This is a genomic window from Rhabdothermincola sediminis, assembly GCF_014805525.1.
GTDB classification, from domain to species: Bacteria; Actinomycetota; Acidimicrobiia; order Acidimicrobiales; family Acidimicrobilacustridaceae; genus Rhabdothermincola; species Rhabdothermincola sediminis.
Genome location: NZ_JACFSZ010000008.1, coordinates 111,820 through 155,423, shown reverse-complemented (window position 1 = coordinate 155,423; position 43,604 = coordinate 111,820). Strand labels below are relative to the sequence as shown.

The 43,604-nt window shown below is 70.9% G+C and carries 44 protein-coding genes (1 of these 44 running past the window's edge); 11 read left to right on the top strand and 33 right to left on the bottom strand.

From position 1 onward, the window contains the following. The 3 genes from HZF19_RS08635 to HZF19_RS08625 all read right to left on the bottom strand — a co-directional run. A partial coding sequence (locus tag HZF19_RS08635; RefSeq protein ID WP_208028358.1) for a hypothetical protein occupies positions 1-363 on the bottom strand: 363 nt, incomplete at its 3' end. 69 nt (positions 364-432) lie between these two features. Then, positions 433-1,596 (bottom strand): hypothetical protein, encoded by a 1,164-nt coding sequence (locus HZF19_RS08630; protein WP_208028357.1) that lies wholly within the window; start codon positions 1,594-1,596, stop codon positions 433-435. After that, the gene (locus HZF19_RS08625; RefSeq protein ID WP_208028356.1) at positions 1,589-1,933 is read right to left on the bottom strand and encodes a PEP-utilizing enzyme; all 345 of its coding nucleotides are present in this window, start codon (positions 1,931-1,933) and stop codon (positions 1,589-1,591) included. The genes HZF19_RS08630 and HZF19_RS08625 overlap by 8 nt, the downstream gene beginning before the upstream one ends. Positions 1,934-2,017: 84 nt before the next feature. Here HZF19_RS08625 and HZF19_RS08620 point away from each other — a divergent pair, with 84 nt between their 5' ends. Continuing rightward, positions 2,018-2,401 carry an SCP2 sterol-binding domain-containing protein gene (locus HZF19_RS08620; RefSeq protein ID WP_208028355.1) on the top strand — a complete coding sequence of 128 codons (384 nt, stop codon included), beginning with the start codon at positions 2,018-2,020 and terminating at the stop codon, positions 2,399-2,401. Between the two features lie 13 nt (positions 2,402-2,414). Next, positions 2,415-3,251 carry a DNA-formamidopyrimidine glycosylase family protein gene (locus HZF19_RS08615; protein WP_208028354.1) on the top strand — a complete coding sequence of 279 codons (837 nt, stop codon included), beginning with the start codon at positions 2,415-2,417 and terminating at the stop codon, positions 3,249-3,251. A gap of 6 nt (positions 3,252-3,257) precedes the next feature. On the opposite strand, the gene HZF19_RS08610 is transcribed toward HZF19_RS08615, so the two are convergent. The 13 genes from HZF19_RS08610 to HZF19_RS08550 form a co-directional block, all read right to left on the bottom strand. Further along, positions 3,258-4,244, bottom strand: coding sequence for a malate dehydrogenase (locus HZF19_RS08610; RefSeq protein ID WP_208028367.1), 987 nt, complete (start codon positions 4,242-4,244; stop codon positions 3,258-3,260). Positions 4,245-4,344: 100 nt separating this feature from the next. Next, positions 4,345-6,093: an ABC transporter ATP-binding protein gene (locus HZF19_RS08605; RefSeq protein WP_372443448.1), complete on the bottom strand. Its 1,749-nt coding sequence runs from the start codon at positions 6,091-6,093 to the stop codon at positions 4,345-4,347. 104 nt (positions 6,094-6,197) lie between these two features. Next, the gene (locus HZF19_RS08600) at positions 6,198-7,979 is read right to left on the bottom strand and encodes an ABC transporter ATP-binding protein (protein WP_208028352.1); all 1,782 of its coding nucleotides are present in this window, start codon (positions 7,977-7,979) and stop codon (positions 6,198-6,200) included. Positions 7,980-7,986: 7 nt separating this feature from the next. After that, positions 7,987-9,411, bottom strand: coding sequence for an aldehyde dehydrogenase family protein (locus HZF19_RS08595; RefSeq protein WP_208028351.1), 1,425 nt, complete (start codon positions 9,409-9,411; stop codon positions 7,987-7,989). Positions 9,412-9,498: 87 nt separating this feature from the next. Then, on the bottom strand, positions 9,499-10,407 hold the full coding sequence (locus tag HZF19_RS08590) for a 50S ribosomal protein L11 methyltransferase (RefSeq protein WP_208028350.1): 909 nt from the start codon (positions 10,405-10,407) through the stop codon (positions 9,499-9,501). 521 nt (positions 10,408-10,928) lie between these two features. Beyond that, on the bottom strand, positions 10,929-11,420 hold the full coding sequence (locus HZF19_RS08585; protein WP_208028349.1) for a hypothetical protein: 492 nt from the start codon (positions 11,418-11,420) through the stop codon (positions 10,929-10,931). An 88-nt stretch (positions 11,421-11,508) separates the two neighbouring features. Beyond that, complete coding sequence (locus HZF19_RS08580) at positions 11,509-13,857, bottom strand: DUF4012 domain-containing protein (protein WP_208028348.1); 2,349 nt, start codon at positions 13,855-13,857, stop codon at positions 11,509-11,511. Positions 13,858-13,905: 48 nt separating this feature from the next. Further along, the gene (locus HZF19_RS08575; RefSeq protein ID WP_208028347.1) at positions 13,906-14,403 is read right to left on the bottom strand and encodes a nuclear transport factor 2 family protein; all 498 of its coding nucleotides are present in this window, start codon (positions 14,401-14,403) and stop codon (positions 13,906-13,908) included. A 46-nt stretch (positions 14,404-14,449) separates the two neighbouring features. Then, the gene (locus HZF19_RS08570) at positions 14,450-15,397 is read right to left on the bottom strand and encodes an alpha/beta fold hydrolase (protein WP_208028346.1); all 948 of its coding nucleotides are present in this window, start codon (positions 15,395-15,397) and stop codon (positions 14,450-14,452) included. Between the two features lie 86 nt (positions 15,398-15,483). Next, positions 15,484-16,182: an AIM24 family protein gene (locus tag HZF19_RS08565; protein ID WP_307781174.1), complete on the bottom strand. Its 699-nt coding sequence runs from the start codon at positions 16,180-16,182 to the stop codon at positions 15,484-15,486. A gap of 73 nt (positions 16,183-16,255) precedes the next feature. Further along, positions 16,256-17,560, bottom strand: a complete 1,305-nt coding sequence (locus tag HZF19_RS08560; protein ID WP_208028345.1) for an aldehyde dehydrogenase family protein — start codon at positions 17,558-17,560, stop codon at positions 16,256-16,258. Beyond that, positions 17,557-18,339, bottom strand: a complete 783-nt coding sequence (locus HZF19_RS08555) for a gamma-glutamyl-gamma-aminobutyrate hydrolase family protein (RefSeq protein ID WP_208028344.1) — start codon at positions 18,337-18,339, stop codon at positions 17,557-17,559. The genes HZF19_RS08560 and HZF19_RS08555 overlap by 4 nt, the downstream gene beginning before the upstream one ends. Positions 18,340-18,349: 10 nt before the next feature. Then, on the bottom strand, positions 18,350-19,495 hold the full coding sequence (locus tag HZF19_RS08550) for an iron-containing alcohol dehydrogenase (protein ID WP_208028343.1): 1,146 nt from the start codon (positions 19,493-19,495) through the stop codon (positions 18,350-18,352). Between the two features lie 151 nt (positions 19,496-19,646). Between HZF19_RS08550 and HZF19_RS08545 the strand changes: the two genes are divergently transcribed. Beyond that, on the top strand, positions 19,647-19,886 hold the full coding sequence (locus HZF19_RS08545; RefSeq protein WP_208028342.1) for a hypothetical protein: 240 nt from the start codon (positions 19,647-19,649) through the stop codon (positions 19,884-19,886). 62 nt (positions 19,887-19,948) lie between these two features. Here HZF19_RS08545 and HZF19_RS08540 read toward each other — a convergent pair whose 3' ends face one another. Then, the gene (locus HZF19_RS08540; RefSeq protein ID WP_208028341.1) at positions 19,949-21,337 is read right to left on the bottom strand and encodes a glutamine synthetase family protein; all 1,389 of its coding nucleotides are present in this window, start codon (positions 21,335-21,337) and stop codon (positions 19,949-19,951) included. A gap of 11 nt (positions 21,338-21,348) precedes the next feature. Then, positions 21,349-21,957, bottom strand: coding sequence for a hypothetical protein (locus tag HZF19_RS08535; protein ID WP_208028340.1), 609 nt, complete (start codon positions 21,955-21,957; stop codon positions 21,349-21,351). A gap of 56 nt (positions 21,958-22,013) precedes the next feature. On the opposite strand from HZF19_RS08535, the gene HZF19_RS08530 reads away from it, so the two are divergent. After that, positions 22,014-23,621: a xylulokinase gene (locus HZF19_RS08530; protein WP_208028339.1), complete on the top strand. Its 1,608-nt coding sequence runs from the start codon at positions 22,014-22,016 to the stop codon at positions 23,619-23,621. Next, on the top strand, positions 23,618-25,036 hold the full coding sequence (locus tag HZF19_RS08525) for a pyridoxal phosphate-dependent decarboxylase family protein (RefSeq protein WP_208028338.1): 1,419 nt from the start codon (positions 23,618-23,620) through the stop codon (positions 25,034-25,036). Before HZF19_RS08530 ends, HZF19_RS08525 begins: the two co-directional genes overlap by 4 nt. A gap of 122 nt (positions 25,037-25,158) precedes the next feature. Here the strand turns inward: HZF19_RS08525 and HZF19_RS08520 are convergent, their stop codons facing one another. The 4 genes from HZF19_RS08520 to HZF19_RS08505 form a co-directional block, all read right to left on the bottom strand. After that, positions 25,159-25,929 (bottom strand): hypothetical protein, encoded by a 771-nt coding sequence (locus HZF19_RS08520; protein ID WP_208028337.1) that lies wholly within the window; start codon positions 25,927-25,929, stop codon positions 25,159-25,161. Positions 25,930-26,059: 130 nt separating this feature from the next. Beyond that, positions 26,060-26,641 carry an HdeD family acid-resistance protein gene (locus HZF19_RS08515; protein ID WP_208028336.1) on the bottom strand — a complete coding sequence of 194 codons (582 nt, stop codon included), beginning with the start codon at positions 26,639-26,641 and terminating at the stop codon, positions 26,060-26,062. Between the two features lie 75 nt (positions 26,642-26,716). Beyond that, complete coding sequence (locus HZF19_RS08510; protein ID WP_208028335.1) at positions 26,717-28,162, bottom strand: ABC1 kinase family protein; 1,446 nt, start codon at positions 28,160-28,162, stop codon at positions 26,717-26,719. Between the two features lie 81 nt (positions 28,163-28,243). Continuing rightward, the gene (locus HZF19_RS08505; protein WP_208028334.1) at positions 28,244-29,152 is read right to left on the bottom strand and encodes a haloalkane dehalogenase; all 909 of its coding nucleotides are present in this window, start codon (positions 29,150-29,152) and stop codon (positions 28,244-28,246) included. Between the two features lie 74 nt (positions 29,153-29,226). On the opposite strand from HZF19_RS08505, the gene HZF19_RS08500 reads away from it, so the two are divergent. After that, a complete protein-coding gene (locus tag HZF19_RS08500; protein ID WP_208028333.1) occupies positions 29,227-29,856 on the top strand; it encodes a TetR/AcrR family transcriptional regulator in 630 nt (209 codons plus the stop codon). Between the two features lie 27 nt (positions 29,857-29,883). Here the strand turns inward: HZF19_RS08500 and HZF19_RS08495 are convergent, their stop codons facing one another. Then, positions 29,884-30,540 carry a TrmH family RNA methyltransferase gene (locus HZF19_RS08495; protein ID WP_208028332.1) on the bottom strand — a complete coding sequence of 219 codons (657 nt, stop codon included), beginning with the start codon at positions 30,538-30,540 and terminating at the stop codon, positions 29,884-29,886. 70 nt (positions 30,541-30,610) lie between these two features. Between HZF19_RS08495 and HZF19_RS08490 the strand changes: the two genes are divergently transcribed. Then, positions 30,611-31,435: an MBL fold metallo-hydrolase gene (locus HZF19_RS08490; RefSeq protein WP_208028331.1), complete on the top strand. Its 825-nt coding sequence runs from the start codon at positions 30,611-30,613 to the stop codon at positions 31,433-31,435. A gap of 5 nt (positions 31,436-31,440) precedes the next feature. Here the strand turns inward: HZF19_RS08490 and hemC are convergent, their stop codons facing one another. From hemC to HZF19_RS08470, 4 genes are read right to left on the bottom strand one after another with little or no spacing between them, the layout of a single operon-like run. Next, a complete protein-coding gene (gene hemC, locus HZF19_RS08485) occupies positions 31,441-32,364 on the bottom strand; it encodes a hydroxymethylbilane synthase (RefSeq protein WP_208028330.1) in 924 nt (307 codons plus the stop codon). Between the two features lie 24 nt (positions 32,365-32,388). Further along, positions 32,389-33,648 (bottom strand): glutamyl-tRNA reductase, encoded by a 1,260-nt coding sequence (locus HZF19_RS08480; protein ID WP_208028329.1) that lies wholly within the window; start codon positions 33,646-33,648, stop codon positions 32,389-32,391. Further along, positions 33,624-34,253 carry a precorrin-2 dehydrogenase/sirohydrochlorin ferrochelatase family protein gene (locus HZF19_RS08475; RefSeq protein WP_208028328.1) on the bottom strand — a complete coding sequence of 210 codons (630 nt, stop codon included), beginning with the start codon at positions 34,251-34,253 and terminating at the stop codon, positions 33,624-33,626. The genes HZF19_RS08480 and HZF19_RS08475 overlap by 25 nt, the downstream gene beginning before the upstream one ends. 5 nt (positions 34,254-34,258) lie before the next feature. Further along, the gene (locus HZF19_RS08470; protein ID WP_208028327.1) at positions 34,259-35,110 is read right to left on the bottom strand and encodes a redox-sensing transcriptional repressor Rex; all 852 of its coding nucleotides are present in this window, start codon (positions 35,108-35,110) and stop codon (positions 34,259-34,261) included. Between the two features lie 103 nt (positions 35,111-35,213). Between HZF19_RS08470 and HZF19_RS08465 the strand changes: the two genes are divergently transcribed. Next, positions 35,214-36,008, top strand: coding sequence for a hypothetical protein (locus HZF19_RS08465; protein WP_208028326.1), 795 nt, complete (start codon positions 35,214-35,216; stop codon positions 36,006-36,008). Between the two features lie 38 nt (positions 36,009-36,046). Here HZF19_RS08465 and HZF19_RS08460 read toward each other — a convergent pair whose 3' ends face one another. Further along, the gene (locus HZF19_RS08460; RefSeq protein WP_208028325.1) at positions 36,047-37,540 is read right to left on the bottom strand and encodes a long-chain-fatty-acid--CoA ligase; all 1,494 of its coding nucleotides are present in this window, start codon (positions 37,538-37,540) and stop codon (positions 36,047-36,049) included. Between the two features lie 167 nt (positions 37,541-37,707). Here HZF19_RS08460 and HZF19_RS08455 point away from each other — a divergent pair, with 167 nt between their 5' ends. The 3 genes from HZF19_RS08455 to HZF19_RS08445 are packed head-to-tail and all read left to right on the top strand — an operon-like array spanning position 37,708 to position 40,293. Next, entirely contained in the window at positions 37,708-38,409 is a 702-nt protein-coding gene (locus tag HZF19_RS08455) for a CAP domain-containing protein (RefSeq protein ID WP_208028324.1), read from the top strand. A gap of 43 nt (positions 38,410-38,452) precedes the next feature. After that, positions 38,453-39,457 carry an ABC transporter ATP-binding protein gene (locus tag HZF19_RS08450; protein ID WP_208028323.1) on the top strand — a complete coding sequence of 335 codons (1,005 nt, stop codon included), beginning with the start codon at positions 38,453-38,455 and terminating at the stop codon, positions 39,455-39,457. Then, positions 39,454-40,293: an ABC transporter permease subunit gene (locus tag HZF19_RS08445; RefSeq protein WP_208028322.1), complete on the top strand. Its 840-nt coding sequence runs from the start codon at positions 39,454-39,456 to the stop codon at positions 40,291-40,293. Before HZF19_RS08450 ends, HZF19_RS08445 begins: the two co-directional genes overlap by 4 nt. 21 nt (positions 40,294-40,314) lie before the next feature. Here HZF19_RS08445 and HZF19_RS08440 read toward each other — a convergent pair whose 3' ends face one another. From HZF19_RS08440 to HZF19_RS08420, 5 genes are all read right to left on the bottom strand, one after another. After that, a complete protein-coding gene (locus tag HZF19_RS08440) occupies positions 40,315-41,148 on the bottom strand; it encodes a hypothetical protein (protein ID WP_208028321.1) in 834 nt (277 codons plus the stop codon). Between the two features lie 242 nt (positions 41,149-41,390). Further along, positions 41,391-42,269 (bottom strand): SAM hydrolase/SAM-dependent halogenase family protein, encoded by an 879-nt coding sequence (locus HZF19_RS08435; protein WP_208028320.1) that lies wholly within the window; start codon positions 42,267-42,269, stop codon positions 41,391-41,393. Between the two features lie 61 nt (positions 42,270-42,330). Beyond that, on the bottom strand, positions 42,331-42,525 hold the full coding sequence (locus HZF19_RS08430; RefSeq protein ID WP_307781172.1) for a helix-turn-helix domain-containing protein: 195 nt from the start codon (positions 42,523-42,525) through the stop codon (positions 42,331-42,333). Between the two features lie 117 nt (positions 42,526-42,642). Beyond that, the gene (gene proC, locus HZF19_RS08425) at positions 42,643-43,434 is read right to left on the bottom strand and encodes a pyrroline-5-carboxylate reductase (RefSeq protein ID WP_208028319.1); all 792 of its coding nucleotides are present in this window, start codon (positions 43,432-43,434) and stop codon (positions 42,643-42,645) included. After that, positions 43,431-43,604 carry the 3' end of an MFS transporter gene (locus tag HZF19_RS08420; protein WP_208028318.1) on the bottom strand. The gene runs 1,053 nt beyond the window's last position, so 174 of the gene's 1,227 nt are visible here — the last part of the coding sequence; the start codon falls outside the window, past its right edge; it ends in the stop codon at positions 43,431-43,433. The genes proC and HZF19_RS08420 overlap by 4 nt, the downstream gene beginning before the upstream one ends.

The following is a 43,604-nucleotide window of genomic DNA, read 5'->3' as shown; positions in this document are numbered from 1 at the left end:
GGGCACGGCGGCGGGGGGCGGCGGCGGGGCCACGCCGCTCGGTGGGGGCGGGGGTGCAGCCGCTCCAGGAGGCGGCGGGGCAGCAGCACCGGGAGGGGGCGGCGGCGCGCTGCGCAGCGCCAGGTCGAGGCGAACCCCCTGCGCCTCGAGGGACTGCAGGTCCGCCAGCACCCGCTGGACGTCGGCCTGCTGCGCCTCGCTCAACCTCCCGGTCTGATCCAGGAAGGTGAGCACACCGAGATCTCGCAGCAGTGGCTCGGCGCGAGCGGCGCTGGGCGCACCGCTGCCGCTGCCGGAGAGGCCCTGGTTGATCTTGCTGCTGAGGCTGTCAGCGCCCCGCTTGAGGTCGTCCATGAAGCCCACAGGTGCTCCCTTCCTCGACGCTTCCACGAACCGGACGACCGGACACTAGCGGTGCGCCCGGCCCAGGGGTCACGACGGGCGGATGAGCGAGTAGTAGTCACCGTCGACGCCGAGCTCCACCTCCTCACCCGTGAGAGCGGAGAACAGTTCGTACAGCGGCTCGGGAAGCGCTTTCGGAACGGACCAGTCAAGTCGATCCGCCACCCCGGCCGCCTCGGCGAAGGGTCGCAGGAACGTGAAATAGACGTAGGCGCCGGCGCGGATCATGTCATCACGGCTCATGGCCACGATGTTGCGGTAGTGGCGCGCCTGCACGGTGCGGACGGTCGACACCAGGGCGTCCATCTCGTCGAGAGGAACCCGGGCCAGGGACCCGTCCGGGGTGTCGGTGGTGAACAGCCCGAACCCGCAGAGATGGCCCAGGTAGTCCTCCGGGACGGTGACACAGGTACCGAAGTCGGAGATCCGTACGTCGACCCCGTCGAGCACCAGACCGGCCGTGAGGTTCTGGTAGGGCATGCCGGCCGCCACATCGGACCACCAGAAGTCGCTCTGGCCCAGGCGGTAGAAGTCGCGCACCAGCAGGACCCGCCCGTCGGGCAGCACGTACGGACCGGTGTCGCCCGTGCCCACTCGGGTATCGAAGTAGAGGAGGAACAGGTAGTTCACCAGCGTGGCGTTGAACCGCCTGACCCGGAGCTGCTGCTCCTCGTCGACGATCGGCTGGGCACCCTCCACGAGGGTCTGCACGATGTCGTCGCCGTAGGGCCTCACGACACCCCGGGCATCCCACGCCTGGCGGGTGCCGTCACCCCCGCGGAACGCCATCGCGGCCCGCTCCCAGAACTCGAGGACGGTGCGCGCCGCGTGGGGGTCGTCGAGGCCAGGATCGATCGCGGTGAGTGCCTTGCGTCCCGTCAGGTAGAAGTTGGCGATCGACCACAGGTGGACGGTGTTGATGGTGCTCCCAGGCCGCCGGCCGGCTCGCCCGATCTCCTCTGCGGGCATGGCCGCGTCGATCGCCTCGATCATCGCCGGGTACCGGTAGAACGTCTCGGCACAAGCCACGACGATGTACGCGGTGACGGGGATGAGCTGTGAGCGGTACGACGTGCGCTCCGCCGTCAGGGCCTGGGCGATCGGGCTGTGGTAGGCGATCAGCCGGTTCGCCTCCTCCAGGTCGTGCTCGCAGTCGCGGTGCCCCGGTGGCCTCGGCCGTGCCGGATCAGCCACGGAGGACGCCTTCGGTGCCACTGCAGTCGAGCTCCACCATGCTGCCCGGTTCGGGTTCCCGACCCACGAAGGTGGCGCCCATGATGCACGGTACGTGGAACTCCCGGCTCACGATCCCGATGTGGCTGCGCGGGGTGCCTCCGGTGCAGACCACGCCGGCGAGCTCGTGGAAGATCGGTGACAGGAAGGTGGCGCCCGCGTCGCGCACCAGCGCGATCACGTCCTCGGCGCCGGAGTCCATCAGATCGAGCACGTCGTCCGGGCCAGTCATCGGCTGCCAGCGTCCCGAGACCGCCGGGGCGTCGAAGACCTTCACGCCCCGGGCGACCTCCTGCATGGCGAGTGATCGTACTGCCGTTGCGCAGCCCGCCGTGGCCGGCGACCGGTCGTGAGGCGAGGAGCCCGTGTCTAGCCTGGCCAGGTGCTGCGCTTCCTGTCCGACGAGTGGCTCGCCGCGCTCGAGCGCGCCGCGGAGGCGGCCACCGACGCGGTCGATCCGGACCTCGACATGGTCATCCAGCAGGTGGTGACCGACGACGAAGGGACGGAGGTCGCTTACCACCTCGTCCTGCGTGGCGGGCGGGTTCGGGCGCACCGCGGGCGTGCCAGCGCACCGACGGTGACGTTCATCACCGATCGCGACACTGCTGCCCGGATCAGCCAGGGGATCCAGAGCGCGCAGGCCGCATTCATGACCGGGGGCTTGCGCATCGGTGGCGACATCCGAGCGCTCGCGTCGCAGCAGGCTGCCGTCGCCGGCGTCCAAGACCTCTTCGGGGCGCTCCGAGCCGAGACGAGCTACTGAGGGGACGAGTGCCTTGCCCGAGCTACCAGAGCTGCAAGCGCATGCCGAACGCCTGACGGCCGCCGTCGGCGGTCGGGTCCTCGAGCGGTTCCAGGCCATGTCGTTCACCGCGCTCAAGACCGTCACCCCGCCGCCAGAGGTGGCCCTCGGTCACCTGCTCGTCGCGGTCAGGCGGCGTGGCAAGTACCTGCTGCTCGACGTGCAGGCTGCGACGTTCGTCGTACACCTCATGCAGGGCGGGCGCCTTCGTCCCGACGAGAAGCTCGCCGCGAGGCCGCGAGGCGCGCTGGCCCGCTGGCTGTTCGCTGACGGCAGCGGGCTGCTGCTCACCGAGGCGGGAAGGGAGAGACGAGCAGGCATCTGGGTGATCGAGGGCGACCCGCTCGTTGACGAGCCCCTCGCCGACCTGGGACCCGAGGCGGACGCCGTACCGCGCGACGAGCTCGAACGCCGGCTGCGCGGTGTCTCCATGCGCGTCCACGGCTTCCTGCGCGACCAGCGGTGCATCGCCGGGATCGGCCGCCGGCTGGCCAACGAGATCTGCCACCGGGCAGGCCTGTCGCCGTTCGCCAACACCGCGAACCTCGACTCGGACGAGATCGATCGGCTCCACGTGGCGATCCGCCGGTGCATCGGGGAGTCGCTGGCCTACGAACGTGATCGTGACGACATGAGCCACTCGAAGGAGCGGCTGGGCGCGGTCCACCATCGTGAGGGCCAGCCGTGCCCGGTGTGCAGCGACACCATCCGCTCGGTGTCCTACTCGACCTACACGGTCAACTACTGCCCCGCCTGCCAGACCGCGGGCAAGGTCCTGGCCGACAACACCACCAGCAAGTTCCTCAAGTAGCCACGATCAGATGAGACCGAGCTCGACCACCGTGTCGCGCTCCTCGATCAGCTCGGCGACACTGGCGTCGAACCGCTGGCGGGCGAAGTCGTCGAACTCGAGACCCTGCACGATCTCCCACTCGCCGGCGGAGGTGGTGACCGGGAACGAGCAGATCAGCCCCTCGGGCACCCCGTAGCTGCCGTCGGAGGCCACGGCCATGCTGACCCAATCACCGTTCGGGGTGCCCAGCACCCAGTCGCGCATGTGATCGAGAGCGGCGTTCGCGGCCGAGGCGGCGCTCGACAACCCCCGGGCCTCGATGATCGCTGCGCCCCGCTGCTGCACCGTGGGGATGAAGTCGTCCTGCACCCACGCCAGGTCATCGATGACCTGGTGTGCGTTCACACCGTCGATCTCCGCAGCGAACAGGTGCGGGTACTGGGTGGCGGAGTGGTTCCCCCAGATCGACACCTTCTTCACCGACCGGACCGAGCGGCCCGCCCGCTTGGCGATCTGCGCCACCGCCCGGTTGTGGTCGAGGCGGGTCATGGCGGTGAAGTGGCGCCGCGGCAGGTCGGGTGCGTTGTTCATGGCGATCAGGCAGTTCGTGTTCGCCGGGTTCCCCACCACCAGGACCCGCACGTCCTTGGAGGCATGGTCGTTGAGGGCCTTGCCCTGGACGGTGAAGATCGCCCCGTTGGCCTCGAGGAGGTCTTTGCGCTCCATGCCCTTCGAACGCGGTCGGGCACCGACCAGCAGCGCATAGTCGGCACCGCTGAACGCCTCTGCCGGCTCGTCGGTCTGGTTGATCGACTCGAGGAGGGGGAAGGCGCAGTCCTCCAGCTCCATCACCACGCCCCGCAAGGCGTCCATGGCTGGCGTGATGTCGAGGAGCTGGAGGATCACCGGCTGATCCGGGCCGAGCATCTGGCCGCTCGCGATGCGGAACAGGAGGCTGTAGCCGATCTGGCCAGCAGCTCCGGTGACGGCAACGCGCACGGGGTCGTTCACGGGATTCCTCCAAGTCAGGGCATCGCGACCGGTCGGGGCGGAGCCGAATCTAGCCACCGGCCCCACGGGGCGAAAAAGCCGCCCTGCTGGCCGCCAGTGGTCAGGAACCGTCGCGCCGGGTGTTGCCGAGCCAGCTCTGGTACAGCTCGGCGTACCGCCCGCCCGAGGCCACCAGCTCGGCGTGCGAGCCCTGCTCCACGATGCGTCCCGCGTCGAACACCAGCACCACATCGGCCGCCTCGGCGGTCGACAACCGGTGGGCGACGCTGACGGTCGTCCGCCCCTCGGCCAGCCGGGCGAGCGCGGTGGTGATGGCTCGTTCCGTCTCGGGGTCGACGGCGGAGGTGGCCTCGTCGAGGATGAGCAGGCCCGGATTGGCCACCGCGGCGCGGGCGAGGGCGACGAGCTGGCGCTCGCCCACCGAGAGGTTCTCACCGCGCTCGCCCACCATGGTGTCGAGCCCGGCCGGGAGCCGTGCGAGCCACTCCTCGAGACCCAGCCGGCGGAAGACCTCCTCCACCTCGCCGTCGCCCGCGCCTGTCCGACCCATCCGCACGTTCTCACGGATCGAGGTGTCGAAGAGGAACCCGTCCTGGGGGACCAGCCGGATCGCGTCGTGGCGCGACCCGGGCGCGACCTGGCGCAGATCCACGCCGCCGATGAGGATCCGCCCGTCCGTGGGATCTGCCAGCCGGCAGAGGAGCTTGGCGAAGGTGGTCTTGCCCGATCCGGTCTCGCCCACCACGGCGACATCCGCGCTGGCGGGGATCTCGACCGACACCCCGTGCAGCACCCGGCCGCCCTCCCGGTAGGCGAACGACAGGTCCTCGACCCGCACGTCGAGGGGTCCCCCGGGGAGCGCCACCCCGGGGTCGGGCTCGGGGACGTCGATCGGCAGATCGAGCACGTCGAGCACCTTGCGCCAGCCCGAGAGCGCGGTCTGCGTCTGGTCCAGGATCTCCCCCAGCTCGGCGATGGGACCGAGGATGAGGTTGACCAGGAACAAGCAGGCCACGAGGCTCCCGACGTCGAGCCCCCAGCTCGGTCCGAACCACGCCCCGGCGGCGAGCACGACCGCGAGCGCCGTGCCGCCGAAGATGTCCCCGAGCGGGAACAGCAGGGCGAAGTAGCGGGCTGCTCGCACCTCGCTGCGGTACTGACGGTCGATGGCGCCGTGGACCCGCTCGCGGACGCGCCCACCGATGCCGTAGGCGCGCACGACGCCGGCTCCCATGATGCTCTCCGAGATGGCGGACATGGTCTCGCCGACACGGGTGCGCACCTGGTCGTAGGCGCGCAGCTGCCTGCGCTGCAGAGCCCGCATGACCGGCAACATCGGCGCGAACACCACGACCACCAGCAGGGCGACCTGCCACGAGTACACCGCCATCACGGCGAGTACGCCGAGGATCACGATCGTGTTCACGATCCAGGCGATGCCGCCCCACTGCGCGAACCGGGCGATGGTCTCGATGTCGCTGGTGATCCGCGCCGTGAGCACCCCCCGCTTGGCCTCGTCGTGGTCTGCGACGGAGAGCCGGTGGATGTGGGCGAAGGCGCGCACCCGCAGGCTGCGCAGCATGGCTTCCGCGGACTGGACCAGCCTGATGTAGGTGATGCGGGAGACCGCCATCACCGCCACCACCACCAGGAGGGTGACCCCGCACGCCGACAGCACGAAGCCGGCTCGCAGACCGCCCGACCCGGTGACCCCTTCGTCGAGGATCTGCTGGATGAGCACCGGTACCGCGATGCGACCCACCGCGCCCGCGAGGGCCATGAGCACCGTGAAGCGCAGGCCTCGACCAAGCTCGGGGGAGATGGCCAGCCCGCGACGGAGGACCTGCATGGCTCCGCCGGTGGCCCCCACCGCCTCCCCGCCGCGGAGGTGGGCTTCGATGTCGTCGAAGAGCCCCGATTCGGGATCGAGCTCCTGCTCATCGGTGATGGTGGTCATGGTTCGCCACCCGCCTCGTACGCCCGCACGATCGCTTCGTACGCAGGCACCGACAGCAGCTCGTCGTGCGTCCCGGAGGCGGTCACCCGACCTTCCTCGAGCAGCACCACCCGATCCGCGAGCCCGATGGTGGAGACCCGGTGGGCGACGATGAGGGTGGTCATGTCGAGCGCGCTGCGGAGACCCTCGAGGATCTCCGCTTCCACCACAGGATCGACCGCGGAGGTGGCGTCGTCGAGGACAAGGACCCGAGGTCGGCGGAGCAACGCTCGGGCCAACGCGACCCGCTGGCGCTGACCGCCCGAGAGGGTGACACCCCGCTCCCCGACAACGGTCTCGTAGCCGTCGGGGAGGCGGGAGATGAACTCGTGCGCCTGCGCCACCCGGGCAGCCTCGATGAGCTGCCCCTCGCTGACCTCGGCGCCGAGGGTGATGTTGTGGGCCACGGTGTCGGCGAACAGGAAGGTCTCCTGGAACACCAGGGCCACAGCTCGGCGGAGCTCGGCGGGCTCGACCCACCGCAGGTCCACGCCACCGACGGACACCGCCCCGGAGAGCGGGTCCGCCATCCGCACCAGCAGCTCGCACAGGGTCGTCTTCCCCGCACCGGTGGCACCGACCAGGGCCACGATCTCGCCCGGGTCGACCCGGAGCGACACCCCCTCGAGGACCCGGTGCCCACCGTAGGCGAAGCTGACGTCGTCGTAACGCACCCCGAGGGGGCCCGTCGGCAAGGAGCGGGAGGCGGAGCGCTCGGCCTGCGGCGCGCCGGGCTCGGCGAGCACCCGGTCGAGGCGCGCGGTGGCCACGACGCATCGCGGCAGCTCCTGGAGGAAGAAGCCCACCACCCGCATCGGGAACGCGAGCAACCCGAACAACGCCATGGCCTGCACGAGCTCGCCCTCGTTCAGCATGCCCTGGCTGAGCTCCCAGCTCCCGATGAGCAGGAGCAGGATGATGCCGATGTTCGGGATGGCGTCGATCGCCGGTTCGAACAGGGCACGGATGCGACCAACGCGCACTCGGGCATCGCGGAGACGGTCCGCGGCCTCGTCGAGTCGCGCCACCTCATCCTCGGAGCGCCCGAGGGTCTTCACGACCAGCGCGCCGTCGAAGCTCTCGTGAGCGATGCGCGAGACCTCAGCCACCCGCTGCTGCACCACGGCCACCGGCCGTTCCACCGCCGTGGTGTACACCTGGTTGAGCAACGCCAAGAGGGGGAAGAGCAGGATGGCCACGAGGGTGATCAGCGGATCCACGAGCAGCAGGCTGATCAGCGCGAACACGATCAGCACCACCACGCCGAGGCTGAAGGGCAGCGCATTGAGCACCTCGGTGGCCGCCAGCACGTCGCTGTCGGCGTGGGCCAGGAGCTGCCCCGTGGGCGTCGCCCGGTGGTATGCGAGCGGCACCTGTAGGTAGCGGTCGGTCACCTCGCGCCGCAGGTGGGCCTGGGTGCGGAAGGTCGTGAGTGCCGCGAAGTACCGCCGCAACACGATCGAACCGGCACGCAGAAAGGCGATCAGCAGCAGCACCACGGCGGCACCGATGACCGCAGAGCGACTGACCCCCTCACCGAAGGCCGGGACGATCACCTGGTTGGTGACCCGCCCGAGCACCACGGTCGTGCCCACGGCCGCCATCGCGTACACCGTGGCGCCAATCAGGCTGATGGCGAACGTCCGGCGCTGGCGGCGCGCATGGCGGAGCACGACGCCCATCCCGCGGCGGAACACCCGCCCACCCGCCTCGGCGGGCACCTCCGTCGTGCTGGTCACGTGCCGATCAAGCCGGGAGTTGCAGGGACTTGTACTCGAGGAACTCCTCGAGGCCGAACCGCCCCAGCTCCCGCCCGTTGCCCGACTGCTTGTAACCGCCGAACGGCGCGAGCAGGTTGAACCCACCTTCGTTGACGTTCACCTGACCGGTTCGCATCCGCCGGGCGAACGCCTTCGCACGCTCGACGTCGGCCGACTGCACCGCCCCAGCCAATCCGTAGATGGTGGCGTTCGCGATCTCGACCGCCTGCTCCTCGTCGTCGTAGGGCATGATCGCCAGCACAGGGCCGAAGATCTCCTCCCGCGCGATCGTCATGTCCGGGGTGACGTCGGCGAAGACCGTGGGCTGCACGAAGTACCCGGTGTCGAGGCCCTGAGGCGGATCGACACCGCCGGTCACGAGCGTGGCCCCCTCGTCGATGCCGGTCTGGATGTAGGCCCGCACCCGATCGCGCTGGGTGGCCGAGACGAGCGGGCCGAGCCTGGCGTCGGAGTCCGCCGGGCCGACGGTGACGCTCTCGGCCGCGGCTTTGGCGAGGGCCACCACCTGAGCCTGCTTGCCGCGGGGGACCAGCATCCGGGTGAGCGCGCTGCAGGTCTGGCCCGAGTTCAGGAAGCAACCCGAGATCACGCCGGGAGCGACGCAGGCGTCGAGGTCTGCGTCGTCGAGGATCACGTTGGCGGACTTCCCCCCGAGCTCCAGGTGGACCCGCTTGACGGTCTGCGCGCCGAGCTCTCCGACCCGCTTGCCGGCACGGGTCGAGCCCGTGAACGACACCATGTCGACGTCCGGATGGGCGGCGATGGCCTCGCCGACCACCGGGCCGGTCCCGGTGACCAGGTTGAACACCCCTGCGGGCAGGCCCACGGCGTCGATGATCTCGGTGAGGATGAAGGCGTTCAAGGGTGTGACCTCGCTGGGTTTGAGCACCACGGTGCAACCAGCGGCGAGGGCGGGGGCGACCTTGGCCACGATCTGGTGGAGCGGGTAGTTCCACGGAGTGATCGCTCCGACCACCCCCACCGGTTCGCGGATGACCAGGGAGTTGCCGACCTGCTCCTCGAACAGGAAGTCCTCGAGGATCCGGACGTGGTTGGCCATGTTCGCCGCCGGCAACCCTGCCTGGATGGCGGTGGCCAGCCGGATGGGCATGCCGAGCTCTTCGGAGATGCAGGCCGCGATCTCCTCGCTTCGCGACCGCAGACCCTCCGCGATGCCCTCGATGTGCTTGCGGCGCTCCTCGGGGGATGTGGAACCCCAGGTCTCGAAGGCGGCGCGAGCCGCCTCGACGGCGCGAGCGACATCCGCCGGCGTCCCCGCCGGCACGCGCCCGCAGACCTGCTCGGTGGAAGGGTTGACGACCTCGATCGTCTCGCCGCCCTGGGACGCCACCCAGGCACCACCGATGTAGAGCTGATCGAACTCCTTCACGCGAGAACCCCCCGGGATCGCCGGCCGCGGAGGGCGACCGGGTCGGCAACCAACGCTACCGGTGCGGGTCGGGGATCACCGATCCGGCTATCCCCGCTCCCCGACCGGCGATCCCGAGAGGGACGGGGACGGGGCCGGCCGGCACAGGACCATCAACCCCCACCCGTCGCGACCCCGGCGCTCCGCCCCGTCGGGGAACGCATCGGCGTGGGCAGCAGCGACCTGGTCCACCTGCTCGTCGAGCATCCCGCTCAGCACCAGCCGGCCACCCGGTGCGACCCGAGCCGCCAGCGGCCCGGCGAGGTCGACGAGCACCGAGGCCCCGATGTTCGCCAGCACGAGATCGAAGACCCCGCGAACGTGCTCGAGGCTGGCGTCGTCGCAGTCGATCCGCGCCCCGACGCCGTTGCGCCGAGCATTCGCGATGGTCGCCTCCACCGCGTGAGGGTCGAGGTCGACCGCTCGCACCTCCGACGCGCCCGACACGGCCGCCGCCACCGACAACACCCCCGAGCCGCAGCCCACGTCGAGCACCCGGGACCCGGGCCGGGTGAAGCGCCCGACCGCTTCCAGCATCAGCCTGGTCGTCACGTGGCTGCCGCTCCCGAAGCTGCGGCCGGGGTCGATCCGCAAGTGGCGAAGGTCGGTACCGACCCCGCCGCAGGCCCCGACGCCCGGTGCGGCCGAGGTGGCTGCCGGTGCCCACCAAGCCGGCTCCACCACGAACGGGCCGGCCTCGACCGGGTGCGCATGACGCTTCCAGGTGTCCAGCCCGGCCTCGGGATCGAGGTCGGCGGCGACCGGATCGAACTCGGAGACCGCCTCCACGACGGCGTCGAGCCGGTCGGCGGGCACGGCGGCCAGCAGCGCGCAGCGGGCACCGCTTCCCACCGGGCATTCCTCGATACCGGCGACGCCCGCCCCCCACAAAGCGCCCGAGATCGCGTCCACCGCGGTGGCATCCACCTCGACACGGACCTGTCTCCAACCCTGCACAGCGATCGAGCCTACGAGGACGAGGAGGTGCTGGATGGATGGGGGGGATCACCGGTAGCGATGGGCGCCCCTGGCTGGTGACGGCCCGTGCCCCCGAGGAAAGGCGTGCCCCGTGACGGATCAACGCTTCCGGGTCGACGCTCCCTCGGTCATCCACGAGACGCTCGGCGACGACGTGGTGATCATCAACCTCGCTGCGGGCACCTGCTACATGCTGGCCGGCCTCAGCGTGCAGATCTCGCAGGCGCTCGCGAGCGGTGCATCCACGGACGAGGTCGTGGCCCAGGTGGAGGCGGGCCTGCTCATCCCAGACGACGTCATCCCGGTTGAGCCCCCACGCCGGATCTCTGCCGTCGCCCCGGGGGCACGGTTCGAGATCCCGATCCTCGATCGGTCCACGGGTGTGCTGAAGCTCGGCAACCTGCTCAGATCCCGCCGCCGGGTCGAGCCCGCTCGCGGGTGGTGCCGGCCGGGGCCAGAGCAGCGATCGGGAGCGTTCCGACCGGCCGGCGCGCGAGCGATCAGCGGGTGGGAGCCGCTCCGCGGCGGCGAGCGGCGAAGGCCAGCAGCCCGCCGGCGGCGACCAGCACGATGCCCGCCCGCAGCAGCGTCTCGGTCGTGCCGGAACCGGTGCGAGGCAGCACGCTCGGTGCGGTCGTCGGGGTGGCGGTCGCGCCGACGGTGATCGAGGTGCTGAGCACCTGACTCGCGCACCCGGTGGCGCTGACCTGGTAGGTCCCGGTAGGTGTCCCGGCGGGGACGGTGAACGAGCCGGAGAAGCTGCCGTCCGACCCGGAGGTCACCGTGACCACCGTCTGGCCATTGAACTGGATGGTGACCGAGGCACCGGCCTCGCAACCACGACCGGTGACTCGGACGGTGTCGCCGGGATCGACGTTGGGCTTGTCGACCGTGATGCCCGGCTGGGGCGGGTAGTCCTGGGCGTGGGCGGGCGCGGCCAGCCCGACCACGGCGAGCACCAGCGCGACCAGCACGAGTGAACGACGGATCATCAGACGAGCCTCCTCCCGAGCGACCTCCGCCCCTTCCGAGAGGCTAGCGCACGCCACGTCCCCCGTGGCCAACCACCGCGCTCCCGCATCACTTCCCGGCTCCCCCCGGCGGGGACGCCACCCGCACCACGGCGGCTCCTCGCAGGTCGAATCGGGCCGACCCGGCTCCCGACGAGCCCTCGCCCGACACCCCGGGCCCATCGATCACGAGGGGCTGCCGCTCGCCGTCGCGGCGGTGGACCGTCACCTCGATCCGATCGGGGAACACCAGCGCCGGGGCCCGGACGTCCAACCGGTAGCGATCGGGTTCCATCGAGCCTCTCACCGTGAACGTGACCGCCAGCCGGCCGCGCGGTGGGACGACGACGTGCGCCCCGGCGCGCCGCCAGCCGTACTCCTCGTGCATCTCGACCGGCAGGACCTCCCCCTCGACGGTGGCCGAGGTGACCGGGAACCGGCTGAAGAGCGACAGGTAGGTCCGGTTGGAGCCGTGGGGGAAGCCGTAGTCGTTGCCGGCCGCGTAGTCGGACCCGCCGGCAGGAGCGTCGTTGAAGAGCTCGATCGCCACTCGTCCCTCCATCACCCCGGTGGCGGGATCGAGCTCGACGTCGTATCGGACCGTGCGGTGCAGGTAGGCATCGAGCTTGTTCGGATTGGCGTTGGCCACGGTGACGAGCAGCCCGTCGGAGCCGGGGGCAGGTGGCGCCATCGCTCCATCGAGCCCCAGACGCCGCAGGAGCGCCTGCTCACGGGGGTCGAAGGCCCAGAAGCGCAGCTGCCCCGCCGCCACGGCCGGCCCGAGTGCCTCACCGACGGTGCGGGGCCCGGGCAGGTCGCCGGTGGTGAGCCGCTCGAAGGTCTCTCGTGACACCCGCTCGAGGAAGTCGACCCGCTCGTCGGTGTCGGGGAACTGCGCGTACTGCTGACGCAGCAGGAAGTCGGCCACGTTGTCGGGGGTGAGCGGCTGCTCGTAGCCCGCGACCCTGATCTCGCCGACGAGGCGGAGTAGCGCGGCCAGGCCCTCAGGGTCGACGTAGAGCACACCGTCGATGGCCTCGCCCTCGCGTGCGAGCGGGTAGAGCTCCCGGGCCATCTCCGCCACGGTCGGGAAGTCGGGGGTGCCAGTGATGTTCTGCCAGTGGGTCCACGGCCGGTATTGGAGGTAACGCTCCGGGTAGCGGGCGGGATCCGCCAGCGGGGGGTGCTGTCCCAGTGGGAGCCGGCTGCCCGCGTTGAGGTCGGCTGCCCGGCCGCTGGTCGTGAGCTCGAGGGCGCCCCCGTCGGCCACCAGCTCCCCCCAGTTGCCCATGAACCCCCCGAGCTCCCTGGTCTCGGCCGGGCTGGTGAACAGGATCAGGTACCGGCGGGCACCACTGCGACCGAGCAGGTCGGGTGCCACATCGAGCGCGACCGCCGCCAGGTCCGCGTCGTCGATGGCCTCGATCACCTGCTGCTCGAAGCGGTCGACCCGCGCACGGACGACGGGCAGCAGCCATGTCTCGTCGAGCGCGCCGAGCTCCCCGAGGCTCCCAGCCATCACCTCCGCCGCGTCGTGCATCGGCTGGGCGAGGGCGGCGAGCAGCTCGACGTCGACCCGTCCCCCCTCGACGCGGAGCTGCTCGACGTCGGCGACCTCGGCCGCCCGGGTCGCCGCGTCGACGATCGCGGCCCCGGAACGGGCAACGGTGGTGACCGCGTCGAGCTGGCGCCCCACGATCGGCAGCGCCCGGCCGGGCTGGACGTACCAGGCAGTGGTCGCCGAGGCCGTCGTGTCGAACGCCTCACGAGCCGATCGGAGGTGGGCGAGCACCCCCTGCTGATCACCCGCACGTGCCGCGTCGAGCCACGCCCGGCTCTCCTCCGCCGCGCGGCTGCCGTTGCGCCAGGTGATCGCCCCCGCGACCACCACCGGCACCAGGACCAAGCCGCCCACCATGCCGCCGGCCAGCGCGACCCTCCTGGCCCGTCGCCGCGCCGTGCCACCGGCCCGGCGGTAGGCGGACCCGGCCACGGCAGCGGCCCCGACGAGGCTCGCCAGCGCGGTCAGCCCTGCGGGACCGGTGTCAGGCAGCCGCAGCAGGACCTGGACGCCGGCACCGACCACCACCATGCCGGCGATCGCGGGCCTGCTCGGCGCCAGCGCGAGCGCGATCGCGGCGACGAGCACGACCAGCGCGCCAGCCACCAGGACCGGCTGGCCACCGACCGCGATGCACGCGCCGACACCGGCCAGCACGATCCAGCTCGGAGGCCCCGCGTAGGCCGCGGCCCGGGTCACCGCCGCGGCGAACAGGAAGCGCCAACAGCCGTCCACCAGGGCCAGCCCCGTGGGCGCGCCCGCCGCGAACAGGGCCCCGAGACCAGCCAGCCCGGCGATCGCCCACACCGAGACGGGCTCCCACCAGCGATCCCCCGTCGATGGTCGCCGTGCGCGCATCGGCGCCGATGCTACGGGTCGACCGGGCAGCGAGCGGGTCGGCTCGACTCAGCCGGCGTCGAGCTGACTGACCCCGCCGGTGCTCCACCAGCTCGCGGTCAACGCCAGGCCGGGCACCTCGGCTCGGGACTGCAGCTCCTCGTAGGTGCGCTTGTAGCCGGTGCTGGCGATCTTCCAGTCTCTCCCGACCTTGCGGTACTCGTCCCGGTAGAACGCCGCCCCCCGCACCGTCACGTTCCAGTCGGTCATGATCACCACGTCGTCCATCGCCCACGTGCCGAGGGCGGTGTCGGGGCCGGTGAGATCGATCTCGGGGTGGTGGACTCGATGGCTCGAATGGAACGTCGGCGCGCCCATGTTCCGCTCGAGGAAGGCGACGATGTCGTCCCGGCCCTCCAGGTGGTACTTCCCCCCGCTGTAGGAGGCCACCGCGTCCTCCGTGAACAGCTCGCGCAGCTCCGCCCAAAGCTTCTGGTCGATGCAGCGGAGGTAGGCGTACTTGACCCGCTTGATGGCCTCGATCTCGAGGAGGTCGCTCAGCTCCATGGGCGGATGGTACGCCCGCTGCCGGGACCCGCCGCAGAGCGCCTGCTCAGACCGCCGAACCCTCGCGGCGGTGCCGATGGACCTCGCCCCGCCACAACAGCAGCAGGGTGTCGAACACCTCGTGGACCGTCTCGTAGCCGGCGAAGTGGCCGCCGCCCGGCACCACGGTGAGCTGCGCGTCGGGCACCAACTCGGCCTGGTGGACTCCGTGGCTGAGGGGGACCACGATGTCGTCGGCGCCGTGCCAGAACCGGATCGGCACCTGTACGTCCCGCAGCGAGAACCCCCAATGGCGGGCGAAGAGCACCAGGTCGTACACCGGGGCGCGCAACCCGTGCGGGATCGCAGTGGTGAGGTCGTGCAGGAAGGCGGCCTTCATCTCGGGTTGGGCGAGCACCGAGCGGTCGGGACCTGGCCCGAGGCGGGCGTACAGGTCGAACAACGGGGAGGCCGCCACGGCCGCCAGCGGTCGCAGCAACCAGGTCATGGCCAACCCGGCCGGACCGGCGACCAGCGACAGCAGCGGCGCGAACGGCGCCAGCAGCCGGGTGTAGCCGGGCGCGGCCTCGGGACCGACGGTCGGGCCGATGCCGCCGAGCACCGCGCCGGCGACGACCCGATCGGGCATCAGGTAGGCGCACGCCAGCACGAACGGGCCGCCGCCCGACAGGCCGACCACGGCGAACCGCTCCAAACCGAGCCGGTCGCTCACCTGGCGCACGTCGAGCGCCCAATCGAGGACCCGCCCGTACTGGTGCGCGGAAGAGCGCCCGGTGCCCGGACGCTCCAGGCCGATCAGGCGGATCCCCCGATCCCGAGCCACCGTCGGCGCTTCGGGTGGCACCTGCTTGGATGCACCCGGGGTGCCGTGGAACCACAGCACGGGAAGGCCGGCTCGATCACCGAACTCCGCGTACCCGAGCACGCGCCCGTCGGCCAGTTCGACCACGTGCTCGACCTCCGGCAGGTTCGGAGGCGGGCAAGGATCGGTCACGGCACCAGATTGTGCCAGAGCCCGCGCTCGGGAAGGCACACAGCACTCCCTGTGGTCATCGAGGTGGTCACCGAGGAGCCGGCGCGCTACACGCCGACGCCGGTGCCCTGCCCGCCACCAGCGGTGTAGCCCTCTGACGGCTGGATCATCACCCAGCCCTGCCCGCCGAAGGCCATCTGGAAGGTCTCACCCGAGCCCTTGCCGATGAGCGTCTTCAGGTTCACGTCGGCCTTGACGTTCATGGTGACCCCGCTGGTCCACATGACCACGGCGTTGGGATCGGCGAAGGTGGGTGCGCTGGCCACGTCGAGCACCACCGGAGGGCCGTCGGTCGTCACGGCCACGTAGCCCGTGCCCGACAAGGTCACGTTCCACATGCCACCCGCCATCATCCCGGCGCCACCGACCATCTGGATGTCGCCATCGATGCTAGCGCTGTGGGCGAGGATGCTCGCGCCGTTGACGCTGACCGAGTCGTTCTCCAGGTACATCACCTGGATCTCCTTGCCCATGTCGGCGAGGAACACCTCGCCGGTGCCCTGGACCGTCATGAGCTTCTGGCCTTCACCGGTGAACTTCTGCTTGAGCCACTTGCCGGCCCCGCCCGCCCCCGCGGACTCGAACTTGGCGTCGCCCTGGTAGGCGACCATCGAGCCGAGAGCGGCCTTGATCGGGCCGTAGTGCAACAACACCTTGAGCATCTTCTTGTTCTGCAGAGTGAACGGGTCCTGGCCCGTCGTCTCCTGCGCGGCGGCCATGTCCAGGGCGACAGGATGGATCGGCACGGTTCACACCTCCAGCTCCGGGTCGGCCCGCAAATCTACGGCCTGACCCCTGGCCGCGTCCCGGATCTCGCACTCAACGCCGCAGGTGCCAGGCCTTGGGCTGCACGCAGGCCAGGATGCCCGCCGCGCCCAGCGTGGCTCCGATGCCCGAGTGGTGCCGCCCCGACCAGGGCAGCCGAGGGCTCACCCGGTCGCAGCAGTTCCAGTAGGCGGAGCCCACGTCGAGCCGAGCGAGGAGCCGCCGGGCTCGCTGCTCGTCGCGGGTGTACACGCCCGCGGTCAGGCCGTAGTCGGTGTCGTTCATCAGGGCGACCGCCTCATCGTCGCTCGCCACCACGCCGATGCCGATGACGGGGCCGAAGCTTTCCTCTCGCATGACGAGCATCTCGTTCGTCGCTCCCGTGATGACCGTCGGAGCGAACCAGGCCCCTGGACGATCGGCCAGCCGGTGACCTCCGGTTCGCACCACCGCGCCTTTCGCCACCGCGTCGGCCACCTGGGCCTCGAGCACCTCGAGCTGCTCCGGGCGGGCGAGGGGGCCGAGGTAGGTGCGCTCGTCGTGGGGATCACCGACGACGAAGCCCTCGACCACGGCGACGAACGCCTCCACGAACGCTTCGTACACGGCTTCGTGCACGTAGATCCGCTCGACGGAGCAACAACTCTGCCCGTTGTTGTAGAAGGCACCGTCGGCCAGGGAGGCGGCGGCGGGCTCGAGGTCGACATCGTCGGTGACGTAGATCGGGTCCTTGCCGCCCAGCTCGAGCTGGAGCCTGATCATGCGACCGGCGACGGCCTCGGCGATCCGCCGCCCCGTGGCGTAGGAGCCGGTGAAGAACACCCCGTCGACCGGCTGCTCGACCAAGGCAGCACCCGCGCCGGGGCCGCCGGGCACCAGCACGAACACGTCCTCGGGAACTCCTGCGGCGTGCAGGAGCTCGGTGATGGCCTCACCGGTGCGCGGCACCAGCTCCGAGGGCTTGTAGAGCACGGCATTGCCCGTGAGCAGCGCGGGGAGCTGGACGTTCGTCCCCACGAACCACGGGTAGTTCCACGCCGAGATGTTGGCGACGACTCCGAGAGGCTCGTAGCCGACCTGCTCGACCAGCTCGCCGTCGTCGTGCACCGTGGTCGGTCGCAGGACGCGCGGGACCGCGTCCACGAAGTAGTCGACCCGAGGACCCACTCCCGCCAGCTCGTTGCGGGACTGGGTGATCGGCTTGCCCATGTCGTCGGTGAGGATCGCCGCCAGCCGGTCGCGATCCCGCTCCACGAGGTCGCCGAACCGGCGGATGATCGCCACCCGCTCCTCCAGCGGGCGAGCAGCCCAGCCGGGCGCCGCGGCTGCCGCCCGAGCGAACGCGCCGGCCGCGCTCATCGGGATGCCACCTCGCGGGCGCGGTCGAGGAACTCGGCCAGGATGGGCCGCGGCGACAGCAGGTGTTCCCGATCACCAACCCACTCGGGATGCCATTGGACGCCGAAGACGTAGCGATCATCCGCATCCTCGAGGCGGACCGCCTCGACGATGCCGTCGGCGACGGCCCGTGCCTCCACGGTGAGCCCGTTGCCCAGGTCCTTCACCGCCTGGTGGTGCACGCTGTTCGTCCGTGCCGTCGACACGCCCGGGTACAACCTCGCCAGCGCGCTGCCCTCCACGACCTGCACCTCGTGCTCATTGCGGTCGTAGCGGTGCCAGTCGCGATGTTCGAGCGCACCAGCCACCTGGGTGGGGATGTCCTGGTAGAGGGTGCCACCGAACGCAACGTTGATGACCTGCGCGCCGCGACACACCCCGAGCACCGGCTTGCCCGCTTCGTGGAAACGGTTCAGGAGGTCGAGCTCGTAGCGGTCCCGGATCTCGTCGCCGGCCCACTCCGGGCGGAGCGGCTCCTCGCCGTAGGTCCGGGGGCAGACGTCGGATCCGCCTGGCAGCACCAGGCCGTCGAGGTCCGCCACCCAGTCGTCGACCTCGGGACCGGTGCCCGGAGCAGTCGGGATGAGGTAGGTCACGGCCCCACCGGAGGCCACCCAGTGCGAGACCGCCTCGTCGAGGTAGAGCAACGTCTTGCCCTTGAACACCGCCCGCTCGGGATCCGGGTGGAAGAAACTCGCCGAGATCCCGATCCGTGGCCGGCGAGCGTCGAGCCGGCTCATCGGCGGGCCCTCACCCGAAGGCCTCCACGAAGATGCCCCGGAGGTCGGCCTCGGTCACCGGACGAGGGTTGTCCAGGTGGCAGGGATCGGCGAAGGCCACCCTTGACAGCTCGTCGATCCGCGAAGGATCCACACCGAGCTGGGAGAGCGACGGCGGGATCCCGATGTCGGTCTTCAGGTCGCGCAGCCAACCCAGGAACGCGTCGGGAGCGTGCGAGTCGAGCCCGGCGCTGGCGGCCAGCATCGCGAATCGCTCGGGGCAGGCCTCGACGTTGATGCGCAGGGCGTGGTCGATCATCACCGCGTTGGCCAGGCCGTGGTGCAGGTCGGCCACGGTGCCGAGCGCGTGGGCGGTCGAGTGCACCACCCCCAGCCCCTTCTGGAAGGCGATGGCCCCCATCATCGACGACATCAGCATCCCCGTGCGGGCGTCGAGATCCCCCGGCTCGGCCACGGCGCGCAGCAGGTGGGTCGCTCCCAGGCGGAGCCCTTCGAGGGCGATGCCGTCGCAGATGGGGTGGTACGCCTTGGCCAGGTACGCCTCGATGTTGTGGGTGAGGGCATCCATGCCGGTGGCCGCGGTGAGCTGCGGCGGCAGACCGACCGTCAGCTCGGGGTCGGCGAGCACCACCCGAGCCAGCAGGTGCGGCGAGAAGATGATCCGCTTGACGTGGGTGGTGTCGTCGCTGATCACCGCGCTGCGCCCCACCTCGCTCCCCGTACCCGCGGTGGTGGGGAGCGCCACCAGGTGGCACACCGCATCCGTGATCGGCCGCGCCCCGGGACGGCCGTCCTCGTAGTCGAACAGCTCGCCCGGATGGGTGGCCATGAGGGCCACCGCCTTGGCGACGTCGAGCGCCGCTCCGCCTCCCACCCCCACCACGGCGTCCGCCCCGTGCTCGTGGTAGCGCCCGACCCCCGACCGCACCTGCGACTCGGTGGGGTTGCCCCAGACGCCGTCGAACACGGCGGGCTGCAAGCCCGCGCCACGGAGCGCGCCCACCAGCTCGTCCAACAACGGGAGGGCCGACACCCCCTTGTCCGTGACGACCAGCGGACGCCCGACCCCGACCTCGAGGAGGTGGTCAGCAAGGAGGTGACGGGCACCCAGGCCGAATCGGATGTCGGTGGGGAAGCTGAATCGGTCGATCGCCATCGGCCCGCAGGCTACCGGCCGCCCCGAACCGCCCCCGGCGCGCGCCGCGCTCCGGAGCTGCTCGCGGTCTCGGTGCCTACCGGCGAGAGCCCCTGAGGCGTACCATCCGGGTGGAGGCCTGACAGGCCACCGACCACGAGAGGAGCGTCACATGGAACGACCATCGTGGATCAGATCCGGTGCCGATGGCAGGGGTGGGGTGACGGCCGAAGCCCTCGAGCTCTTCGCCAGGCGAGGCGAGGCGCTCTGCGGGTTGGCGGACGACACCGACCGCGGCAGTGCTCGCGAGCGCGCCGGCTGGGTGCTGACCACCCTCACCGACGACCCCGACGCGGACGGCTGGGCCGTCCACGAGGCGATGGTGGGGACCAGACCCGCCGACGACGCCTGAACACCTCGGCAGCGCCGTTGCCGTTGAGGTCTGCCCGGTCGCGGCTCAGCCGATCTCCGAGCTCAGATGATCTCGAAGTAGCGCCGCAGCTCCCAGTCGGTGACCGCGTCGCCGAAGCGGCGCCATTCCCACTCGCGGGTCGCGACGTAGTGGTCCACGAAACCATCACCGAACAGCTCCCGGGCCACCTTCGACCCGGCCAGGCGATCGGTGGCCTCCTGGAGGGTGCGCGGCAAGCGCGGGAGCGTGCCGTCGGCGTATGCGCTCCCCCGAGTGGGTGGCTGGTCGAGCTCAAGACCCTGCTCGATCCCCCACAGGCCCGCTCCCAGGCATGCGGCCACCGCCAGGTAGGGGTTCACGTCCGCGCCGGGGACCCGCATCTCGAGCCGGGTCGAGCTGGCCGAACCGGGGATGACCCGGCAAGCCACGGTGCGGTTGTCGATGCCCCATGTCGGCTTGGTCGGCGCCCAGAAGCCGTCGACCAGCCGCTTGTAGCTGTTGACCGTGGGTGCCCACAGGGCGAGCAGCTCCGGCAGGAGCTGGAGGATGCCGGCGACGTAGGAGCGGAACAAGGCGCTCATCGAGTACTCGTCCCGCTCGTCGTGGAACAGGTTCTGCTCACCGTCGAGGTCCCAGAGACTCTGGTGGGCGTGGCCCGAGCAGCCTGGTAGATCGGTGTTCCAGCGGGCCATGAAGGTGGGCATGATGCCGAACCGGTGACCGATCTCCTTCACGCCCGCCTTGAAGAGCTGGGCCCGGTCCGCGGCCTCGAGCGCGGGGGCGTAGAGGATGGCAGCCTCGAACACCCCCGGGCCGGTCTCGGTGTGCAGCCCCTCGAGTGGCACGCCGAAGGCGCGTAGCTCACGCAGCAGGGCGTCGAAGAAGGGTTGGTTGTGGGCCTGGCGCAGCACCGAGTAGCCGAACATGCCCGGTGTGAGCGGCGTGAGGTCCCGGAAGCCCTTCTCGTTCACCGAGTGCGGTGACTCGAGGAAGTTGAACCACTCGAACTCGAGCCCGAAGTTGGCCACGTATCCCATCGCCGCCGCCCGCTCGACGACCCCCCGCAGGGCCCGGCGGGGGCAGACCTCGAGCGGCTGGTTCCCCGTTCCCATGAAGTCGCCCAGGAAGAAGTGCCGATCATCCTCCCAAGGGATCCTGCGATGGGTGGACAGGTCGAGACGCACCTCGGCGTCGGGATAGCCCGACTGCCAGCCGGTGTAGGTGGCGTTGTCGTAGCACTCATCCGCGGTGTCCCACCCGAACACCACGTTGCAGAACCCGAACCCGGAGCGGGCCGCCGAGAGGAACTTGCCCTTGTCGAGGTACTTGCCCCGCAGGACCCCGTCGACGTCGGTGATCGCCACCTTCACGTACTCCGCCGGGGAGCTACGGATGGTGTCGATCAGGTCCTGGTGGGTCTCCTCACCGCTGCCGTGCCCGTTCCCGCTCATGGTCGGGGAGCCTACGCCCCGCCCTGACCCGGCGTGGCCCCGACCCCGAGCGCGCTCGCGGCTCGGTGGCTGTGCGCGATGCGCACCAGGATCACCACCGCGCAGCCCGACAGCGTCACCGTGTACAGGATCAGCGCCGCATCACCGACCGCCAACCCGTAGGCGCCCCACATCAGCGCGTCGACGATGGCCAGCCTCCACGTCGCCGGTGCGATCCCTTCCAGGCGGTCACTGCGCAGAGCGGTCCACACCTGCGGGCCGTACTGGACCAGGACCGACACCGCGAGCACCGCGCCCAGCGCGCCGGCCAGCCACGCCACCACGATCGCCGCCAGCCACACACCCGCCCCGATCACGTCACGCCACCGGGTCTGGCGCCGGAGCAGCACTGCCGTCCACACCGCCAGCGGCAGGGCGGGCAGCGTGACCAGCCACACCGGCACCAACCCGGAGACGAACCCGTAGGTCAGCCAGGCCAGCTCGGTGACCGCGACGTTCAGCGCCATCAGCGGCGACACCCCGTCCGGCACGCCCGTGCGGACCAGGCGCACGGGCTGGGGGATCAACCGGGCCAGGAACGTGACGGTCGCGATCGCACCGAGCACGGTCGCCGGGTCCACGGCGGCGAGGCTACCGGCCGGCACCGGGTTCCAGAGCAGCGAGTAGCGTCGGCACGATGGACGGCAACCCAGCACCGACGTTCGTCCTGGCGATCGATCTCGGCACCGGCGGACCGAAGATCGCCCTGGTCTCCACCGAAGGGGAGGTCATCGCCCATACGGTCCGCCGCAATGGGTTGATCCTCGTGCCCGGCGGCGGCGTCGAGCAGGACCCGGAGGAGTGGTGGAGCTCCATCGTCGACGGCATCGGTGAGCTGCTGGGACGCCAGCTGGTTCCCGTCCGCGACATCGTGGCCATCAGCATCACCGCCCAGTGGATGGCGACGGTCCCCGTCGACGAGACGGGCACCCCGCTCGCCAACGCGGTGAGCTGGATGGACGACCGCGGCAGCCGCTACGTCAAGAAGGTGACCGGAGGTGGTCTCAGCATTCCCACGGTCGGCTACAACGCCCGCAAGCTCCGGCGGTGGCTACAGGTCACCGGTGGCGTCCCCTCCCGGACCGGGAAGGACTCGGTGGGCCACATCCTGTGGCTCAAGCACGAGCGGCCCGGCGTCTACCGCGACACATACAAGTTCCTCGAGCCGATGGACTTCCTGAACATGCGGCTGACCGGGCGGTTCGCGGCGTCCTACGACTCGATCGTCGGGCACTGGGTCACCGACAACCGTGACCTCTCACGGGTCGCCTACGACGAAGAGCTGCTGTCGTGGACCGGCATCGATCGGGACAAGCTCCCCGACCTGCTGCCGACCGGATCGGTGGTCGGTCCCATCACCCCCGAACGGGCGAAGGAGCTCGGGCTCGGTGAGCACGTGCAGGTGATCACCGGCACGGGTGACACCAGCTCGGCGGGTATCGGGGCCGGCGCGGTGCGTGACTTCGACGGCCACCTCTACGTGGGCACGTCGTCGTGGCTGTCGTGCCATGTGCCGTTCAAGAAGACCGACCTGCTCCACAACATCACCTCGCTCCCCTCCGGCATCCCCTCGCGCTACTGGGTCGCCACCGAACAGGACGTCGCGGGTGCGTCGCTGACGTGGCTGATAGACAACGTCCTGCTCGCGGACGACGCCCTCTCCGTGGTCGACGCGCCCGACGACATGCTCGAGTCACTCAACGGGCTCGCCGCGAGCTCGCCGCCGGGGAGCAACGGAGTGCTGTTCTTCCCCTGGCTGAACGGGGAGCGCACCCCGGTCGACGACCACCGCATCCGCGGGGGGTGGATCAACCTCGGCCTGGGCACCCAGCGGGCCGACCTGGTACGGGCCGTGTTCGAAGGCGTGGCGCTCAACGCCAGGTGGATGCTCGTCTACGCCGAGCGCTTCGCGAAGCGGCGCTTCGACGGCCTCACCTACATCGGCGGCGGTGCGCTCTCGCCGTTGTGGTGCCAGGTCATGGCCGACGTGCTCGACCGCCCGATCCGGCAAGCCGCCGAGCCGCGGCTCGCGAACGTGCGTGGGGCCGCGTTCTCCGCCGCGGTGGCGCTCGGGTACCTGCGATGGGAGGACATCCCGACTCGGGTGGCCATCACCGAGACGTTCACGCCCGACCCCTCCACCCGGGCCACCTACGACCGGGCCTTCGAAGCCTTCACCGAGTACTACAAGCGCACCAAAGGCATCTTCGCCACGTTGAACCGCCATCCACGAGGACCGTCATGACCGATCACCCCGTCCCCCCCGAACCGACGATCAAGCAGTTCCGCGAGCGCTACGAGACCTATGCGCAGCTCCCCCCGACCGGCGTGCCACGCGAGGAGGTGCTGCGGGTCATGCGGGAGATGGCTGCCGAGGAACAGGCGAGGTGGGCCGAGGGCTACGCCTCCGGTTGCGTCTACAACCGGGACCAGGACCACATCGACTTCCTGATCGAGGCCTACGCCATCAACTCGCAGTCCAACCCGCTGCACACCGACGTGTGGCCGAGCGCGGTGAAGTACGAGAGCGAGATCGTGGCCATGACCGCCAGCATGCTCGGGGGCGGGCACATCGGCGGTGGGCCGGGAAGCCCCGACGGGGTGTGCGGCACCGTGTCCTCCGGCGGGAGCGAGAGCATCCAGCTGGCCATGAAGACCTACCGCGACTACTTCCGGGCCACCAAGGGCATCACCAAGCCGCAGATGGTGGTCCCGGAGACCGCGCACGCGGCGTTCGACAAGTCCGCGCAGTACTTCGGCATCGAGATCGTGCACGTCCCGGTGGGTCCCGACTGGCGGGCCGACGTGGATGCCATGGCCGACGCGGTCACCGACGACACGGTGGTGATCGTCGGCTCGGCGCCGCCGTTCCCCCACGGCATCGTGGACCCCATCGAGGAGCTGTCGGAGATCGCCCGGGAGCGGGGCATCGGGTTCCACACCGACGCCTGCCTCGGAGGGTTCGTCCTGCCGTGGGCCGAGAAGCTGGGTTACGACGTCCCGCCGTTCGACTTCCGCCTGCCGGGCGTGACCTCGATCTCCGCGGACACCCACAAGTTCGGGTACGCGGCGAAGGGCACCTCGGTGGTGCTGTACCGCAGCCAGGAGCTCCGCCACTACCAGTACTTCACGATGACCGACTGGCCGGGTGGCCTGTACTGCTCACCGTCGTTCGCCGGTTCCCGCCCCGGGGGGCTCAGCGCCGCGTGCTGGGCGGCGATGGTGTCGATCGGCGAGGAGGGCTACCTCGAGGCCACCCGCCGGATCCTGGAGACCGCCTCGACCATCAAGGCCGGTATCGAGGAGATGCCGGAGCTGCGGCTCTACGGCGACCCGCTGTTCGTCATCGCCTTCGACAGCACCGACCCCGCGCTCGACATCTACCGGGTCAACGACGCCATGACCGCTCGGGGCTGGGCGCTGAACCCGCTCCACCGCCCGGCCGCGCTGCACCTGTGCGTCACCCAGCGCCACACCCAGCCCGGCGTGGCGGAGCGCTTCCTCGGCGATCTGCGTGCGGCGATCGACTGGGTGCGCGAGAACCCCTCCAGCGAGGGTGGCATGGCGCCCATCTACGGGATGGCGAACACCGTCCCCGAGCGGGGCCTGGTCGCGGAGGCGATGCTCGACTTCATGGACGGCTGGTACCGCCTGCGCTGATCGGGCACGGCGCCCGGCCCCTCTCCGCCCCCGCCCTCCCCCTCCCTCCCCCCGCAACTGTTCACGAGCACGCGGCCACCGACCGCGAATCCGTGAACAGTTCGAGGAGGGAAGAGAGCCCGTCAGCCGGGGGTGCGGGGGGTGAGCGACTCCAGGGTCCAGCTGCCGGACTCGGTGTAGGTGATCGTGCCGAGCGGCGAGGGCGAGTCGATCCGCAGGCTCCACTCCGACCGGATCGGCAGGCCGGTGCGAGCATCGAGCCACAGGTCCACCGTGCCCGTTCCTGACTGGGCGCCGGAGTAGGTTCGCTCGTCCCGCACGTGGTGAGCGAGCACCTCCTCGCTGCCCACCTGGATCGTCTCCGAGCCGACGTAGCGGTGCGGACCGGTGGTCGAGCTCGGCCCGGTCCCCGAGGCCTGGATGGCACAGGACTGGGTCCACTGGTCACCCGGTTCCATCTCGGGTCGCAGGACCACCGCTGGATCGCAGGTCGAGGTCGACAGCGACTCCGGGGCGATCACCACGAAGTCGAACCGCTGGAACACCTGGCCGCCGGTGTCGATCAGCGAGCCGTCCCGCCAGCAGTAGTTCCAGGTCTGCCAATGGTTCGAGTTGTAGTCGATCCGCATCTGGTAGCAGCCTTCGCCCGCCGGTGACACAGTCACCGGCATGGTCGGCCCCATCCGCTGCTCGGTCGCCTGGAAGCTCAGCTTCTCGCTGCCCTCACCGCGGGCCGTGTACACGCCGAACGGGGGCAGCTCCGCCCCGCCCGCCGGGGGAGGAAGGAGCGGCACCTGGGTGCGGTAGGACTCGACCGCCTCTTCGACCGACGGTGGCGCCGGTGCACGCCCCCGAACCGCGAGCACCGCGACGGCAGCGAGGCCGGCGGTCACCACGACCGCCACCCCAGCGGCGATCCAAGGCCATCGCCGGTGGGGACCCGACCCGGCGCCGACATCAGCGCCAGGATCCCCTACCACGAGGGCGGTTCGTCCCCGCGCCGCCCCGCCATCCACACGACCGTCACGCCGCGGGCGCCATGCGGTCCGCCTTGCCGAGCTGGTAGCCGGCCCAGAGCAGGACGAGGCCGAACGCCACCAAGTAGATGCCGAGGAGCACCGCGACGACCAGCACCGTCGCCCCCGGCCAGGCGATCACGACGATCCCCACCAGGATCGACACCACGCCCCGGGAGAGCAGGTGCGGGCGCAGCCCGGACTCGGCCGGCACCGTCAGGCCGGCGATCATCGACACCACGCCGGCCAGGATCAGCTCGATCCCGATCAGCAGCACGAGTGCCCACACGGTGATCGCCGGCCAGAAGACCGCCACCAGGCCGACAGCCAGGTCGAGCACGCCTCGCAACACCAACAAGCCCCAGTAGGTACCAGCCTTGTGGGTCACGAGCGCGTCGATGATCTGGGCCATGCCACCGACCGCGAGGAAGATGCCGACGACGATCGCCACGGTCTCGATGGTCTTGCCCGGCCAGGCGAGCACGAGCACACCCCCGATCAGGGCCAGCACGCCGGCGATCAACGCGATCGAGCGGCTGCTGCGGAGCAAGGCGAGCTGCTGGGACGGAGTGGGCATGCCAGCGGTCATCGGTGCCTCCTCTCCCGGGGGTTCGCACCACCTTACGCCTCGGGACCCCCAAAGGGGTCGATGGGTGTCGCTGGCTCACCCGACGGGCTCGGCGAGAACCTTCTCGAAGAACGCCCGATCGTGGAAGATCGAGACGTCCGAGAGGTACATCTTCCCGTACCGCTCGAAGTACATGAGCTGCTTGGTGAGCAGGAACGTGCTCCGATCCCAGTCCGACGCCACCAGGCCGTGCGCCTCGACCTGTGCTCGCACCCGCCGCTGCTCCCGGAAGCGACGGGCGATGGACCGGATGGAGCGGTCGTGGGCCTCGATGCCCTTCGCCCTCGCCAACTGCTCCTGCGGGGCGTTCAGGATCGCCGCCAGGCTGACCTCGCCGAACGGGGCGGTGAGCAACGGCTCCATCATGGTCCGGCAGAACTGCACCAGCTCGTCGCCTTCGAGGCCGAGCCCCTCCCTCAGCGCCGGTCCCACCATCCGGGTGAGGTGATCGGCGATGTCGGTCCAGCAGGTCTCGTCGCCGAGCGCACCCTGGATGAGGCGCCGGAAGAAGAAATGGGTCTCCGGGTCGAGCCGGCCGACGATGCCCCAGTCGATCACCCCGATGCGGCCATCGCGCAGCAGCAACAGGTTGCCGGCGTGCACGTCGCCGTGGAAGTTGCCCCACCGGATGGCGGTGAGCAGGAATCCCTGCACCACCTGCTGCACCACCGGCCGTGGATCGATGCCCAGCTTCTCGATGGCGGCCAGGTCGTCGACCGGCACCCCGTCGAGGAACTCCATGGTGAGCACCCGCGAGCTCGACAGTTCGGGGAACACCGCCGGTACGGTCACCAGCGGCAGATCGACCTGCTCCAGCAACCCGCGGTAGTGGATCATCGCCCGGGCTTCGTTGCGCAGGTCGAGTTCCTCGCCGAGCTGCTGGCGGAACCCGTCGAACATCTGGAGCAGCGAGCCGGCCATCTGGTCGCCGGTCTGGCGAGCGACGATCTCGAGCAACGGCTGGAACAGGTCGAGGTCGATCGCCACCCGGCGCTCGATGCCGGGACGGAGGACCTTGACCGCCACCTCCTCGCCGTCGTGGGTGCGGGCCCGGTGGACCACCGCGATCGACGCCCGCCCTATCGGATCGGGGTCGAAGTCCGCGAAGGCATCCTCCAGCGCCATCCCGAGCTCGTCCTCGATCGTGGCCCGCACCTGCTCGAGCGGCACGACCGGCCCGGTGTCGAGGCAGGAGCGGAACTCCTCCGCGAACTCCTCACCGAACACCCCCGGGGCGGAACCGATGAGCTGCCCGTACTTGAGGAAGGTCGTGCCGAGCTCCTCGAACGTCAGGCGCAGCGGGCGGGCGAACGCGTTGTCGGGCAGCGGGCGCTTGCGCAGCCCGCGATAGGCGAGGGGAGCGAAGTGCCTGGCCGCCACCCGGCCGATCTGGAGCGCCCTGCTCCGCAGCTGGCGACCGGTGGTCTCCGGGAGCCGCCGGGGATGCACCCGGGGCATGGATGGGTTCGCGCTCGACGTCACCGATCGCCCTCCTCATGCACTGGGTCGCCATTGTGGTGCCCGAGGAACGCCCAGGGCGAACACCCCCGACCCGCCGGGTGCTCAGGTGGCAGCCACGAAATCCACCACGACCCGGGCCAGCTCCTCGCCCCGGTCCTCCTGGAGGAAGTGGCCCCCACCCTCGATGGTGGTGTGCGCCTGACCGGCGGCACCCGGGATGCGCTCGCGAAGGACTCGCTCGGCACCCGCAGTGATGGGGTCGAGGTCGCTGAACGCGGTGAGGAACGGCCGGTCGTACCTTTCGAGCACCCGCCAAGCGGCGCGGTTGGCAGCGGACGCGGGATCATCGGGCCGGGTGGGCACCAGCACCGGGAACTGGCGCGCCCCTTCCTTGTAGGACTCGTCCGGGAACGGTGCGTCGTACGCGGCGATCACCTCCGGTGCCAGGTCGGTGACACAGCCGCCGTTGACGATCGCACCCACCGGGAACGTCTCGACCTCCTGCGAGAAGCGCTGCCACGCCAGGAATGCCTCACCAGGGTGGTTGTCGCCAGTGGGAAGGAACGTGTTGGCGGCCACCACCCGGGCGAAGCGATCGGGATGCTCACCGACGAGGCGCAGACCGATCAGCCCGCCCCAGTCCTGGCACACCAGGGTGACCCCCGACAGGTCCAGGGCGTCGAGGAGCGCGGCGCGCATCCAGTCCACGTGGCGCTGGTAGGTGTAGTCGCTGCGGTGGGCCGGCTTGTCGGATCGTCCGAAGCCCACCAGATCCGGTGCGATCGCCCGCAGCCCGGCACCGGTCAGCACCGGGATCATCTTGCGGTAGAGGTACGACCACGACGGTTCGCCGTGCATCAGCAGCACGATGCCGCCCTCGGGTGGTCCCTCGTCCAGGTAGTGGACCCGGAGCGAGCCGCCATCCCCGTCGGGGACCTCCACGTAGTGCGGCTCGAAGGGGAAGCCGGGCAGGTTCGTGAACCGCTCGTCAGGCGTTCGCAACGATTCCATCCCCCGCTTATTACAGAGGTTCTGTAACATGTCAAGCCGTGGGCCGACGCGAGCACTCGTCGGGACGATCGTCGATGAACTCTTCGGGACGCCCCTCGACACGGGAAACCCGGCTTCCTGCAGGGCCCGGCAAGGTCGATGGCCGGATCGCCCGATCGATCCGGACCCGCACCGCCATCATCGACGCGATGCTGGCGCTCATCGAGGAGGGGGACCTGCAGCCGACCGCGGCGCGGGTCGCCGAGCGAGCCGACATCTCCGAACGGCTCATCTACCACCACTTCGACGATCTCGAGGCGCTCCTGGCGGCGGTGGCAGAGCGCCAGAGCGAGCGGGTGGTCGAGCGTGTCAGGCCGATCGACGCGGCACGCGCGCTCCCCGAGCGCATCGACGAGCTGGTCGAGCAGCGGGCGGCCCTGTTCGAGTGGATCACCCCCTTCCGCCGGGCCGCGATGCTGCACGAGCCGTTCTCACCGGCACTGCGGGAGCGCCGCGACCAGGTGCTCGCGCACAACCGGCGCCAGCTCACCGAGGTGTTCCGTCCCGAGCTGCGCGCGCTGCCGGTCGGGGCACGGCGGGAGCTGCTGGCAGCACTCGATGCCACCACCAGCTGGGCATGGTGGGATACCGTGCGCAGCGCTGGACTGTCGGCTGCGGCCGCCCGGCGGGCGATGCACCGCACGATCGCCGCGTTGCTGGCCTGAGAGCCGGCCCTGGGCTGCCCGGCGCGGTCAGCTCGGCAGGTCCGCGTGCTGACGGATCCACGTGTGCATGGCGATACCCGACGCCACCCCGGCATTGATGGACCGGGTGGAGCCGAACTGGGTGATCGAGCACACCATCGAGCACGCGGCACGGGCCGCGCCCGACAGACCAGGCCCCTCCTGTCCGAAGAGCAGGGCGCACCGTCGGGGCAGCTGCACCCGCTCCAGGGGCACCGAGCCCGGCAGGTTGTCGATGCCGATGACGGACAGCCCCTCTCCCCGTGCCCAGCCGGCGAAGTCCTCGATCGTGTCGTGGTGACGAAGATGCTGGTACCGGTCGGTGACCATCGCCCCCCGCCGGTTCCAGCGGCGCCGACCGATGATGTGCACCTCGCCGGCGAGGAACGCATTGGCGTTGCGGACCACGGCGCCGATGTTCATGTCGTGCTGCCAGTTCTCGATGGCGACGTGGAACGGGTGGCGGCGCGCATCGAGGTCCGCCACGATCGCCTCCCGCGTCCAGTAGCGGTAGCGATCCACGACGTTGCGGCGATCGCCGTGGCGCAGCAGCTCCGGATCGAAGCGAGGGTCGTCCGGCCACGGCTCGGGGTGAGGCCCGACACCGACCTCGCCGTACGGCTCGGTCGTCCCGCTCGTCACCGACGCTCCACTCGTCTCGTCCATCGCGGTGCAAGCATCGCAGAGCCTGTCCCCGCGAACTATTGACAGTCAGGCTGCAAGTTCCTACGGTCGGGTGGTGCAGCTCGTGACCCTCGGCACCGGCAACCCCCTCCCGGACCCGCACCGCGCCGGGCCCGCCACGCTGGTGAGAGCCGCAGGCCTCGACTTCTTGTTCGATTGCGGGCGAGGCGTGCTGATGCGGGCCGCGGCCACGGGTGTGCTGCCCGCGGGCTTGGCGGCGGTCCTGTTGACCCACCTCCACAGCGACCACGTCACCGACTTCAACGACGTCGTGACCATGCGCTGGGCGATGTCACTCACACCACGCCCGCTGCCCGTGTACGGGCCGCCGGGCACCGAACGCTTCGTCCGGCGCACCCTCGCCATGCTCGAGGACGACATCGGCTACCGGCTCGCCCACCATCCCGACCTGGAATGGGAGCCCGAGTGCCAGGTGACCGAGGCGACGTCCGGCATCGTGTTCGACGAGGGCAGGATCCGCATCACCTGCGAGCCCACCGACCACCGGCCCGTGCACCCGACGGTCGGCTACCGCGTCGAGGCGGATGGGCACTCGATCGTCATCGCCGGCGACACGGTGCCCTGCGAAGGCCTCGACCGGCTCTGCGCCGGGGCGGACGTGTACGTACAGACCGTGCTGCACCGCCCGCTGGTGGAGAGCATCCCGGTCCCACGCCTGCAGGACATCCTCGGATACCACTCCAGTATCGAGGACGCAGCCCGCACCGCGGCGCGCGCCGGCGTGGGGACGCTGGTGCTCACCCATCCCATCCCTTCCCCCGCGCCCGGAACCGAGCAGGACTGGATCGACGCTGCCGCGACCGAGTTCGGCGGCGAGGTGGTGCTCGCCCACGACGGATGGGAGCTCACGCTCTGAGCCGTTCAGCCCGGGAGGAGTGCGGCTCCCCCCTCCTCGTGGAGGAGGTGCCGGGCGACGGCCCGACCCACCGCCACCGCATCGGTGCCGGCTGCCACGTGGCGCAGCACGGTGCTGCCGTCGGGCGCGGCGAGCATGCCCTCCAGGGTGATCATCCCGGTGCGGTCGTCGACGGTGGCATAGGCACCCGCCGGCAGGCCGCAGTCACCGCCGAGCTCGGCGAGGAACGCCCGCTCGGCATCGACCGCGGTGCGGGAGGCCGCGTGCTCCACAGCACGTAACCGGTCGCGCAGGCTCGCTTCGTCAGAGCGGCACTCGATGGCCAGCGCTCCCTGGCCGACCTGGGGGACCATCACCGACGGCGCAAGGATCTCGTGGTCGATGCCGGCCAGGTCGATGCCCAGCCGCACGATCGCCGCCACCGCCATCACGATCGCCCCGCCGGGCGGGATCTTCTCCAGGCGGGTGGCGATGTTCCCCCGCAGACCCTCGAAGACCAGATCCGGGCGCAGCGCGGCGAGCTGGGCGCGACGGCGGAGCGACCCGCTCGCCACCACCGCGCCCCGAGGCAGACTCGCCAACGTGTAGCCCACCAGCGCGTCACGGGGATCCGCTCGCTGGGGAACGGCCGCCAGCACCAAGCCGTCCGGGGTCGTCGACGGCAGGTCCTTGGCCGAGTGCACCGCCACGTCGGCTCGGCCATCCAGCAGGGCGGCTTGGACCTCCTTCACGAAGACCCCCTTGCCACCAATCTCCGGGATCGGGATGTCGAGCCGCCGATCGGCCGTGGTCTCCACCACCACCAGCTCGGCCTCGAGCTCCAGCCCGGCCGCGGTCGCAGCCCGCCGGAGCAGCCGCGCCGCGTGCTCGGCTTGCCAGCGCGCCAGGGCACTGCCCCGGGTGGCGATCCGCACGGCGGCCTCGCTCACGTGGTGGCGATCCGTCCCTGCCGGTCAGAGATCGAACAGGTCACGGACCGCTTCGGCCAGCCGCTCGCCCCGAGGAGTCCCGGCAGCTCCCTTGAGCCCAACGGTGGGCTCGTGCAGCAACTTCGCCACGAGCCCTCTGGTCAGCGCCTCGACGACCTCCCGCGCCACGGGATCGAGTGCCGAAAGCCGGGCCGAGAACCGCTCCAGCTCGGCTGTCCGGACGGCTTCGGCCTTGTCGTGGAGCGCGGCGATCAGCGGTGCGACCTCCCGAGCGGTGCTGAGCGCCGTGAACCGCTCGAGCTCCTCGGCGATGATGCGCTCGACGGCGGTCACCTCGCGCCGCCGCTCGGCCATCCCCGCCGAGGCGAAGGCGCGCAGGTCGTCCATGTCCAGCAGGGTGACGCCTGCCAGCTCCGCTGCGCCCGGATCGACGTCGCGGGGTACCGCCACGTCGACCACGAGCAACGGCCGGCCCGGGCGAGCCCGCATCACTCGGGCCAGGTCCCCGTGCTCGAGCATGATCGAGCTGGCGCCCGTTCCGGTGAGCAGCAGGTCGACGGTGGCGAGGGTCTCGTTCAGCTCGGCCAGCCGAACGGCCGTTCCCCCCACCCGGGTGGCCAGCTCCAGCGCCCGCTCCCAGGTGCGGTTGGCGACGAACAGGTCCCCGACACCCCGCTGCACCAGCGCTCGTACCATGCCTTCGCCCATGTCGCCCGCGCCCAGCACGAGCACCCGCCGGCCCTCGAGGCTGCCGAGCCGGTCGGCGGCCATGGCCACCGCTGCGGTCGACACGGACACGATGCTGCGCGAGATGCCGGTCTCGCTGCGGGCGCGCTTGCCGACTTCGAGCGCATGCCGGAACAGCATGTTGAGCGCCGCACCACTGGTGCCCTCGTCGCGGGCCCGCTCCCACGCCGCTCGAACCTGCCCGAGGATCTCGGCCTCGCCGACCACGGCGGAGTCGATCCCCGCAGCGACGGCGAACAGGTGGTGGACCGCGTCGTCGTCGTAGTGGACGTAGAGGTGATCGCTGAACTCCTCGGGTGGCAGGTAGGCGACTTCGGAGAGGAAGTTGCGGATGTCGTGGTAGGCGGGGTGGAACCGCTCGGCGAGGACGTAGATCTCGGTGCGGTTGCAGGTCGACAGTACGACGGCCTCGCTCACGAACTCCCGGGAGGCGACGTCGTGGAGGGCCTTGGGGAGTCGCGACTCGTCGATCGTCATGCGCTCGAGGAGATCGAGCGGGACGGTCCGGTGGTTCAGGCCGATGACGACGAGAGACACGCCTGGAGGCGCTCCTTGGCTTCGGCGAGGCGACCCTCGCGGATGAGCTCCAGCATTCCCGAGTCCAGGGCCCTTTGCCAATCGACCTCCTCGGTCGAGCGCCCCTCGGCTCGGATCCGTTCCCGCTCTTCGGCGACCAGCTCCACCAGCTCGCCGTACTCGGGCCCGATCTCGCGTTCGAGCCGCCGACGCAGCCACGTGGCGACCGCGGGGCTGCTCCCGGCGGTGGACACCGCGAGCAGCAGGCGACCGCGGCGCAGCCGAGCGGGAAGGGTGAACGCGCAGTGGTCGGGGTCGTCCGCGCTGTTCACCCAGACCCCGTGGGTCTCGCCGTCCAGGTACACCGCCCGGTCCACCTCGCGATCGCCGGTCGCCGTGATCACCAACCGGTACCCCGCGACGTCTCCCTCCCGGTAGGGCCGTTCGTCCCACGTGACCCCCGGCAGCGCCCGGATCACGTCACTGACCGCCGGGGCCACGACATGGACCGCCGCTCCCGCCTCCAGCAGGGCCTCCACCTTCTGTTGCGCGACCCGCCCACCGCCGACCACCAGGCATCGACGCCCGGTGAGCCGCAGGTTCACCGGGAAGAGCGGATCGTCCACCGGCATCAGCCCGGACCTGTCTCGGCGCTCGCCCGTGCCGGCCGAGGCCGGCGATCCACGGTCGCGGCCCGCCGCTCGGACTCAGCCGCCTTGGCCGGCTTCCCCACCCCCCGGCCGCCCGAGAGCCTGGCGGCGCCACCACCGGCGTCCGGGTTCAACTCGCCACGGGGGGTCGACCCGCCGTTCCCGTGACCGGTCGCGCCGGTGCGCGTGGCGGCGTCGATCGCCGCGTGCTGGCGGTAGAAGCTGAGGATCTGCAGCTCGAGCGCGAGGTCGACCTTGCGCAACGACGCTCCCGGTGGCACCGAGATCACGGTCGGAGCGAAGTTCAGGATCGACGTCACACCGGCCTCGGTCAGCCGGTCGGCGACCTGCTGGGCCACGGAGGCAGGGGTGGCGATGATGCCGATGGCGACCTCGTGCTCGCGCACCACGTCGGGCAGCTCGTCCAGATGCCGGACCCGCAGGCCCGCGACCTCCATCCCCTGCTTCGCGGGATCCGCGTCGATCAGGGCCGCCACCGGGAAACCACGGGCTCCGAACCCACCGTAGTTGGCCAGGGCTGCCCCGAGGTTGCCGATGCCCACGATCACCACCGGCCAGTCATGGGTGAGGCCCAGCTCGCGGCTCATCTGGAACAGCAGGTACTCGACGTCGTACCCCACGCCCCGGGTGCCGTAGCTACCCAGGTACGACAGGTCCTTGCGAACCTTCGCGGCGTTGACCCCGGCCAGCTCCGCCAGCCGCTCGGAGGAGATGGTGGTCGCCTTCTCCTCCGCCAGCTCGAGCAGGATCCGCAGGTAGACGGGCAAGCGAGCGACGGTGGCCTCCGGGATCCGTCGAGGGCCGCGCTCCATGGCCGCCGAGCGTAGTGGCCTCGTGCAACCGTTCACAAAGTCGTCGCCGGCCGTCGCACCACCGCGTTCCGGCTCCTGGGAGGCGTCCCGTAGCCTCGTGAGGATGACCCTCCACGCCGCGCTCGCCGCGGCGGCGACGCTGGTGTCGCTCGCCTTCGCCCTGTCGACCCTCGACCGCTGGCTCGATCGCCGGCGGCGCCACGAGGCCGCGTGGACCACTGCCCTGTTCATGTTCTCGATAGCCTCGGCGGCGCTGTGGTGGGGCGCGGCGCTCGGCTGGGACGAGGTCAGCTTCAAGGTCTTCTACCTGTTCGGGGCCATCCTCAACGTGCCGTTCCTCGCGCTGGGCACCGTCTACCTGCTCGGCCGGCCACGCACCGGCGATCGATGGGCGCTGGTCGTCTCCCTGCTCGGCGCGTTCTGTGCAGGCCTGGTGGTGTCGGCCCCGCTGGTGGCACCCATCGAGGAGGACGTGCTGCCCCGGGGCGCGGAGGTGTTCGGGGTCGGGCCCCGCATCGCGGCCGCGGTCGGTTCCGGAGTAGCCGCGCTGGTCATCATCGGCGGGGCGCTCGTGAGTGCCTGGCGGCTGCTGCGCACGGGCCGCAGGCCCGCCGCGGGCGGCGTCCCGCGCTCGCCGGTCTCGCCCCGCCGGCTGGCACTCGCCAACCTGTTCATCGCGGCGGGCACCCTCGTGCTGAGCACGGGAGGGCTGCTCAACTCGGTGCTCGACGAGATGGACGCGTTCGCCGTCTCCCTCGTGGTCGGCATCGCCATCATCTTCGGCGGCTTCCTGCTGACCGCCACCCCGGCCGTCTCGACCCCGCCACAGCCGTGGTACCCGCCCGACCGCCAGCGGGAAGGGCCGCTGGGCACCCCCACCCGTCTCACGCGCGCCTGATCACCCGCCTGGCGTCGTCGGCGGCCAACCCGGGCCGTTCAGCGCAGGGCGCGCCGGAGGACCTTCCCGGCGATCCCCCGAGGGAGCTCGTCCACGAACATCACCTTGCTCGGGCACTTGTACCGGGCGAGCCGCTCGGCGCACCACGCGACGATGTCATCCTCCTCCGCGGCCTTGCCCGGTGCGAGCACCACGTAGGCCTTCACCGCCTCACCGGAATGGGGGTGCGGGACCCCGACCACGGCACACGCCTCCACCGCGGGGTGCTCGGCCAGGACCGCTTCGACCTCGGCCGGGTAGACGTTGAAGCCCGACACGATGATGAGGTCCTTGGCCCGGTCGACGAGGAACACGTAGCCCTCGTCGTCCACCACCGCGATGTCACCCGTGCGGAGCCAACCGTCTGCCGTCAACGCCGCGGCGGTGGCCTCCGGCTCGTTCCAGTAGCCCTGGAAGACGTTCGGGCCCTGGACCCAGATCTCTCCCGTGTCGCCGGCGAGCACGTCCTCGCCGTCGGCATCGACCAGCCGCATGCGCACACCAGGCAACGGCAACCCGATCGAGCCCCACGGAGCGTCGGTGCCGGTGGCGGAGGTCACCACGGGGGACGCCTCGGTCAGCCCGTACCCCTCGTCGAGGTGGAGCCCGAAGCGGTCTTCGATGAGCTGCGCGGTCTCGATGGGCAACTTGGCCGCCCCCGAGATGCCGAGCCGGACCGACTCGAACGCCCGGGGGTCCGCTGCGGGCAGGCCGGCCCACGCCGCCCACATGGTCGGTGGGCCCGTGACGATGGTGATGCCGTGCCGCTCGATCGCCTCGAGACCCGAGGCAGGGTCGAAGCGCTCGATGAGCACCACCCGTGACCCCGAGTACAGGGTGAGACCGAGCATCACGTTGAGCCCGAAGATGTGGAACAGCGGCAGCACGCCGAACACGACATCGTCGGGATGCTGGCGCCGGGCCGCCAGCGCGTGCACCTGCTCGAGGTTCGACAGCAGGTTCCGATGGCTGAGCATCGCCGCTCGCGGTGGGCCGGCGGTGCCGCTCGTGAACATCAGCACCGCCAGCTCGTCGGGATCACGCTCGACGATCGGGACCGGCTCGGCCCCGAGCAGCTCCTCCAGCTCGACCGCACCAGCGAGCTCGGTGCCCGCCGCCACCAAGAGGTGCTCGAGGGACGGTACCGCAGAACGATCCAGCCCCTGCACCGACGCCTTGGCCGCCGGACCGGCGACGAGCGCTCGGCAGCCGGTGACCGCCAGCTCCCGTTCGAGCTCCAGCGCGGGAGCCAGCGGGTTCAGCGGCACCGCGATGCATCCCACGCCGGTCACCGAGAGGTAGGCGACCACGAAGTACCAGTTGTTGCCGCAGGCGATCCCGACCCGATCCCCCGCCTGCAACCCGAGACCGGTCAGGCCGCCGCGCAGCGCCGCCACCTGGGCCCGCAGCTCGCCGTAGGTCGTGGGCTTGCCCCGGCTGACGAGGGCCACGGCGTCGCCAGGATGCGGCTCGATGATCGAGGCGATGTTCACCGCCGCGCACCCTACCCACGGCTGCGCCGGGGTGCAGCCCCGACCACGGAGCGCGCGCCCTGATGGGCGCCGAGCCCGCTCAACCTCCGGCCTCCGGATGACGACAACACCTCAGAGAGGCTCCCCGCCCACGGGGAGGGCACGAGAGGCGACGAAGGGTCGGGTAGATGAGGATGTCACACCAGCGGGTTCGGAGGGCGAGCCACGGGAGGCTCCCCGCGGCCCTCGTGCTGGCCCTGGCGGTGATCGCCGCCGCTGGCCTGTGGGCCTCGCCAGTCCACGCCCAAAGCACCGGCGAGTGGCTGCGTCTGGTGAACGACCTGCGGTCCTCGCGCGGCCTCGCTCCACTGCAGCTCGATGCCAACCTCTCCTCGCTGGCCCAACGCTGGTCGGAGAAGATGGCCGCCGACGGCGCGATCTCCCACGACCCGAACCTCGCCGGGGGGGTCACGGCCGACTGGACGAAGCTGGGCGAGAACGTCGGCACCGGCACCGACCGGCAGGGCATCTGGCAAGCCTTCCTCAACAGTCCCCCGCACCTCGCCAACCTGGTCGATCCCCAGTTCACCCACATCGGGATCGGCACCACCTTCGTGGGGGACCGGGAGTTCGTGGTCCACCGGTTCATGGCCGTGGCCGGCGGCGGCTCGGCGGACGAGGGCTCCGGCGGGTCGGAGGTCACGACGAACGGCTCGGCCGGCGGCTTCGGAGCTGCCGCTCCGAGAGCATCCACCACGAGCCCGCCGGCGACCCACCCGCCGGCGGAACCCGACCCCGCCCCACCGAGCACCCCGGCCAGCCCACCGCCGCCGGCAGAGCCGGGCCGGGTGGCCGCGATGCTCGAAGCGCTGCGCGACGCCACCGGTTGAGCCGAAACGACATCACCCCCGGTCCGCGACCACACTTGGTGCCGTGACCGCCGCCATCGAGACCGTCGAGCTGACCCGCGGCTTCGCCAGCGGTCTGGCCGTCGACCGCGTCACGTTCTCCGTCGAGCGCGGGGAGGTGCTGGCACTGCTCGGGCCCAACGGGGCGGGCAAGACCACCACCGTCCGCCTGCTCAACGGCGTGCTGCGACCCGACCGGGGCACGGCTCGGGTCCTCGGCTTCGACGCCACCCGAGACGGCGAAGCGGTACGCCGACGCACCGGGGTCCTGACGGAGAACGCCGGGCTCGACGACCGGCTCACCACCCGGGAGAACCTGGAGTTCACCGCCCGTATCCGCGGCTTCAACGCCGCGGCCGCCCGGCGCCGGGTCGACGAGATGCTCGAGCGCTTCGGCATGGCCGATCGGGCCGGCGACCTCACCCAGGGCTTCTCCACCGGGCAACGGAAGCGGATCGCGCTCGCCCGCGCACTGCTGCACGATCCGGAGGTGCTGTTCCTCGACGAACCGACCTCGGGGCTCGACCCCGCCGGCACACGCGACGTGATCGACCTCATCCACGAGCTTGCAAGCGAGGGGCGTACCATCGTGCTGGCGACCCACTTCCTGGGCGAGGCAGGGCGACTCGCGCACCGCATGGCGGTCCTGCACAACGGCCGGCTGCGAGCCTTCGGCAGCCCCCAGGAGATCGCGGCGGAGATCTGGCAGGACATGGCCGCAGACCTGGACCTCGGCGGTCCGGCGACCGAACCGGTCCTCCGCGCCCTCCGCGCGATCGACGGCGTCACCCGGGCCACGGCGTCGCCCACCGGGGCCGAGCTACGCGTGAGGGGTCGTGAGGCGCTGGCCGCGGCGGTCGCCGCGCTCGTGGCGCACGAGGTGCAGGTGTTCGGTGCGGTCGCTCACCCGCCGACCCTCGAGGACGTCTACTTCGAGGTGGAGCGACGCATCCTGGCCGAGACCGGCGACGCATCCTTCAGTGACGGGTTCCTCCGCCGGCGCCTCCAGGGCTCGGAGAACCAGCGATGAGCGGGGCGGGGCACACGTCCGGGCAGGGCATGGACCGCCGGGCCATCCGCACGGTGGTCCGCAAGGACCTGACCGCGGTGCGGCGCTCGAAGCCCATCGTGCTGCCGATGATCTTCGTGCCGCTCATCCTGATCGTGGTGCTGCCGTTCGTGCTCGGGCTCATCGCCCGGTCTTCCTCGTCGCAACAGGTGCAGAACGCACTCTCGTCGAGTGTGGTGAAAGACCTCACCGGGCCGATCTCCTCGCTGCCCGAGCAGGAGCAGATGGTGGTGCTGACCCTCGGCTACCTGCTGCCACCGTTGCTGCTCGTCATCCCCCTGATGGTCTCGGCGGTGCTCGCCGCCGACGCCTTCGCCGGCGAGAAGGAACGCCGGACACTAGAGGGTCTCCTGCACCTGCCCATCAGCGACCGGGACCTCTTCGTGGCCAAGGTGCTCGGCGCCTTCCTCCCCGCGGTGGCCATCACCTGGATCGGCGCGGTGCTCTACGCGCTGGTGAGCAACCTCGTGGCCTGGCCGGTCACCGGGCGGGCCTTCCTGCCGTTCACCCAGTGGACGGTGATGATCGTGTGGATCGCACCCGCGATTGCTCTGCTGGCCCTCGGGCTGCTGGTGGTGGTGTCGTCCCGGGCCAAGACCACCCAAGAGGCGAACCAGCTCGGCGGCGCGGTGATCCTGCCGTTGATCTTCCTCGGCGCGACCCAGGCCTCCGCGCTGCTGTTGCTCCCCTGGTGGGGAGTCCTGGCTGCCGGCACCCTGATCTGGATGTTCTCGCTCGGGCTGGTGGCATTCAACGGGACGCGCTTCACGCGCGACCGCCTCGCCACCTCCGCCTGACCCAGACCGGACAGGCTCGGGTCAGCGGGAGCTGGTGATCTCGGCGAGGTTCGACGCGGCGGCGCGCACGGTCTTGCCCAGATCCAGTGAGTCCAGATCGACCGCCTGGGTGAGGCCCGGGACCTCGAAGGCCATCAGGCTCACCGTCGCGAGCCCCCGGCCCGAGCCGATGAACACGAAGCGCACCACGCCGCCGGCCGCAGCACCCCCGATGTCCATCGAGAAGCGCACAGTGGCGCCGGTGATGAAATCGACCCCGGCAGCGTTCGCATCGACCCCGACGTTGAACGCCGTCACCTGCACGTCGCTGGGCGTCGCCGTGACGTCGCCGCTGTCACCCATCTCCCGCGCCAGCGCATCGGACATGCAGGTCTGGAACCCAGGAGCGTTCGTGATCTTGCCGATCTGCTCCACGGTGGCGGCCGAGGGCCACAACTCCACGTCGTTGCTGATCTGGACCTCTTCGCCGACACCCTGCGAGAACGTGATCGACGCTCGCCCGGTCGATTCCGCCTCGACCGCGTCGCGGTCGTCGACCAGCTTCCGGCACGAGGCGACCTTCAGCAGGTCCCCCGACGCCGTGTTGGAGCTCCCCGTCGACGAGTCGACCTCGCCGGCGGACCACTCGCCCGGTGGGAGATCGGAGGTACCGATGAGCGCGCTCGTGGCCAGGCCCTCGTCGTCGGAGGTGTCGATGGTGGTCGTGGCCTTCGGTGCAGTCGTCGTCGGCGCGGAGGTCGTGGCCGGGGCGCTGTCCTGGTCCTTCCCCGCTTCACCACTCTCTTTGCTGCTGCACGCACTGAAGAGCAGGGCTCCTGCGAACGTGGCCGCAGCCAGCTTCGTCAACCTCGACATGTCTTCCTCCCAGCAATCGCCGACGACCACCCGACGGCGAACAGACGGCGAAAGCACAAGTCTTGCACACCGGTGCCGGCCCGGACGGCCCCGTGCGCTCGCCACTGACCGGCGGACGGGACGACCGAGCCTGGACACGGCTCGCGGAACCGCCGATCAGCGAGCCAGCACGAACAGCTGCAGCACCGCGGCGCCGAGGATTAGCAGGAGCAGGATGCCCAGGGTGATCACGGTTCCGGGTCTCACGGGCGAGCCTCCTTCCGGGCGAGGTGGACCGCGGTCGTGATCCCCGACTCCTCTCCCTCATCGCTGTCGGGGATCGGCTCCAGGCGAACTTCGGTCGATGGCCGCAGCCCGAGCTCCTGGGCCGCGGAGTGGCGGTCCACGACCACCGACACCAACCCGTAGGAGTCGACCACCAGGCCGATCTCGCCCGCAGCCAGCTCGGCGAACGTGCGCACCCGCCGAGCGGTGCGCTGCTCACCCTCGAAGCGCAGGCGCACCCGCTCACCGTACGGCTCGATCTCGGCCGGGTCCACGTTGAGCTGCGCGTTGCCGTACCGGTCGATCCAGAGCACCTCCCCCACGAGCGCAGCGCCGTCCTCATGGGTCACCGGCAGCACGCCGGGCAGGAGGGTCACGGGGTCGACCACCTCGCCGAGCTCCTCGAGCGGCACCCCGTTGCACAGGTGGGCCGCGGCGGGAGCGAAGACGTCCCGCCCGGCGAAGGTCGGCCCGGGGGCCGGGAGTTGGTAGTCGGGGTTGGTCAGGGCAACGGCTCGGGACGCGCCCCCGCAGAGCGCCACGGCTGGCGCCAGCACCCCGTTGTCGGGGCCGATCAGCACCGACATGCCCTCGCCGACTTCGACCGCCACCCCACGGCGGTCGGTGCCCACGCCTGGGTCCACGATGGCCAACACCACCCCGGGACACAAGTACTGGGCGCTCCGGGCCAGGGTGAGACCCGCGGCGCGCACGTCGTAGGGAGGTACGTCATGGGTGAGGTCGATCACCGTCACCTCCGGTGCGAGCGACCGGATCACCGAGTGCACCACGCCCACGAACTCGTCGACCCGCCCGTAGTCGGACAGGAACGTGACCGTGTCGTACCGCAACGGCATCGGGCCGACGGTAGCGGCGGGGGCCCGTCGCTGCGAACCGCCCGGCCCGGCCCGGCGAAGCTCAGCCAGCTTCGGTGTAGCGCTTCGCGAGGTAGGCGTCGACGTCTTCCTCGCGGATGCGGTAGCTCTTGCCCACCCGCACCGACGCGAGGTCGCCGGCCTTGATCAACCGGTACACGGTCATGGTCGAGACCCGCATCATCTGGGCCACCTCCGCCACCGTCAGGAAGCGCCCGCGCGACGCCGGTGACGCCACCTCAGAAGGTCCCCTCGCTCCGCATGGATCGACACCCTAACCGCGCACCGAGGGTGGCGAAAGCGGGCCCGGCGGCGCCCCGCACCCACCCCGGGCGCGGTCGTCTCCGGGTGGTGATCAGCCCCGCCCGAGCTGGCGCGACCGCTCCGTGGCGGCTTGCACCGCGGCGAGGAAGGCCGAGCGCACTCCACCCCGCTCGAGCTCATGCAGCCCCACCGCCGTGGTACCGCCCGGAGAGGTCACCGCGGCGCGCAGCACGGCCGCGTGCTCGTCGGACTCGCGCAGCAGCGTGCCCGAACCGATGATCGTCTGCACGGCGAGCACCTCGGCCACCTCTCGGGGTAGCCCCACGAGGACGCCCGCTTCGATCAGGCTCTCCGCCACCAGGAAGAGGTACGCCGGCCCCGAACCCGACAGCCCGGTCACCGCGTCGAGCTGCTCCTCCTTGACCTCCACCACGATCCCGACGGCATCGAGGATGGACCGAGCCCAGTCGAGGTCGGCCTGCCCGGCGCTGGCCCCGCCTGCGATGGCCGCCGCTCCGCACCCCACGACCGCCGGAGTGTTCGGCATGGCTCGCACCACGGCCACCCCGCCACCCAGCACCGACTCGAGGGTGCCGGTGTCGACGCCGGCCGCGATCGACAGCACCTGCCGCACGCCGGCGAGCGCGACCTCCTTGCACGCCTCCGGCACGTCGCCCGGCTTGACCGCGATGACCGCACCCTCGGCTGGCACGGGTGCGTCGATGACGGCGACGCCGGGGAAGGCCGAGCCGAGCTCGTCGCGGCGGGCAGCGATGCGCTCCACCACGGCTAGCTCGCCGGGCTCCGCCCACCCCGCCCGGAGCAGTCCGGCCAGGAGGGCCTCGCCCATGCGGCCCCCGCCCACCAGCTGGAGTCGAATCATGGGCCGGACGTTACCGCTTGCCTGCCGCCGTACCGGTCCTGGATCCTGCCCGTGCGCGCCACGAGGACCGCCATAGCCATCGCGAGAGCCACGACCGCGCCGATCAGGTACGTGCCCCCCGGGCCCACCGCACCCATCGAGACCGCGGCCAGCAGCGGCCCGGCGGTCTG

What these genes read in the sequence shown, in the direction of transcription:
- HZF19_RS08625 (WP_208028356.1), bottom strand. Translation starts at nt 1,933, where the DNA reads ATGCAGGAGGTCGCCCGGGGCGTGAAGGTCTTCGACGCCCCGGCGGTC.
- HZF19_RS08605 (WP_372443448.1), bottom strand. Translation starts at nt 6,093, where the DNA reads ATGCAGGTCCTCCGTCGCGGGCTGGCCATCTCCCCCGAGCTTGGTCGA.
- HZF19_RS08585 (WP_208028349.1), bottom strand. Translation starts at nt 11,420, where the DNA reads ATGATCCGTCGTTCACTCGTGCTGGTCGCGCTGGTGCTCGCCGTGGTC.
- HZF19_RS08580 (WP_208028348.1), bottom strand. Translation starts at nt 13,857, where the DNA reads ATGCGCGCACGGCGACCATCGACGGGGGATCGCTGGTGGGAGCCCGTC.
- HZF19_RS08575 (WP_208028347.1), bottom strand. Translation starts at nt 14,403, where the DNA reads ATGGAGCTGAGCGACCTCCTCGAGATCGAGGCCATCAAGCGGGTCAAG.
- HZF19_RS08560 (WP_208028345.1), bottom strand. Translation starts at nt 17,560, where the DNA reads ATGAGCGCGGCCGGCGCGTTCGCTCGGGCGGCAGCCGCGGCGCCCGGC.
- HZF19_RS08555 (WP_208028344.1), bottom strand. Translation starts at nt 18,339, where the DNA reads ATGAGCCGGCTCGACGCTCGCCGGCCACGGATCGGGATCTCGGCGAGT.
- HZF19_RS08550 (WP_208028343.1), bottom strand. Translation starts at nt 19,495, where the DNA reads ATGGCGATCGACCGATTCAGCTTCCCCACCGACATCCGATTCGGCCTG.
- HZF19_RS08545 (WP_208028342.1), top strand. Translation starts at nt 19,647, where the DNA reads ATGGAACGACCATCGTGGATCAGATCCGGTGCCGATGGCAGGGGTGGG.
- HZF19_RS08540 (WP_208028341.1), bottom strand. Translation starts at nt 21,337, where the DNA reads ATGAGCGGGAACGGGCACGGCAGCGGTGAGGAGACCCACCAGGACCTG.
- HZF19_RS08530 (WP_208028339.1), top strand. Translation starts at nt 22,014, where the DNA reads ATGGACGGCAACCCAGCACCGACGTTCGTCCTGGCGATCGATCTCGGC.
- HZF19_RS08525 (WP_208028338.1), top strand. Translation starts at nt 23,618, where the DNA reads ATGACCGATCACCCCGTCCCCCCCGAACCGACGATCAAGCAGTTCCGC.
- HZF19_RS08515 (WP_208028336.1), bottom strand. Translation starts at nt 26,641, where the DNA reads ATGACCGCTGGCATGCCCACTCCGTCCCAGCAGCTCGCCTTGCTCCGC.
- HZF19_RS08505 (WP_208028334.1), bottom strand. Translation starts at nt 29,152, where the DNA reads ATGGAATCGTTGCGAACGCCTGACGAGCGGTTCACGAACCTGCCCGGC.
- HZF19_RS08500 (WP_208028333.1), top strand. Translation starts at nt 29,227, where the DNA reads ATGAACTCTTCGGGACGCCCCTCGACACGGGAAACCCGGCTTCCTGCA.
- HZF19_RS08495 (WP_208028332.1), bottom strand. Translation starts at nt 30,540, where the DNA reads ATGGACGAGACGAGTGGAGCGTCGGTGACGAGCGGGACGACCGAGCCG.
- HZF19_RS08470 (WP_208028327.1), bottom strand. Translation starts at nt 35,110, where the DNA reads ATGGAGCGCGGCCCTCGACGGATCCCGGAGGCCACCGTCGCTCGCTTG.
- HZF19_RS08465 (WP_208028326.1), top strand. Translation starts at nt 35,214, where the DNA reads ATGACCCTCCACGCCGCGCTCGCCGCGGCGGCGACGCTGGTGTCGCTC.
- HZF19_RS08455 (WP_208028324.1), top strand. Translation starts at nt 37,708, where the DNA reads ATGAGGATGTCACACCAGCGGGTTCGGAGGGCGAGCCACGGGAGGCTC.
- HZF19_RS08445 (WP_208028322.1), top strand. Translation starts at nt 39,454, where the DNA reads ATGAGCGGGGCGGGGCACACGTCCGGGCAGGGCATGGACCGCCGGGCC.
- HZF19_RS08440 (WP_208028321.1), bottom strand. Translation starts at nt 41,148, where the DNA reads ATGTCGAGGTTGACGAAGCTGGCTGCGGCCACGTTCGCAGGAGCCCTG.
- HZF19_RS08435 (WP_208028320.1), bottom strand. Translation starts at nt 42,269, where the DNA reads ATGCCGTTGCGGTACGACACGGTCACGTTCCTGTCCGACTACGGGCGG.
- proC (WP_208028319.1), bottom strand. Translation starts at nt 43,434, where the DNA reads ATGATTCGACTCCAGCTGGTGGGCGGGGGCCGCATGGGCGAGGCCCTC.